Genomic DNA, 55,724 nt, shown 5'->3' on the forward strand with positions numbered 1-55,724 from the left:
CCACACCGAACCAGCAGGCCAGCACGTCGTGAGTAGTGCCATGGCGCAGACTCACCAACGTGGCCAGCAGCCGGTCGACGAAGACGAGCCTGTGCTTCGCCCCGGCACCTACAGCCCGCTGCCGCGATCGAGCCGTGAGCCGGGCCTGATGCTGCTCGTGCCACAACGGCCCGACCTCGGCGATCAGTTCACCGATCACATCCGACGACAGCCCAGTGATCCGGTACTCCGCCACGATCAACTCACGCGCCCCAGCCCCCACCATGCACAGCTCAACGAGCCACCTGGGGGCTGAGCCACGGCCAACCATGCACGAGGTCGTTAGGCAGGGGCAAGCTCCGTGACCTTGAAGCTGATGATCTGGATGAGTGGTTGGAAGCTGAGGCAGAGGTTCTCGCGACCAAGTCTTTGCAGATGGTGCACTCGATCCTCCGACGGTCGATCAGTCATGCTCAGAGAAGGGGCAGGGCGGTCCGAAACGTCGCTGAGCTGGTCGACGTACCAGAGGGGAGGCCAGGGCGCCCGAGCAAATCCCTCTCCTTGAAGCAGGGTGAGGCGGTCCTTCGCGCAAAGGAAGGCACTTGGATCCACGCCTACGTGGTCCTTTCGCTGCTCGTGGGAGTCAGGCCGGAGGAAGCACGCCCCCTGACCTGGTCGCATGTCCACCTGACACCCTCACGAGGGGAGAAGCCGCACGTGGACGTGTGGCGTTCGGTACGGCGGCATGGCGACACGAAGACTCGGAAGAGCAGGCGCTCGCTGGCCATGCCAAGGCAAACCGTCGTCGTCGTGAAGGAGCACAAGCGTCGCGAGCAGGCCGCGTGCCGCGCGGCCGGCAAGGAGTGGTCCGATGAGCGGCTGCTCTTCCCCACGGAGACCGGTGAGCTCCGGAGCGCCCTGAACGTCCGGCGGAACTTCAGGAGTCTCCTCAAGGAGGCCGGTTTCGAGAATCCGGAGGAGTGGACGTCACGTGAGCTGCGAACCAGCTTCGTGTCGGTGCTGTCGGACCACGGGATCCCGATCGAAGTCATCTCACGTCTCGTTGGACACAATGGCAGTGGAACGACTGAGAGGGTCTACCGGAAGCAGCTGCGCCCTGTCATCTCCGAGGGCGCAGAAGCGATGGATGACATCTTTGGGGACGATGACGACGCGGCTGAAGATGGCTCTCGTGAAGAAGCCTGATTGTGCGGTCATGGCTCCCCATTTGGCTCCTCAAGGCTAGAAGAGTCCCCAAAGGCCAGCCTCTGAACTGCGGAAATGGCGTTCCGAGGGGCCTTTGGCCTCTTACGGTCGCCTTAAGGGAGTGCTCAGGCGGAGATCAGGTAGGTACCGTTCCTGGCATGACCGTTGAGGGGATCCGGCCCGCCGTCGCCGCCGACGTACCGGCAGTCAAAGCCGTCACCGATGCCGCCTACCACCACTACATCGAGCGGATCGGCAGGGTGCCGCAGCCCATGGAGAGGGACCACGCGGCCAACGTGGCCGAGGGGAAGGTGTTCGTCACGGAGGAGCCCGGCACGGGGCGCGTGGTCGGGCTCGTCGTGGTCGAGGCGTACGAGGACCACCTGTACCTCGACAACATCGCCGTCCACCCCGAGGCCCAGGGGCAGGGCGTGGGGCGACGGCTGCTGCACTTCGTGGACGCACACGCGCGTGCGCGGGGCCTGACCGAGGTCAGGCTCTACACGAACGCGCTGATGTGGGAGAACCAGAAGATCTACCCGAAGTACGGGTACGAGGTCGTCGAGCGTCGCGTGGACGGGCCGTACGACCGCATCCACTACCGCAAGCGGCTCACCTGACGCGTCTCCGTTTTTTATGACCGGAAGGGCGTCTCAGCCGTCCGGCCACCAGGTTCGTGCGATGTCCTTGCGGACCTCGGGTCGTCCCGAGGGGCGCTCGTCGGCCTCCTCCCGGACCCGACGGGCATCCGACTTCCGCTTCAGGGGCTTCTGCACGGTCACACGGCGCATGGCTGCCTCCTTCGGGGTCCACCGAATTCCTCGTTCATGTGGAGGTAGACCCTTTCGGGGAGAGTTGCTCATCGCCGCAGGTCCTGTCAGTGGCGGCAGTCACGATTCGACTGTCAGTGGCGGGTGTCACTCTTGGCCCCATGACGAACATGACGAACGGTGAAGGCCCCGTCACCGGGGCGAACACGGACACGGGCACGGACTGGGACGCGGCGGCCGCCTCCTTCGACGACGAGCCGGACCACGGCCTGCGCGACCCCGAGGTAAGCCAGGCCTGGGCCTCCCGGCTGCGGTCCTGGCTGCCCGAGCGTGCGTCCGACCTCCTCGACCTCGGCTGCGGCACCGGCAGCCTGTCGCTCCTCGCGGCCGAGCAGGGACACCGGGTCACGGGGGTGGATCGGTCCCCGGCGATGGTGGACCTCGCCCGCGCCAAGCTCGCCGGGCGTGACGCGGCGTTCCTCGTCGGTGACGCGGCGGTGCCGCCGGTGGGGGAGGAGCGGTTCGACGTCGTGCTCGTACGGCATGTGCTGTGGACGCTGCCCGACCCCGCGCGCGTGCTGCGGCACTGGGCGGGGCTGCTGCGACCCGGCGGAAGGCTGGTGCTGGTCGAGGGCGTGTGGGGGACGATCAGCCCCGTCGGCATTCCGGCGGACCGGCTCACCGGCCTTCTCGCCCCGCTCGTCGGGCACGTGCGCGTGGAGCAGCTGTCGGACGACGACCGGCTGTGGGGGAAGGCCGTGCACGACGAGCGGTATGCCCTGGTGGCGAGGGTCTAGGCCAGCAGTGACTCCAGGCCGCCCTCGACGGTCGCGTACGCCTGCAGTTCGTCAAGGGCCGCCACCGCCGCCGTGGCCGCCTCGGGGTCCGTCTGCGTCAGGCCGCTCTCGGCGAACTCGTCCTCGTCCAGTCGGCGTATGTCCGTGCCGTCGGCGGAGCGCCACAGGTCCAGGTCGAGGTCCTCGACGACCAGCTCGGTGCCGGACAGCGTGGCCGGGCGGGTGATGTCGCAGTACCAGCCCTTGAGGGCGCCCGCTGCGTCGCGGACCTCCTTCACGGCGTACCAGCGGTCGCGCCAGTAGTACTCGGTGAAGACGTCGCCCGGCTCGAAGCGCACGAAGCCGAAGTCGCGGACTCCGGCACCGGACCAGGGGGCGCGAACGGCGATGCGGGTGCCGTCGTCGGTGAGCAGCTCGGCCGCGTAACGGATCTTCGTACGGCCGGACTTGACCAGGACCACGTCCAGCAGGCGGGCCTGGTCAGCCGAGTTCGCGGACATAGCGGACCTCCGTCGCGCAGATCTCGTACCCGAACCACTTGTTGATCGCGAGCATCGGGTCGTTGCCGGTGTCGTTGCCCGTGAACGCCTCCGTGAGACCGGCGGCACGGGCGCGGTGCAGGGAGTCGTTCTTGGCGAGCTTGGCCAGGCCCCGGCCGCGGAAGGCTCGGGCGGTGCCGGTCATGGCGGAGGTGTACCGGGTGCCGCCGTCCGTGCGGGCCAGGCTGAAGGCGGCGGGACGGCCGTCGACGACGGCGACCGAGGTCAGCTCGTGGTTGAGGAGGGGGTGGTTCCAGGTCTCCTCAAGCCAGGCCTCGTAGTCCGTGAACTCGTAGGCGACGTCGCTCGGTTCGTCCGATGCCGTCTCCGCGTCCAGCTCGAACAGCGGGCGCGGATCGTCCGCGAAGTCGGCCGCCGTGCGCAGTTCGACACCTGGGGGCGGGGCCTGGAGCGCGGGCAGCGTGCCGTTCGCCAGGTCCAGGCGGAGGAAGTGCGCCGAGCGGCCCTCGCGGTAGCCGTGCCGTTCGGCGAAGGCGCGGTTGCCCGGTGCGTCGAGGATCCAGGCGAACAGCCTGGTCGCACCCCGCTCGGCCAGGTACTCCTCGGCGGTGCGGACCAGCAGCGTGCCCGCGCCGCGGCGGGTGCGCTCCGGGTGGACGTACACGTTGACGTACCCCTGGCCGGGCTCCGGGCTGTCATGGACGAGCCCGACCTGTGCCGTGCCGATCACCTCGTCGTTCTCCTCCGCGACGAGCGGCCGGTAGTGGGCGTCGGGGTGGATGTGGGTGACGTCGTAGGCGATGGAGTCCGGGGTCACCACGAAGAAAGGGAGGGCGAGGTGGCGGACGCGGGCGAAGCCCTCGACGTCGGCTCGGACCTCGGCACGGAGAGGGCGCACGTTCATAGTCATCACGGCGCACGCTACGGGGGCCGGGCGCGGGGATGCCTCTCATTTTCCGAGGGGTTGCGGGACAATCGCTGCGTGACCTTGAAGATCCACATCGACGACAGTGCCGCGCCGTACGAGCAGGTGCGGGCGCAGATCTCCGAGCAGGCGCGGGCGGGGGTGCTTCCGGTCGGGTACCGGCTGCCGACCGTGCGAGGGCTCGCGGAGTCGCTGGGGCTGGCGGCCAACACGGTCGCCAAGGCCTACCGGGCGCTGGAGAGCGACGGGGTGATCGAGACGCGGGGGCGCAACGGCACGTTCGTGGCCGCCGCCGGCTCGGCCGCGGAGCGTCAGTTGGCCTCGGCCGCGCAGGACTACGCGGGGCGGGCCCGGCGGCTGGGGCTGGACGAGGAGGCGGCGCTCGCCGCTGTGCGGGATGCCCTGCGGGCGGCTTACGGGGAGTAGGGCGTTGTAAGGGCCTGACGGGGGTCTGTTCACAGGCTCCGAGCGCGGGACCGGGGTCAGGAACGCACCAGGTGCTCCGGGGTTCGGGTCGGCCCGAGCCCCGCCGTCTCCGCCGCCCGCGCGAAGGTCATCGCGTCCTCCACCGCCGCCCCCGTCGGATCGTTGTTGAAGTACGCGTAGACGTCCTCGTCGTCGGAGAAGCCGTCCGCGATGCGGTGGGCCCAGGTGTCCAGCGACCGTCGGCCGTAGTGCGGCCAGCGTTGCGCGCGGCCCTCGTGGAAGCGCACGTAGCCCCAGCCGGTGGTGCGCCACAGCGGGGTCACGGGGCGGGACTCGACGTCGGCCCAGCACAGGGCCGCGCCCCGGGACTCCAGGACCTCGCGGACCTCCGGCGTCCACCAGCTGTCGTGTCTGGGTTCGACGGCGATCCGCGTGTGCGGGGGGAAGCACGCCAGGCAGGCGTCCAGCAGTTCGGTGTCCGCCCGCAGGGTGGGCGGCAACTGGAGGAGGACCGGGCCCAGGCGGGCGCCCAGGCCCTCCGCGTGGGTCATCAGGCGGGTCACCGGCTCCTCGGGATCCCGTAGCCGCTTGATGTGGGTCAGGTAGCGGCTCGCCTTCACCGCGACCACGAAGTCCCCCGGCACCCGGTCGCGCCATGCCTCGAAGTTCTCCCGGGTCGGCAGGCGGTAGAAGGCGTTGTTGATCTCGACCGTGGCGAAGTGCGCCGTGTACTCCTCCAGCCACAGCCGCATGGGCACGTCGGCCGGGTACAGCACATCCCGCCAGTCCCTGTACTGCCACCCCGACGTACCCACGAACAGGGTCATACGTCCATCAAAGCACTACAGATACAGCCCCGCGTCCGCCCCGTCCCGCGGATCCGGCACCGACGTCGGGGACGTGCCCCGCTTCAGCGCGTACAGCTCCGCCAGCGTGGCGCCCTCCCGGCCGATGCCCTCCTCGGCCCCCAGCCAGCTCACCGCCTCGCGGCGCGTCAACGGCCCCACCTCGATACGGGCCAGACAGCGGCCGGGGCGGACGACGGCCGGGTGCAGGCGCTCCAGGTCCTCGTTGGTCGTCACGCCGACCAGGACGTTGCGGCCCTGGCCCAGCAGACCGTCGGTCAGGTTCAGCAACCGCGACAGCGCCTGGCCCGCCGTGTGCTTCGCCTCGCCGCGGATCAGCTCGTCGCAGTCCTCCAGGAGCAGCAGCCGCCAGCGGCCCTTGCCCGTCGAGTCCTCCTCGCCGATCGCGATGTCCATCAGATAGCCGACGTCGGAGAACAGCCTCTCCGGGTCCAGTACGCAGTCCACCTGGCACCAGTCCCGCCACGAGCGGGCCAGCGTCCGCAGCGCCGACGTCTTGCCGGTGCCGGGTGGGCCGTGCAGCAGGAGCAGGCGGCCCGCGATGTCCTCCGGGGTCGTCTTCATCAGGCGGTCCATCGCGTCCGCGACCGGCGCGGTGTAGTTGTCCCGCACCTCGTCCCAGGTGCCCGCCGAGATCTGCCGGGTCGTGCGGTGCGGGCCGCGCCTGGGGGAGACGTACCAGAACCCCATGGTCACGTTCTCCGGCTGCGGCTCGGGCTCGTCCGCAGCGCCGTCCGTCGCCTCGCCCAGCACCCGCTCCGCCAGTTCCTCGCTGGTCGCGGTCACCGTGACGTCGGCGCCCCGGTTCCAGCGGGAGATCAGCAGGGTCCAGCCGTCGCCCTCCGCCAGCGTCGCGCTGCGGTCGTCGTCGCGGGCGGCGCGCAGCACACGGGCGCCCGGCGGCAGGAGGGTCGCCCCGGACCGTACCCGGTCGATGTTCACCGCGTGCGAGTACGGCTGCTCGCCCGTCGCGAAGCGGCCGAGGAACAGCGCGTCGACGACGTCGGACGGCGAGTCGCTGTCGTCGACGTTGAGCCGGATCGGCAGAGCGTCGTGTGGGTTCGCAGACATGCGGCCATGATCCGGCACGCGACGCCCCCGTGCACCCGGTTTCCGTGGCACGTCCCGCCAACGGTGCATGTCCGGGGCATCCGTCGTATTCCCTCCGTCTCCCTGCCGTCCCGCCGCCGTATCCCCTCTGTCCTGTTACGAGACTGTGTAGCGCCGAAAGCTGCCCCAGCGACCGGCACCCCCGTTACCGTTGTCCTTGATGGGACGTCATGGGTGGAATTCGGGGGCACGGCGGTGGCGGCTCACCGCGCTGCTCGGTGTGGGCGTGGTGGCTCTGGCCCTGGTGGTGACCCTCCTCAACACGCTTCCGGGCAACGGCGTGAACACCGACGGCACCACACGCGACGGCGACAAGGCGCACGGCACTCCGACCGCCACGCCGGACGCGACGAATCCGGAGGTGGGCTGGGGGTTCACGCACACCCAGCACAGCGCCGACGAGGGCGCCGCGGCGGCCGTGAAGCGCGTCGAGGGGCGGCTCGCGGACGCCGGGGGACTGCCGCAGATCCAGCACATCATGGGCTGGGGCGCCGACAACCCCGAGCCGGTCGAGGGGCGTTACGACTTCGAGGCGATGGACCGCCGGATCGACTTCGTCCGCGCCTCCGGCAGCACCCCGGTCGTCACCCTGTGCTGCGCCCCCGACTGGATGAAGGGCGGGAAGGCCGGCGTCGACAACACCAACTGGAGCCAGGCCGCCCTGGAGACGGCACCCGAGCCCGAGCACTTCGACGACTTCGCCGCGCTCGCGGTCACCGTCGCCAAGCGCTACCCGGACGTACGCCACTTCATCGTCTGGAACGAGTTCAAGGGCTTCTGGAACGACGCCGAGGGCCGCTGGGACTACGAGGGCTACACACGGCTCTACAACCTCGTCTACAAGGCGTTGAAGAAGGTCAACCCGGAGATCATGGTCGGCGGGCCCTACCTCGTGATGGACAGTGTCGACCCGCGCGCGGAGGAAGCCTCGACGGCCCTCAAGGGCTCCTGGGGCGCCATGGATCAGCGCACGATCGACGCCTTCGCGTACTGGAACGAGCACCGGACCGGCGCCGACTTCGTCGTCGTGGACGGCTCCAGCTACACCCGGGACGACGAGCTGCTGCCCGACGAGTTCACGGCCACCGACAAGTTCACGGCGGTGAGCCGGTGGGTGCGCGAGCAGACCGGAGACCTGCCGCTGTGGTGGGCCGAGTACTACGTCGAGCCCGCCGACGGCAACGACGACCGCAAGGGCTGGTCCGAGGCCCGCCGGGTAGCCGTCCAGGCCGCCGGAATGATCGCGCTGGCCAAGGGCGGCGCCTCCTCCGCCTTCTACTGGAACCCGGAGGAGGAGGAGGGCACCGAATGCGCCGGCTGTCTGTGGACGCCGACCGACGGCGCGGGCGGCGGGGAGAAGCTGCCGATGTACGACCTGCTCGCCCGGTTCGGCAAGGAGTTCCGGCCGGGGACCGAGTACACGAAGGTGTCCGTGGACAAGGCCGACGTCCGGGTCCTGGCCACGGACAAGGTGGTCCTGGCCGTGAACACCCTCGACCGGCAGACCAGCGCGAAGATCGACGGCAAGGAGGTCGAGCTGCAGGCGTACGAGGTGAGGTGGCTCAAGCGCTGAGCCACCTCACCTCCCCAGACCCCTACTTGATCGTCAGGAACCGCTGCACCAGCGAGGCCAGCAACACCGCCAGCAGCGGCAGCGAGAACCAGAAGCTGCTCTGCAACCAGCGCAGTTGCCGCACGCTCGGTGCCATCGCCACCCGCACGATCTCGCGCGCCATCAGCAGCACGATCAGCGCCAACGCCGCGAGCCCGCCGACCACCGACCACGGCGTCCAGGTCACCTGCGGCCCGATGGGACCGGGGTCGGCCTTCGGGATCTCGCCCGTCGGCTGCTTGCGCAGCGCGTACATCGTCACGTCGGCGTTGACGAAGACCTTCTTCAGCTCCTGCCGCTTGTCCAGGTTCTGGATCAGCCGCGACTCCCAGGTCGCCGAGTAGCCGACGTCCAGCCGGAGATAGGTCACCTGGCTGCGGTTGATCATCAGATACGAGTTCGGGCCGGCGTCCTTGAGCGCCTTCACCAGCCCCGACACCAGCACCGGGTCGGGCGGCGCCAGCGTGGGCACGTACGCCACCTTCTCCATGTCCTTCGCGCCCCACGGCATCGACGGCGTCACGACATTGACGGGGTCGTCGCTCAGCCACAGCAGCCTGAGGCTCGGATCGTCATGGGCGTACACGTAGTCCATGGCGGCGACCTCGCCGGGCCGCACCCGCTCGAACGGCTCGTTGCCCCAACGGGCCACCAGGAAGCCGCCCATGAGCACCAGGCCCGCCATGAGCGCGGCCAGCGGGGCGAGGCTCACCCGGTCCTTGTCGCGCTCCTTGGCGGTGACGCCGGTGCGCGGGAAGAAGGCGAGTCCGGTGAGCAGGGCCGCGCCGGGCAGGGCGAACATGAAGACGCGCAGCGCCATCTCACCGCCGTACGACTGCATGCCGAAGCCCAGGAACGGCACGAAGGTGAGGACGAGCAGCGAGCGCTCCCGGTAGTGGTGGAAGCGTCGGCGCCACCAGCCCCAGCAGGCGAAGGCCATCACACCGCCGGCCAGCAGCACGCGCGCGTAGAGGACGAGCTTGTGGGTCGAACTGCCGCCCTCGATCCGGCCGGAGACGGACGACGACACATTGCTGCCGACGCCGCCGACACCGCCGAAGAGTTCGTCGAAGTGCCCTGACCAGTACGGCTCCGCCAGGAAGCCGATCCAGACCGTGACCATCACGCCGAACAGGATGGGCAGACCCCGCAGTTCTGACCTGCCGATCAGGACGAGCGCCGTCAGCACGCCCAGCATCACGAACGGCGTGAGCTGGTGGGCCGGGACGCTCGCCGCGAACAGCCCGATCACGACCATCAGCAGTACGGCCCGCTGCCGCCGATCCGTCGGTTCGACCTCGACCTCACCGGGCCGCCGCTTCGTCCAGATCACGCGCGGCGCGCGGAACCAGACCAGCAGGATTGCCGCGAAGACCAGGTACAGCAGATAGGTGAAGCCCTGCGGCGAGAAGTAGTCCTGGCCCACCCAGCCGCTGAGCACGAAGACCCAGATGCCGGTCCACTTGGCGCGCCAGCTCGCCCGCATCGAGCGCACCAGCAGGAACATCGGCACCAGGTAGAGGAGTTGCATGGCCAGCGGCCACCAGCGGATGACCTCGGTGAAGTCGCCGACCCCGCAGGCCTTCGCGACGAAGGCGGCCGCCGCGAAGAATCCGGGCCAGCTCCAGCGCGCGTCCAGGTCGGGCACGGCCGACCCGGTGCGGTCGATGTAGTCGAGGAAGCCGAGGTGCTGCCAGGCCGTCGCGAACCTCGGCTCGGTCTCGATCAGCGCGGGCAGGGCGTGCAGCGACACGACCGTCGCGAGCAGGGTGACCAGCAGCAGCGCCTTGTGCTCGCGCCCCAGCCACAGCAGCGAGGCGAACACCACCGCCAGCAGCGCGGCCCCGACCAGCGTCGGCATCGGCAGCACGGAGACCAGCCCGAGCCCGCCCATCCCGTCCAGGTCGGCTTCGCCGAGCCGCAACGCGGGCACCCAGTACAGCAGCAGCGCGGCGATCAGCAGACAGCCGAGGACCACCCCGAGCCGGGTGGGCAGCAGTCGCTCACGCCAGGTCGGCGCGGGTGCCTGCGGCTGTCGTACGGGATCTTCGGGCATGGGCGGCTCTTCCCGTACGGCTGTCTCCTGCCGTACGACGGCCTCCTCGGGCTCCTCCGGTGCGGCCTCCTCGTCCCGGCCCGCGTCGAAGTCCGCCTCGAACGGGGCGTCCACCTCGGCGGGGCCCATCGAGGCCTCCGAGCCCGGTTCACTCCCCCACTCTCGAATTCGCTCGAGCGGGGGGACCCCCATCTCGACCGGCAGCCCGACCTCCGGCTTGCGGGCCCAGGTCGGCCGGTGTTCCGGGCGTACCGGTGGCGTACCCGTGGGCGGCGTGCCCGGGCCCGGGCGGACGTCCGGCCGGCGTTCCAGGTGGTCGAAGTCGACGTGGACGCCGAGCGCGAGGGTGTCGGTGTCGAGCGCCCAGCCCGGCATGCGCTTGCGCGCCCCCTCGGGTGCCTCGCGCGCCCCCAGGTCGGCGAGGTCACCGTCGGGGGCCGCGTCCTCGGGGACCTCGGCCGAGGTCGCACGCGCCGTCCGGTACAGCTTCGGCGCGGCGATCGTGACGATCACCGCGAGGGAGACGATCTCGGCGACGCCCGCGCCGGTCAGGCCCATGCGGGGGAGCAGCAGCAGCGTCAGACCGAGCACCAGGGCGCACAACAGGCCCTGCAGCCAGGCCAGTCCGGCGGTACGGCTCTGTGCGCGCAGCACCGCGAAGTACGTCTCCATGACGACCCGCAGCAGCGCGCCGACGGCGAACCAGCGCAGCAGCGGGGTCGCCGCGTCCGCGTAACCCTGGCCGAAGACGCCCAGGATCCAGGGCGCCCCGAAGAACAGGATCGCGGCGACCGGCACCATGATCCGCGCCATGCGCCTGAGCGCCGCCCGGGTGTTGGCGGCCAGTCGCCCCGGGTCGTGCGAGCCCTCGACCGTGAGGGAGGCGCCCATGTTGATGGCGAGCAGATTGACCGTGCCGCCGATCGTGGCCGTGATGTAGAAGTACGCGTTGTCCTCGGCGGAGACCTGCGCGGCCACGATCACCGGGATCAGATAGACCACGGCGAGCGAGAACAGCGAGCCGGTGTAGTCGCCCGCCAGGAACCTTCCGATCTCCTTCAGGGACGGCGGACGGCCGTTGTCCTCGGTCGCCTTCACATGGCGCGGCACCAGGCGCCGGAACACCAGCCAGCCCAGCGGCAGCACCGACACCGCGATCGCGGCGACCCACGACACGAACACACCGGCGGTGGGGATCGCCACCGCGAACGCCACCAGCAGACCCAGCTTCACCGCGGAGAACACGGTGTTGCCGACCGGCACCCACACCGCGCTGCGCAGCCCGGTCAGCACGCCGTCCTGGAGCGTGAGCAGGTTCCAGGCGATGACGGCCACGATGAAGAAGAGCCCGCCCGCCGCCCCGTTGAGGAACCGGTACGACGGCCCCCACAGATCCAGCGTCAGCAGGAAGGCGCCGGCGGCCAGCGCCACCACCACACAACTGCCCGCGTACGTCCGGAAGATCAGCCGGCCGCTGTTGCGCCCCGCCACCGGTATGAAGCGGGCCAGCGCGCCCGTCAGCGTCACCGCGGTCAGACCGGCGAGGAACTTCATCGCGGCGATCGCGGCGGAGCCCTGGCCGACCGCGGCCTCGGAGTAGTAGCGGGCCGCGGCCAGCCAGAACCCGAGCCCCAGCACGGCGGAGATGCCCGTGTTGATCATCAGGGCGTAGGCGTTGCGGAACAGCTGACTGCCCCCGGAGGGCCCGCCCAGGCCGGGCAGGCGTAGCCGGCGCCCCGACTGCTGGGGCGCCGTCGCGTCGGTCGATGCGGGCTCGGTCGTGGTCGTCGTGTCAGACACGGGAACGGATGGCCTTCCGGCGGACCTGTCGGGCTCTGCGGACCACGGCGTACCCCTTGGTGAGGGCGCGGTCCCGGGCGAAGGCGCGGGCGACGGCACGGCCCTCGACCATCCGCCCGAACTCCTCGATGCCGGTGGTGCGGCGCACGGTCAGCCGGGTGAGGGCGTACGGCCCCTGCCGGCGTCGCGCGAGGCCGTTGTTGACGGCGAGCGCCTGGGCGTACCCGGTCTCCCGCACCGCCTCGCGCACCCGGCGGCTGGAGTAGCCGTACGGATAGGCGAACGAGGCCGGGACGGTGCCGAGCTGGTCCGAGACGATCTCCTTGCAGAGGATCAGCTCGGAGCGCAGCCTGTCGTCCGTGAGCTGGTCCAGCTGCGGATGCGTGTGGCTGTGGCCGCCGATCTCGACGTCCGCCTCGGCCAGTTCGCGGACCTGGTCCCAGTCGAGCATGGTGTCCAGGCCGCCGCCCATGTCGTGCGGGCCCTTCAGCCAGCCCGTGGAGACGAACACGGTGGCCGCGAAGCCGTGCTTGGCGAGCACGGGCAGGGCGTGCCGGTGCACGCCCTCGTAGCCGTCGTCGAAGGTGATCAGCACGGGCCGCTCCGGCAGCGGCTTGCCGGAGCGCCACCGGGCCGCGAGGTCCGCCGTCCGGACCGGAGTCAGGCCCAGGTCCCCGATCAGCGCCATCTGCTCCGTGAACGCCTCCGGCGCCACCGACAGGTCGCGGGTGGCGTCGCTCGGCGAGGTGGAGACGGCGTGGTACATGAGAATTGGCACGCGCGCGCCGGTCATCTGCGACCCCCTTCGCCGCCCGGTGCCCCCTTGCTGCCCGGTTCGCTGTCGATCCCCGCCACCGAGTACGTGGCGCCGCCCCGGCGTGCCCGGACACTCCCGACCACGTAGCCACCGGCCGCGGTGAACACCCCGGCGACGATCGCGCCCGCCCGCCCCGCACCGCCCGGCCGGGCCAGCAGCGCGTCCCGCAGCCCGCGTGCCACGCCGGCCGGGAGCACCCGGGTGGTGTACCGGCGCTCCGACTCAAGTCCCTTGTCGGCGCCGACACTTCGGGCCACCAGGGCCTTCGACAGGCCCTCGGCGTAGGTGCGCGTGCGGAAGTACCGGAAGTGCTCGCGCGGTCCGGGGACCCGGTGATGGATCACCGCCCGGTCGTCGATCAGCAGGACCGCGTCGGGCCTGGCCCGGGTGAGCCGGATGCACAGCTCCGTCTCCTCGCAGCCCAGCGGCAGCCGGTCGCCGTCGCGCCCGATGCCGCTGGCGAAGCCGCCCGCGAAGTCGAACGCCGTACGCCGGAAGGACGCGTTGCCGCCAAGGACGTTGCGCACCCGGACCCGGCCGCGCGGCAGGCCCCGGTAGGTGCAGCCCACGACCCAGTCGAACTCCTCCGGGAACCAGTCCGGGCGCCTCCCCGACGCCCAGATCGGCTCGGTGCGCCCGCCGACGGCCATGACGCGCGGGTCGGCGTACCCCGCCGCGAAGTGCTTCAGCCAGTCGCGCTCGGCCACGGCGTCGTCGTCGAGGAACGCGATCACCTCGCCGTACGAGGCGGCGATACCGGTGTTGCGGCCGGCGGACAGGCCGCGAGGGCCCGCGTTCGCGAGCACCCGTACATCGGTCGCTTCCTTGTACTCCTTGGTCAGCCGGTCCAGGAGCGCCTCGTTGTGGTCGACGACCAGCAGCGTCTCCAGGGCCGGATACGCCTGCGCCCGCACCGAGGAGACCGCCGCGAGGATGTCCTCCCAGCGGTCCTCGGTGTACACGCAGATCACGACGGAGATGTCGGGACCGCTCAAGACGCCTCTCCCCGGACCGAGGGAACCGAGGGAACCGAACGGACCGACGGCACCGAGTCGAGCATCGGAGAGTGCGCCGCGGCACTGCGGCGGCGCAGGGCACGCCGGTTGGAGCGCTCCCGGAGGATCACCTTGAGCACCCTCAGCCCGTCCCGCACGGCCCGCAGATTGCTGGTGCCGTGGATGCGGAGGTACTCGTGGCTGGGTATCTCCTGCACCTTCAGCCCCGCCTTGACGACCCGGATGTTCATCAGGGTCTCCACCTCGAAGCCGGTGCAGTCGAGGTCGATCTTGTCCAGGCAGTGCCGCCAGAACGCGTTGTATCCGTAGCAGAGATCGGTGTAGCGGGCGCCGAACTTGCGGTTGACGGCCGTGCACAGCGCCCAGTTGCCGAGCTTGCGGATCGGCGTCATGTCGTCGGTGCCGCCGCCGTTGGCGAAGCGGGACCCCTTGGCGAAGTCCGCGCCCGAGACCAGGGCGGAGACATACGACAGGATCTCGTTGCCGTCGGCCGAGCCGTCCGCGTCGACCATCACGATGATGTCGCCGGTGGCCGCTTCGAACCCGGTGATCAGGGCATCCCCCTTGCCCTTGCCGCGCTGCCGCACGACCTTCACATCGGGCCACAGCTCACGGGCCACTTCGACGGTGTCGTCCGTGGAGTTGCCGTCCACCAGGACCACTTCGTGTATCCAGTCCGGCAGTGTCTTGAAGACGTACGGAAGGTTCTCGGCCTCGTTCATGGCCGGGATCACCACGCTCACCGGCGGCGCGATGGCCAGGTGAGTGGAGACGGGCCGGTACTTGCCGACCGGTGACGGATCTTGGTCCGCGACCGCAGGGCGCAGAACAGAACTCATGAGTCAGGTCCCTCTCGTCCGGTGGACCGCCCGCCCCTGGGCGGCCCGGCATTGTGTCCGGTTCGAAAGGGGGGTTCTTCTCACTCACGGCACGGACGACCGACTCTCCGTGCACGTGTGGTGAGCTGGCATATCGGGCCGGCCATCGAAGAAGCGGCAGCCGGTCGCGCGGCACGACTCGGTCAAAAGTGCGGACACCTTCACCGAGCACCCCCCTACCGCGCCCCGCGCCCGAACCGTCGCGGCACTTGAGCCCTCCCCTAGAGCCGCTAGCCGACAGTCCGATGCGAGTGAGATGTACGACGGTATTGATGAATGAGCCTGTATGGCAAGAGCTGGAACGAGCCCTCACGTTTTTGTTGGTTTTGACCGTACTTACGTACGTCCCGAACGGATCTTCCCCATACGTTTCAGGAGCCGGTCAGCCGGTTCGAACAGCTCCGGCCGTGCCTGCACGGTGTTGCGCAGCGCCCGGACCGGGGCACGGCGTGCCCGGTGTCCGAACGCGACCGGGTGACGTCGGGTCACCCATCCCTCGGACACCGTCAGCTCACGTGTCTTCAGGGAGTCCTTGTACTCCTTCTGGCCCCGGCCGAGATCGAGATAGGCGATGCCGTCGGCGGCTGCCGCCTCGGCCATGCGCAGATGCAGGACCAGTCCCGGCGAGTACTTCGAGAAGGCCGGGTCGTAGGCCGGGAACCAGCAGGCCAGCACGCGCTCCGAGCGCAGCCCGAAGTGCGCGGCGATCGGCTTGTCGTTCGTGTACAGCACCGACAGGATCCCCGCGAACGGCTCGAAGCGGGTGTGGAACAGCCGGTCCACCAGCCGGGTGATCCACTCGTGGGCGAACCGGTCGCTGCGTCCGGTCCTGCGGTACTGCGCGGACTTCCAGGCCATCAGCGTGCGCAGGGCGGCCGGATCGCGCTCGTCGTGCACATACCGCACGCCGTCGTGGTCCCGGCCCAGCTTGCGCTCCTTGGCGAGCGTGGACTTGGTGAACTTCGGTGCCTGCGCGCGGAGTTGGGCCAGATACGCGTCGTACCCCTGGTCGACGTCCATGACCGGGGACGGGTAGCTGCCGGACGCCTCCGCCGCGAACGCCGCCTGGCCCTCCACCAGGTGGTCGAACTCCCAGACGGCGAGCCCGCACGCCTTCAGCAACTCCCGGGCGTCCCAGGTGAACCCGGGCCGGTGCACCACCCCCTGGGCGTCCGAGACGCCGAGGCCGATGGCCCGGCCGACACCGGACGCCGTCCGCTGGAACGGGAAGAACGCGGCCGGCTCGCCGCGCTCCCGCACGACCGCGATCCGCACCCCGCGCCGGCAGCGGCCGATCGCGAGGGCGAACTCGGGGGAGAGGAACGGGTTGCCCAGCTCGGGCGAACCCTGGAGATGGGCCTTGGACTGCATCGATGTCCACGCCGCCCGGTCGGCGGAGCCGAGCTCGCCGGGGCGGTACACGCTGATGTCCACGTCAGTCAGTCCGCCTTCGCGTCGTACGGCCGTGCAGCCGCCGCACCAGAACCAGCAGGAGCATGAGGGCGCTGATCGCGGTCACGGCCACGATCCCGCCAGGTATCGACCACCGGTGCACGGCCAGCATGCCCTGGGTCACCAGCATGTTGACGACGACCGCGCCCGCAACCGAGGCGATGACACGGCCGAAGGGTTCCAGCCCGCGCAGCGCGGCGGCGATCGCCCCGGCCGGTGCCGCGAGCAGGAAGAACAGCGTGAAGGGGCCGCGCAGCGGCGAGCCCGAGTCGACGAGCGCGAGGACCGCGCCGATTCCCCCCACAGCCGTCGCGGCACCCGCGAGCAGCGGCGTCAGGTCCCTCCCCGGCCCTGGTCGCGCCCGCTCGGTGTCCTGAGCCTCGGCTCTGGATGAAGCTGTCTTGATACGTAAGGTCTGCATTGGCGACTTTGCCCCCCGAAGCGCCGGATGCCGGGCTTCAATGTGACTCAGCTCTCCGGGGGCCGTCAAGACGTTCCCCCGGAGACGGCGGGCGTCTCCGGGGGAACGGTGGATCACTTCGTGCGGTGCGGTGTTACGGGACGAGCTTCAGGAGCCTGTTGGGGGAACCGCTGCCCGGGCTGGTGACCACGCTGGTGGTGGCACCGGAGGTCAGCGCCGAGGCGACCGCGGCCGGGGTGGCCGAGGTGTGGCTCGCCAGGTAGACCGCGGCCGCGCCCGCGACGTGCGGGGTCGCCATCGACGTACCGGAGATGGTGTTCGTCGCGGTGTCGCTGGTGTACCAGCCGGCCGTGATCGAGGAGCCCGGCGCGAAGATGTCCAGGACCGAGCCGTAGTTGGAGTAGCTGGCGCGGGCGTCCGAGCTGGTGGTGGCGCCGACCGTGATCGCCGTCGAGACGCGGGCGGGGGAGTACGAGGAGGCGTTGGCGCTGCTGTTGCCGGCCGCGACCGCGTAGGTCACACCGCTGGCGATCGAGTTGGCGACCGCCGTGTCCAGCGAGGTGGAGGCGCCGCCGCCGAGCGACATGTTGGCGACCGAGGGACCGGAGTGGTTGTTGGTCACCCAGTCGATGCCCGCGATCACGCCCGCGGTGGTGCCGGAGCCCGAGTTGTCGAGCACGCGCACCGCCACGATCTTCGCCTTCTTGGCGACGCCGTAGGTCGAGCCCGCGATGGTGGTGGCCACGTGGGTGCCGTGGCCGTTGCCGTCGGAGGCGGTGGTGTCGCCGTCGACGGCGTCGTAGCCGTAGGTGGCCCGACCGCTGATCTGCTGGTGCGTGATGCGCACGCCGGTGTCGATGACGTACGCCGTCACGCCGGTGCCCGCGCTGTCCGGGTAGGTGTAGGTGCCGGACAGCGGAAGCGCGGCCTGGTCGATGCGGTCCAGGCCCCAGGGGGCGCTGGTCTGCGTGGTGTCGGCCAGCTGGACGCGCTGGTTCTGCTCGACGGACGCCACGGCCGGGTCGGCCGCGAGTCTCCTGGCCTCGGCCGCGGAGAGGGTGGCGGAGTAGCCGTTCAGCGCCTTGGTGAAGGTCTTCTTCACCGTGCCGCCGTACTCCTCGACGACGTCCTTGCCCGCGGCCGAGGACGCCTTGAGGCCCGCGCTCTTCTTGAGCGTGACGATGTAGCTGTCCTTGATCGCCGTGGCGGAGCCGGCGGCCAGGACCTTGCCCTCGGCCGGGGCGGCCTGGGCGGGGAGTGCGGTGAGTCCGCCGACGAGGGCGGCGGTCGCCAGGCTGGTTATCGCGGCGAACCGGACCTTCTTGCTACGCAGTTGTGCCATTACGAGGGAGTCCTCCTCTAGGCGGCGCGCGCCCTGGTGGGGTGCGCGTCTGTGGGGGGTGCGCGCGTGATCGCGGGCACGACCTCGGAACGTCGCGTTCCCGTTTCCAAAGCCGAGGTAAAGGATCTGTGGTCCTGGCGTGACCGACAAGGGAGTTGACGATCTGTCAACGACCATGTCATGAACACGCAACAAAACCCACAGTGAACCCACAGGGTGAGCGACGCGATGCCCTGAAAATTCTTGGCATGGACACTTCCTGTCAACACGCGTAGTTGGTACGACGGTTATGGCAGAGATCCTGCTATAGGGAGGTTCCATGAGACGTTCCCGACTTTCCGCATACGTCGCCTCACTCCTCCTCGCCGTCGGCACCGCCCTCACCGGGGCCGGTGCCGCGCAGGCCGCCGAAACCGCCGCCACCGGCGGCTATGTGGCCCTCGGCGACTCCTACTCCTCCGGCCTCGGCGCGGGCAGCTACATCGCCTCCAGCGGCGACTGCGCACGCAGCACCAGGGCGTACCCGTACCTGTGGGCCGCCGCGAACTCACCCTCGTCGTTCGACTTCACGGCCTGCTCGGGCGCTCGAACGGGTGATGTGACCGCCGGTCAGCTCGGCCCGCTCAGCTCCACCACCGCACTGGTGTCCATCTCGATCGGCGGCAACGACGCGGGCTTCGCCGACATCATGACGACGTGTGTGCTGCAGGGCGACAGCGCCTGCGTCTCACGCATCAACACCGCCAAGGCGTTCGTCGACTCGACGCTGCCCGGCCGGCTCGACACCGTCTACTCGGCCATCCGCGCCAAGGCACCGTCCGCCCATGTGGTCGTACTCGGCTACCCCCGCTTCTACAAGCTGGGCGCGTCCGGGTGCGTCGGCCTGTCCGAGACCAAGCGAAGGGCGCTCAACGACGCGGCCGACTACATCGACGCCGCGACCGAGAAGCGCGCCCTGGACCACGGCTTCACCTTCGCCGACGTGCGACCCGCCTTCACCGGGCACGAGATCTGCTCCGGCAGCTCGTGGATGCACGCCGTGAACTGGCTCAACATCTCGGAGTCGTACCACCCGACGGCCGCGGGCCAGTCGGGTGGTTATCTGCCGGTACTGGATGCCGCGGCCTGAAACACCTAAGGGCTCGGCGACCCGGTAGGCGTTGGCGAGACCCCGCCCGTCGGGGTCTCCGTCACACAGGTCACCGAGAACGGCACCGAGTTGGACTTAGTCTCCACCGGGTCGCGGACCTCGACGCTGATCTCGTTCTCGAAGGTCCCGCTGTCGTCGTACGTGGTCACGAACGCCCGGTCCTGTTTGCTCCGCCCCCCGCCCTCCGGGAACGACAGGGTCTTCCAGCCCTGGTCCATCACATCGCCGTCCTGCGACACCCAGCGATAGGTGACCTCCGCCGGCAGCCGCCCCACCGTGAACGTCGCCGTGAAGGCGGGCGCCTCGCCGTTCGGCGGTGGACAGGAGCCGGAGTACTCCAGGTTCGAGCCCGTCAATGTCACCTTCACGGACTGCGGGGCCGCGGAGGGCGTGTCACTGCTGCTCGGGCTCGGCGTCGGGCTCTGGCCCCCGCCGGAGGCGTTCTCGTCCTCGGTCTCCGTCGGTGAAGTCCCGCCGCCGGTCTGGCTGGTGGTCTCGTCACCGCCCGCCTTGCCCCCGTTGTCCTCACGGTTGAGCAGGGCATACGTCAGCCCTGCCACGGCCAGTGCGAGGGCGGCGACCCCGGCGATCAGGACGGTCGCGGCGCGGCGGTTGCGGTCGGGGCGGACGGGGGCCGTGGTGGAGGCGGGGGCGCCGGTGACGGGCCGGGTCGAAGCGGGCGGTGGAACGGGGGCTGTCGGGGCCGTCGGGGCGCTCTGCGGTGGTGCCGGGAACGCAGCGACGGTCGGGGTGTACGGGGTCGCCTGCACGGCGTCCGCGCGCAGGGTGCCTCCCGCACCGATGATCCGCAGGTCCTGCTCGGCCCGGTCGGCCGGCAGCCGCTCGGCCGGGTCCTTGCGCAGCAGCCCCTCGATGACCGGGGCGAGCGGACCGGCCCGGTGCGGCGGGGGCAGTTCTTCGTCGACGATCGCGCGCAGAGTGCTGAGCGGGGTGTCCTGGCGGAAGGGGGAGTTGCCCTCCACGGCCGCGTACAGGAGCACGCCGAGCGACCACAGGTCCGACTCCGGGCCGGGTGTGCGGCCCAGCGCCCGCTCCGGGGCCAGGAACTCGGGAGAGCCGATGACCTCGCCGGTCATCGTCAGCGCGGAGCTGCCCTCGACCATGGCGATACCGAAGTCGGTGAGGACGACCCGGCCGTCGTTCGACAGCAGCACGTTGGCCGGTTTCACGTCCCGGTGCAGCACCCCGGCAGCGTGCGCGGCGCGCAGCGCGGACAGCACCTCGGCACCGATGTGCGCGGCGCGCTGCGGGCTCAGCGGGCCCTCGGCGTCCAGCAGCTCGGCCAGCGAGATGCCGCGCACCAGCTCCATCACGATCCAGGGCCGGCCGTCCTGTGTGGCCACGTCGTACACCGTGACGACATTGCGGTTGGCGACCCGCGCCGCCGCCCACGCCTCGCGCTCCAGCCGGGCGTACATCCGCTCGACCTCCGCGGCCGGCAGCCCGTGCGGCGCGCGCACCTCCTTGACGGCGACCTCGCGGTGCAGCAGCTCGTCGCGGGCCCGCCACACGGTTCCCATGCCGCCCTCGCCGAGCGGGGACAGGAGGCGGTAGCGGCCCGCGATCAGACGTTCACTGCCCGGTTCTTCGGACACGGGCGTCCCCCATTCGCATCCGTGCGAAATCTCCACGCCGAGTGATTTCTCCCCAAAAGTAGCTCAGCCGAGTGCGGATGCCGCCCCCTGGAACACCAATCCGGCCCCGATCAGTACGACGAGCACCGCGGATCCCAGTGGTGCGGTCCGGCGGACGAAGACCGTCAGGGGGTGGGCCATCCAGCGGGGCTGCTTGTCCAGCAGCCGCGTCACTCCGGTACCTAGCCTCACGACGGCGAACCCGGCCGCGGCGAGGGTGAGCGCGAGCCCGACGCCGTACGCGACGACGAGCAGCAGCCCGAACCACGCCTTCCCGAGCGCCGCCGCGCCGACGAGCACGACGACCGCGGAGGGACTGGGCACGAGCCCGCCGGCGAAGCCGAGGAGGATCGTGCCGCGGAGGGTGGGGGCGGTGGGGTGGGAGTGGGTGAAGCCGCCGTGGGTGTGGGTGAGGAGGCCGCGAGTGCGAGTGGTGTGGGGGGAGGGGTGGGTGTGCGTTTGGGGGTGGGGGTGGGGGTGGCTGTGGTCGTGCGCATGGCTGTGGTCGTGCGCATGGCTGTGGTCGTGGCCTGGTGCGGGAGTGTGGGTCTCCGTCGCGGAGTGCGTGTGTGCGGCGACCAGGACCGGTTGGCGTTCGTGTGAGTGCTCGTGCTCGTCGTGGTGATCGTGAGGGTGCTCATGCGAGTGGTCGTGATCGTGGTCGTGACTGTGGGGGTGCGGGTGTGTGTGGTTGCGGATGTGCCAGGCCCGGCGTACCAGCGTCGCTCCGGCCAGCGTCACCAGGACGCCGCTCGCGACGCCCAGCCAGGTGATCACCGACGGTGCCGCCGCCGAGCCGGCCGTGACCAGGAGGCCCAGGGCCACCACGCCCAGGGTGTGGGTGACCGTCACCGACGCGGCCAGGGGCATGACGTCCTTGAGGCGGGCCTGGCCGCCGCGTGCCGTCGCGACCGCGGCCATGATGGTCTTGCCGTGCCCCGGGGCGAGCGCGTGCATCGCGCCGAGGAAGATCGCGATCACCAGGGCGAGGGCGGCGAAACCGATGGTGAGGTCCTGGCGGGAGACCAGGCCGTCCAGGGCCCGCGTCCAGCGGTCGGCGCCACGCGGCAGGACGGACGAGGCGGGGGCGTCCTGGTCCGCCTCGGCGAGGGCCTGGCCGCCGGGGCGCACACGCAGGGACGCGGCCTTGGTGTCGGCGGGGGAGGAGAGCAACTCCTCGGGATACTCGGCCAGTTCACGGGAGACCGACTCCTTGGGCACGTCCGAGGCGGTCAGCGTCATACGGTCGCCGCGTGCCGTGATCTCCCGCCAGCCGGGGCCGGCTTCCGCGCCCGCGCCACGGAAGCCGAGGTCGACCGTGGCGCCCTCGGGGAGCGGCGCCGTCAGCCGGCACTCCACCCGGAGCGTGTCGAGCCCCGCCTGACCGGGCCGCACGCGCGCGTGACTGCTGTTCAGCGTCAGCGCGACGGTACGGCCGTCCACGGTGACCTCGCTGCCCTGCGCCGCCTTCTCGCAGCGCTGCCGGGCCCACGCCGTCATGCCCGCCTTCTCGATGTCCGGCCCGGCCTGCGTGGCCGGGATCTCGGCGAGGTCCTCGACATGGTGGACGCGCAGTTCGCCGGGGGCGGCCACGAGGCCGTCGTAGCGGTTGACGGTGAAGTTGCCGAGGGGGTGCGCGCTCGCGGGAGGGGAGGAAAGCAACGCGAGCGCGCAGGCCGCCGTGAGGACGGCGGCGCCGGAGGCGAACAGTCGACGAGGGGTCACTTGCCCGCCTCCAGGTCCTTGAGTGCCGTACGGGCTTCCCGGGCGCCCAACGGCGAGAAGCCGGGGTTCAGCTTCAGCGCGGCCTGCAGATGCTCGCGGGCGTTCTCGGCGTTGCCCGTGGCGCGCTCGATGATGCCGCGGTGGTAGCGGAACGCGGCGTTGCGGTAGCCGGTGGCTGTGGCCTTGCGGGCGTAGGGCAGGGCTTCGTCGTCCTTGCCGTTGACGTGCAGCGCCCAGGCGAGGGCGTCCGCGGTGTGCACGGTCTGCCGGCGGTCCCACTCGGCACGGGCGGCGCGCAGGGCGGACGCCTTGTCGCCGTGGTCGGCGGCCGCGAGGGCCGTGTCGAGGTCGGCGTTGACGCCGTTGGCGCGGGCGAGGGCCGTCCAGGCGTCGACGAGGGCGTACTGGTCGTCGGCCTTCACCTGGTCGCCGGCCGCCTCGTACAGCTCGCCGAGCTCGACGAGCGGGCCGGGGAGCGGGTACCGGGAGACCACGTCCGCCAGGCCCTTCGTCGCCGCGTCCCGGTCGCCGCTCGCCGCCTGCGCGCGGGCGCGGCCTTCGAGGGCGGGGACGTAGTTCTCGTCCGCGGCGAGGGCGCGGGCGTAGTGGGTGAGGGCGCTCTCGTAGTCGCCCTGGTTCCAGGCGAGTTGGCCGAGCTGGGTGGCGACGTACGCGATGTCGCCGGGAGTGACCGCGGACGAGAGCGCCTGGTCGAGTACCCGTTGGGCCGTGCGGACGTCGCCGCGCAGCTCGTGGACGTACGCGTAGCGCGTGAAGACCGGGATGCCCGGGCGGCGGTCGTCGGCGGTGTCGGCGGCCTTGGATGCGTCGGCGTAGCGGCCGAGTTCGACGAGGGCGTCGACGCGGGTGCACAGGGCGCGTTCGCTGTACGGGTTCACCTTCAGGGCCTGGTCGGCGTACTTCAGGGCGTCCTCGAAGTCGTGGCGGGCGGCGGCGAGGGCGGCGCGGCCGGCCAGGGCCTGGTCGTTGTCGCTGTTCAGCGCGAGGGAGCGCTTGAAGGCCCGGTCGGCCTGGGGGTAGCGGGAGGGGTCGCCCTTGGTGCGGGCCTGCTCGACGTAGGCGAGGCCGAGGGTGGCCCAGCCGCTGACGTCCCTCGGCTGGTCGCGGAGGTGGGCCTGCAGGGAGGCGATGCCTGCGTCGAGGTCACCGGTGGCGAGGAGGCCGGGTGAGACGGCGGCGGATGCGGGGGCTACGCCGGTGGACGTGTTGTCGTGTACGGCGCCGAGGGCGAGGGAGCCGGCCGTGAGGCCTATGGCCAGCAGGGCGGCGCAGCCGGCGAGGTGCAGGGCGCGGCTGCGGCGGGCGGCTGCGGCGGTGCGGCGTAGGGCGGCGACGCGCTGTTCCGCGTGTTCCTCGCCCCCGCCGCCCCTACCCGTCCCATCCTCCAGGGGCTCCGCCCCTTCGACCCCGGTCCTGGGGGCTGCCGCCCCCAGACCCCCGCTTCGGCCCTGAAGGGGCCTCGTCCTCAAACTCCCCCAGAGGGGGGACCCCCAGACGGGCTGAAATGCCCTGCGCTTCGCGGCAGTCACCCGTCGCACCGCGGCGACGCGCTCATCGGCCCCTTCCACACCGGCGGCCTCCTCGGGCTCTTCGTTCTCCGGTGCGCTGTCGTTCGTACGCGGGGCCATGCCCTCTCCTCGGCTTTCCAGGAACGGTCGTTGTCGCGTGCGGCGGCGCGGCCCGCGCCGTGGGGGATGAGTACTTCGCGGGCCGCGCCAGTCGGTGGGGAGGGGCTTAGTACGCCCGCTCCCGCATACGGCGCCACCAGGCCAGGCCCGCGCCGATCAGCAGGACTCCGATCGCGCCGGCGCCCGCCGACGCGGCGATCAGGGTCTTGTCGTCGGTGCCGCCGGAGGCGCCGGCAGGCTGGAGCGCGTCGCCGAGCTGGCTGCGGACGTCGGTCTCGCCGTCCGTGCCCTTGGCGAGCGGGCCGCGCGAACCTTCGGTCGGCAGGGCGACGTACGGGAAGGCCTTCTCGAAGTCCTTGTCGTTCTTGTCGACCGCGTCGCCCAAGTCGTTCTTGGCGCCCAGCAGTTCACCCTCGACGACCTGGAGCGAGGCGTCGATCACGTCGTCGGTGAGGCGACGGCCGTTCGGGAAGCCCGCATTGTCGCCGTCGAGGACACCGAGCCGCTTGGGTTCGGCGGCCGGCTCGATCGAGGTGTTCAGGCGCAGCATCTCCGCGGGGCGGACGTGCGGCGGCTGGTTGAGGTCCTTCACGCCCTTGAGGAAGACGTCGACGAGGTCGTTGCGCGGCTCGTCGGGCGCCGGGATCTTGTAGATCGCCTCGATGAGCTTCGGCAGCTCGGGGTTGGTGACGTTCTTCAGGAACTGGGCGTCGTCCCAGGGCGCGGACGCGTTGAACTTGTCCTTGTCCTTGAGCGGGTTGACGACCTCGTTCACCAGCGGGCTGCCCAGGCGCGAGACCTGCTCGAAGTAGCCCTTGGCGTTCTTGCGCTGGGTCGTCGACCAGATGCCGACGATCGGCTGCTCCGCCGACTCGGCGATCATGTGGGTCGGGACCTGCAGGGCTATGGAGTTGACGTTGTAGCCCTTGAGCGTGTCGTTGCCGACCTCGGAGAGGTTTCCGCCGTAGAGGAGGTCGAAGACGCGCAGGTCCAGGAAGAACGGGTCGTCGGCCTGGCCGGCGAACGACGTCGCGTCGCCCGCGAGCTTGTGGACGGCCTGTTCGCGCAGCTTGGCGTAGTCCGGCATGGACGCCTTGCCGACGTTCGAGGGTGCCACCGGTACGTCGTTGGCCACCTTCGTCTTCGACACCAGCTGCTGGTCCTTCAGCTTCAGCAGCTCGATGTCGTACGTCTGCGTGATGTTGAGGTCGGGGTCGTCGAGGCTCTCGACCGGACCGGTGTTGTACAGGAACGTCTTCTTGTTCTTGATGTGCGTGTCGAAGGTGAAGCGGTAGAGCAGCTCGCCCTGCGCGTCACCGTTGTTGTCGATGTGGATGTCGTACTGGGCATCCTCGGCGAACGTGAAGAAGTTCGGACCGCCGGCCGGCTCCTCGAAGGGGATCCAGTTGGCGATGATCGTCGTCGTGTCCGGCTTGTCCGGGCTGACGAACGCGTACACGTCGGTGTTGTCGTACTGCGGTGTCCCCGAGATCAGCGGGGCCTCCCGGTGGCTGGAGGCGAAGGCCGCCCCCGGTGCCAGCGCGGCGACGCCGGCGGCTGCGAGCCCCCCGGCGGCCAGCGCACCACATATGAGGGTCGCGAGGCCCTTGCGTCCCGCACCGCTCCTGGAAATAGGTGTCATGCCGTCCGTCCTCCGTGCCAACTTGCCTGACGAACCCGATTCGGAGCCGTCGCCGAGGTGGATTGGTCGAATCCCAAGCGTTCTTACGGCGGAACTGAAAACTTGTTTCATCGATGGGCGACCCGCGTTTTCGACGAGCTGATCCGTAAACCCATCCGGAGGTGGGTTCGTTGCGAATGCCTCGTGGGACAGGACGGCCGCGCTGCGGCCTGGCTGGAGGGGGAGACGCGTTGGAGGCGGACGAGCTGTTGGTGCTCGTTGCGGGCGGTGACCAGAAGGCGTTCGAGGAGCTGTACGGGCTGGTCTCCGGACCGGTGTACGGGCTGGTGCGGCGCGTGGTGCGCGATCCCGCGCAGTCGGAGGAGGTGGCGCAGGAGGTGCTGCTCGAACTGTGGCGGTCCGCCGCGAAGTTCGACCCCGGCCGGGGCAGCGCCCTGTCCTGGATCCTCACCGTCGCCCACCGCCGCGCCGTCGACCGGGTGCGCAGCGCCCGCGCGGCCGGCGAGCGCGAGCAGCGCGAGGCCCTGCGCGCGAACCACCCGGCCTTCGACCACGTCGCCGAGGAGGTCGAGGCCGGCCTCGAACGCGAGTGGGTGCGCCGCTGCCTGGAACGCCTCACCGCGCTGCAGCGCCAGTCCGTCACCCTCGCCTACTACGAGGGCTACACGTACCGTGAAGTGGCCGAGCGGCTCTCCCTGCCGCTGGGCACGGTCAAGACCCGTATGCGCGACGGACTCACCCAGCTGCGCAAGTGCCTGGGAGGTGTCGCGTGAGCTTCGTCGACCGACTGCTCCGGCGCGAGGACCTGCACTCCCTCGCCGCCCCCTACGCCCTCGACGCCCTGGAACCCGGTGAGCGGCTCCGCTTCGAGAAGCACCTGAAGACCTGTGACAGCTGTGCCGTCGAGGTGCGGGTCCTGTCCGAGGACGCCGCCCGTCTCGCCTGGTCCACGGCCGCCCCGGCGCCGGCCGCGATGCGCGACCGGGTGCTGGCCGCCGTACGGACGACTCCGCAGGAGTCCGCCGGGCGGGAGGCCGGGCGGGAGGCCGGGCGGGAACCGGCACACGCGCGGGCCACCCAGCTGCCGCCGCATGTGTGGGGCACCCGGCCGCCGCCGCGCATCCGTGCGCCCAGGACGCGCCCCTTGCTCGTGCCGTTCGCCACGGCCACGGCCGCCGCGGCCCTCGTCGTCGCCTCCCTCTTCGCCGTCCAGGCCAACCGGACGCAGGATCAGCTGGACGCCCAGCGGGCGCAGGCGAGTGAGATCGCTAACGTTCTCGGGGCACCCGACGCCCGGGCGACCGCCGGCGAGGACGCGAAGGGACGGACGATCGGAGTCGTCGCCTCCGCATCGGAAGGGCGTGCGGTCGTCACTCTGAGCGGATATGGCGAGCCGCCGAGCGGCCGAGTACACCAACTCTGGGAGATGCGCCCCGATGTGCAACCGCGCTCCCTCGGGCTTTTCGAGGGCGACACGCCCTTGGTCGCGTCCGGCCTCGACACCTCGGCGACGTCACTGGCTGTGACCGTCGAGCCGGACGGAGGGTCGCCGCAGCCCACCAGCCAGCCAGTTGTCCAACTCGCCCTGAAATCGGTTGGATTCGGAGAGTAATCACGGACGAGTCGTCAACACCCTTACGGGGAAGGTGAATCCTGTGACCGCGATACACGAGTGCCCCACCGGGGCGATAGGGTTAACCTGCCCGGGCCGGGTGGACTCGTACGGGTGGGGAGTGACATGGATCAGATAACGATGCGCAGCAGGGCCAGGGTCCCTGCGATCACCTGCGGGAGCAGCGCGACCAGTTCGCGCCTCGACCGCCATCTCTCGGTGCTGGCGGGTCCCGCCGTGCCGCAGACGGAGGCGGCCGAAGCGACCTCGCTGATGCGTGAACTGACCACTCGTGACACCACCAGGGCGCGCAGCGACCAGGGTGTGCGGGTGCGCCGCGTCTCGCTCTTCGCTCCACTGCGCCGGCTCCGGCGTTCGCTGTTCGGCGGACGCTGACCGGCACCGGCGTTCCTCGACCGACCATCCGGGCCCGCGTCCGGTAGACCGCACGTCCCGGCGCCGTACCGCGCTGTCGCCGCCGTCATCCCCACGGCGCGCGGCGGCGGCGCGCAGCGCTCCCCGGGCGCGGGCACGTCCCCCGACTTCACCCCACCCCGCTCATCGGCCCCGTCAACGTGCGTAACGGCTTTGCCGTGTACGGACGTTGACGGGGCCGTTGTCGCTGCCCTCAGCGCTCGCCGAGCGCGTACCGGCGTACCGCGAGCGGTACGAACACCGCGAGCAGGACCGCACACCAGGCCAGTGACCCGGCGACCGGGTGGGCGACCGGCCAGGCGGCGCCGTCCGGCACGGGTGCGTTGCCGAAGAGGTCCCGCATGGCCGTGGTGACCGCGCTGATCGGATTCCACTCGGCGAGGGTGCGCAGCCAGCCCGGCAGGCCCTCGGTCGGGATGTACGCGTTGGACAGCAGCGGCAGAAGGAAGGTCGCCCCGCCGAGTTGGCCGGCGGCCTCCTCGTTCCGGGTGAGCAGCCCGAGGAAGATCCCGACCCACGTCGCCGCGAACCGGAACAGCAGCAACAGCCCCAAGGCGCCCGCCGCTTCGAGCGCGGACCCCTCGATCCGCCAGCCCACCGCGAGTCCGACCAGCAGGAACGGCACCGTCCCGGCGGCCGTCACGACCAGGTCGGCGGCCGCCTGTCCCAGCGGTACGGCGGCCCGGCTCATCGGCAGCGTCCGGAAGCGGTCCATCACACCCCGGTGCGTGTCCTGGGCGGCCTGGAACATGCCGGCCATGATCCCGCCGGCTGCGGTCGCCACCAGCAGCCCGGGCACCAGGAAGGACCGGTACTCCGCGCCGGGCATCGCCAGCGCGCTGCCGAAGACGTACCCGAAGAACAGCAGCATGGAGATCGGCATCGTCTGGGTCAGGATCAGCAGCCCCGGGTTGTTCCGGAGCCGCCGCAGCTGCCGGCCCAGCATCGCGCCGCCGTCGTAGGCCAGGGTGCTCATGCCGCACGCTCCTCTTCCCGTTCCTGGGTCAGTCGCAGGAACACATCGTCGAGAGTCGGTGGTTTGAGGCTCACGTCGAGCAACGGCACGCCCGCCGCGTCCAGTTCGCGCACCAGGTGAGGGAGTGTGAGGGTGCCGTCCCGGGTGACCGCGCCGACGGCGCGTCGCTCGTGGTCGAACGACGGCTCCGCACCGGTGAGTTGATCGAGCACGGCCGCCGCCTTCACCATGACGTCGGCGTCGGTGACGACGACCTCGACGTGCGCGCCGATCTGGGCCTTGAACTGGGTCGGCGAACCCGTGTGCGCGACCCGCCCCCGGTCCATCAGGGCGATGCTGTCGGCGAGTTGGTCGGCCTCCTCCAGATACTGCGTGGTCAGCAGCACGGTCGTGCCGTCGGCGGTCAGCTCCCGGACGGCCTCCCAGATCCGGTTGCGGCTGGCGGGGTCCAGGCCGGTCGTGGGCTCGTCGAGGAACAGCACGTCGGGGCGGCGGACGAGACTCGCCGCCAGGTCGAGGCGGCGCCGCATCCCGCCCGAGTACGTGGACGCCGGACGGTCGGCCGCCTCGGTCAGCCCCAGGCGCTCCAGCAGCTCGCCGGCCCGGTCGGCCGGCCCGCGCACCCGGTGCAGCCGGGCGAACAGCCGGAGGTTCTCGCGGCCGGTGAGGTCGCCGTCGACCGAGGCGTACTGGCCGGTGACGCCGATGTGGCGGCGGACGGCCGCCGGGTCCCGGAGCAGGTCGTGCCCCGCGACCCGGGCCGAGCCGGCGTCCGGGCGCAGGAGCGTGGTGAGGAGCCGGATCGCCGTGGTCTTGCCGGCGCCGTTGGGTCCGAGGAGGCCGCAGACGGTGCCCTGCGCGACGGCCAGATCGAGCCCGCGCAGGGCGTGGACCTCGCCGAACCGCTTCTCCAGACCTTCACTAAGTACAGCGTACGTAGAAGTCATGGGTCGACCATAGCGCACTACGTACGCTGTACGTAACTAGGATGGTGGTCGAGGTGATGATCGATGGCGGGCAAGGCGGCCGAACCCGGGGTGATCTGGGCGCGACCCGAGCGGACCGGGCGTGGCCCCAGGCCCGCGTTCACGCGTGCGGACATCGCGGCCGCGGCGGTGCGGATCGCCGACGCGAGCGGGCTGGATGCCGTGTCCATGCGGCATGTCGCGGCCGAACTGGGCTGCGGGACGATGTCGCTGTACAACTACGTCCCCCGCAAGGAGGACCTGTACGAGCTGATGATCGACGCGGTGGGTGCCGAGCACGACATCCGGGAGCCCTCGGGCGACTGGCGCGCCGACATGATCCGCAACGCGCAGGAGACCCGCACCCTCATGCACCGGCACACCTGGGTGCCGCGGCTGATGTCAGGGGTGTACGGCTTCAGCCCCAACACCCTGCGCTATCTGGAGCACTGTCTGGCCTGTCTCGAGCCGCTCGACGTTCCGTACAGCGTGAAGATGGAGCTCGTCGCGCTGCTCAACGGTGTCGTGACGACGTACACCGCGAACGAGATCGCCACCGCCGAGCGCACCCGTGCCATGCCCTGGTCCGAGGAGGAGGAGAACGCGGTCCGCATCGCCTACCTCGGCAGCCAGGTGGCCACCGGCAAGTATCCGCGCCTCGCCGCGGCCTTCATGGAGGGCAGCGGGCCGATCGATCTGGAGGCGGTGTTCCGGCGGGCGCTCGAACGGGTGCTGGACGCCTTCGATCCCGACGCGCGTTAGAGCAGCACGAGTTGCCCCTCGGGCCCCTCCTCGTGGCCGTCCAGCACCGATGCCGGCCTGCGGGTCGGCTCCGGGACCGGCAGGACGCCGGCCTTGTGGAGGTCGGTCGCGGTGATGGTCGACGTCAACTCCTGCTCGAGTGGCTGGAGTTCCGCCAGCAGGGCCAGGACCGTGATCAGTTCCAGCAGCTCCGATGTCCACGTCTGCGGCCAGGTCGCCGGGCGGATCGCCGCCAGGGTGCCCGGCTCGGGCTCCGTGACGCGGGCGGCGAACCACTGCTCCAGGACCTTCACGCCGGCCACCTCGTAGTCCCAGGCCTGTGGCGGGACCGGTGAGATGCGGCCCTCGTCCAGCAGCAGGGTTTCCTCCTCGCGGTCGTACTCGACCGTCAGCGGACGGGAGGGCAGTGGTGCGCGCACGTACGGGCGGCGGCCGCCGGGGAGCTTCGGGCGGTCGCCGTCGCGGCGCATCAGCCACAGGGCGCGCCGGCCCGACTCCACGCCACGGGCCCAGAGTTCGGGGTCGCCGGTCAGCGGGACGGTGAGGTCCGGGCGCACGGCCGCCAGCGTCCAGGCGAGGACGTCCAGCGGCTCGACCGGCCGGTCGAGCCGGTCCCGGAGATGCTCCAGGAGGCCCGGCGCCAGGTTGGGTTCCCCGCCGCCCGGGCGGCGGTGCAGCGGGCGGACGCGGCCCGGGCGGACCAGCGGGAGCAGCGAGGTCGCCAGCAGGGCGGCTTCCGGCGTCTCCACGACGAAGATCTGATGCTCGTCCGCCACCCGCCACAGTTCGGGCCGGGCCGCGTCGATCAGACGGTGGTCGGGGATCAGCCACTGCTCGTCGAAGGGAGCGCACAGGACACGTACCGGCTCGGGGCAGGGGCCCGCAGCGCGGAACAGCTTCTCCGTGCCCGTGGAGTGGCCGGGCAACTGGCCGACCGCCGAGTGCAGGGTGCGGGAGCGCGTCGGCTCCAGCAGGGCCTCCCGGTCCGGGCCCTCGGCCTTCATGAAGGCGTCCCAGCGGGCCTTCAGGGATGTCGCGTCGGGGCCCGTCGGCCACCCCCGGCCGAGCCGCGGCGGTGCGACGGACCACGGCATGAGGTCCGCCAGCAGCGGAGCGTCGTCGTGCGTCACGCTGGGCATCGTACGACCTGTCTACGACACACGGGTCAGGTGGCTTCCAGGGTCACCGTGAAGGAGAAGCGGTCGCCCCGGTAGTGGATGACCGCCGCGTCCAGCACGCGCCCCTGTCCGTCGTACGTCACGCCCGTGTAGTGCAGGATCGGGCTCAGCAGGGGGACTTGGAGCAGTCTCGCCGTCTCCGGGTCGGCCAGCCGCGCTTCCACGGTGTCCGTGATGCGGCTGATGTCCGCCCCGACGGCGTCCCGCAGCACCTTGGTCATCGGCCAGCGGACCAGGTCGTCCAGGTCGATGCGCGCGGCCAGTTCGGGGCGGACGTAGTTGCGCGCGTGGTTGGTGGGCTCGCCGGTCTTCTCGTCGCTGCGCAGGCGGTGGTACGTCGCCACCTCGTCGACGTCCGGGAAGTACTCGGCGAGTTCGGCCGGCACCCGCGCCTTGCCGTGGTCCAGCAGCTCGGTCGCCATGCCGGACTGCTGGGCCACGATCGCGTCCACCGAGCCGAGCAGCCGCACGGGGGCGCCCCGGCGGGCGTCCGGCTCGATGAACGTGCCGCGCCTGCGGTGGCGCGTGATCAGCCCCTCGTCCTCCAGCTCCTTCAGCGCCTGCCGCATGGTCAGCACGCTCACGCCGTAGTGCTCCGCCAACTGCTCCTCGGTGGGCAGCCGCAGCGGGTCCTGCGGGCGGCGGCCCAGTATCGAGGCGCGCAGCGACTGCGACACCTGGTACCAGAGCGGCAGCTTGCGGTTGAGGACGATCGAGTCCGGGGCGAAGGAGGTCACGGGGCCATCCGTACCGGTAGGGGATCTCTACTGCAAGGGGCGGAAGTGCCGCTCCAGGCCCTGCCACACGTCGTCGTAGCGCTGTTGCAGGTGGTCGGCCCCCGCCGCCTGCGGGGTGAGCGTCACCGGCCAGCGGGTCTCGAACATGAAGGCCAGGCCGTCGTCGATCCGCTGCGGCTTCAGCTCGGCGGCGCTCGCCCTGTCGAACGTCTCCCGGTCCGGGCCGTGCGCCGACATCATGTTGTGCAGCGAACCGCCACCGGGCACAAAGCCCTCCGCCTTCGCGTCGTACGCGCCCTCGATCAGGCCCATGTACTCGCTCATCACGTTCCGGTGGAAGTACGGCGGCCGGAAGGTGTCCTCGCCCACCAGCCAGCGCGGGGCGAACACGACGAAGTCGACGCCGGCGAGGCCCGGTGTGTCCGACGGGGACGTCAGCACCGTGAAGATCGAGGGGTCGGGGTGGTCGTAGGAGATGGTGCCGATCACATTGAAACGGCGCAGGTCGTAGACGTACGGCACATGGTTGCCGTGCCAGGCGACCACATCGAGCGGTGAGTGGTCGTAGGTGGCCGTCCAGAGGTTGCCGCAGAACTTGTTCACCACCTCGACCGGGCCCTCGGCCTCCTCGTACGCCGCCACCGGCGCCATGAAGTCCCGGGCGTTCGCGAGGCCGTTGGCGCCGATCGGGCCGAGGTCGGGGAGGTGGAAGGGCGCCCCATAGTTCTCGCACACATAACCGCGAGCGGAAGCATCCAGCAGCTCCACACGGAAGCGCACCCCACGCGGGACCAGCGCCACATGTCCCGGCTCCACATGCAGCAGCCCGAACTCCGTGCGCAGCAGCAGTCCGCCCTGCTCCGGCACGATCAGCAGCTCGCCGTCGGCGTCGCTGAAGACGCGGTCCATCGAGGAGTCGGCGTGGTACAGGTGCACGGCCATACCGGTGCGCTGGGTCGCGTCGCCGTTGCCGCCCAGGGTCCACAGGCCGGCGAGGAAGTCGGTGCCGGGTGCCGGCTCGGGGAGGGGGTTCCAGCGCAGGCGGTTCGGGTCCGGTACCGAGTCCGTGAAGGGGGCCGTACGGATCGCGCCGTTGTCCGTGCGCGTGAACGCCGGGTGGGCGGCCGACGGACGGATGCGGTACAGCCATGAGCGGCGGTTGTGCGCCCGGGGCTCGGTGAACGCCGTACCGCTCAGCTGCTCCGCGTACAGGCCCAGCGGGGCGCGCTGGGGTGAGTTGCGGCCCTCGGGGAGGGCGCCGGGCACCGCCTCCGAGCTGTGCTCGTTGCCGAAACCGGAGAGGTAGGTCAGCCCTTCCGCGGTCTTCCGCGCGTCCCCGCTCATGATCGCTCCTTTGACTCTGATTCCTATGCATCACCGTAGGATTGCGATTTCCTCGACGCAAGAGGTCGGGCCGTCCTCCTCTGGAGGTACGACCTGATCCGGACGTCAACCAGACTTCAGGGGGATCCGGCTGTCGGAAGGGTGTTCTAGTCTCCGGACATGTCATGGACGCGGACCTTTCTCGCCGCGCTCGCGGTCTGTGCCCTGCTGCTGACCGGAACCGCGGGCTGCGGCTCCGGTGCTGCCCGGGAACAGGGGGCGAACGGGGTGTCGCCCTCCCCGGTGGGCAAGGTCCTCGACGACACCGACGACGAGGGGCGGCACTACCGGGAGGTCGGCGAGGGAAATGCCCCCGAGGTCGGCATAGAGGTGCAGCCGGACCCGGGCGTCGACGGCAGCTGGGACGTACGGCTGACCCTGCACGGCTTCCGCCTCTCGCCCGCGGGCGCGCGGTCGCGGGCGGTGGCCGGCCGCGGGCTTGCGTACCTCTTCGTGGACGGCCGGCTCGTCACCCGGCTGCGCACCCCCGAGTACCGCCTCTCCGCCGGCCTCCTCCCGCGCGGCACACACCAGGTCACCGTGCGGCTGTACGCCGACGACGGCACGGTGTGGGCGGTGGACGGCGAGCCCGTCGAGCGCACGGCCGCCCTCACGGCATCGGAGGCGGAGACGGCCGCGACCACGACATCGGCATCGACGTCGAAACCGTCCCCTGCGGCCCTGAGTGCGCCGGGTGCCCGCTCCCGTACCGGGGGGCGAGGTTCACCGGAACGATCCGGAGAGGCATCATGAACCCCGTGCCCCACCCCGCATCGCTTCGCCGGGCGCCCGTGCAGCGGCGCAGTGCCGAACGGCTCACCCGGATCCTCGACGCCTGCGCCGACCTCCTCGACGAGGTCGGCTACGACGACCTGAGCACCCGGGCCGTCGCCCAGCGTGCCGGCGTCCCCATCGGCTCGGTCTACCGCTTCTTCGGCAACAAGCGGCAGATGGCCGACGCCCTCGCCCAACGCAACCTCGAGCGCTACACCGCCCGTGTCACCGAGCGCCTCAAGGGGGCCGGGGACGGAGGCTGGCGCGCGGCCATGGACGTCGTCCTCGACGAGTACCTCGCCATGAAGCGCACCGCGCCCGGCTTCTCCCTCGTCGACTTCGGCAACCAGATCCCGGTCGGCACCCGCAGCGAACCCAACCACCGTGTCGCCGACCGCCTCACCGAACTGCTCTCCGGCTACCTCGAACGCGAGCCGGACGGCGATCTGCGCCGCACCTTCCTCATCGCCGTCGAGACCGCCGACACCCTGGTTCACCTCGCCTTCCGGATGGCACCGAACGGCGACGAGCGGATCATCGAGGAGGCGCGCGAGATGCTGCGGGCGTATCTGGCGCGGGTGCTGGACTGACCGTCCCGTGCCACTGGTCTTCCCGGACCGGCGGTTCGCGAATTTCCGAGCTCACCCCCGGAGAGGACTCCCCACCCTGCATACCGGTCGGTATGCTCGGCATCGAGTCCGCGCGTCATCGCTGCCGCCACCCCGGGAGGACCCGTGTCCCGCACCGCACTGCGTATCTGTCCCCTGTGCGAGGCCACCTGCGGCCTGACCCTCACCATCGAGGGAACCGAGGTCACCGGCGCCCGCGGCGACCGTGACGACGTGTTCAGCAAGGGGTTCATCTGCCCCAAGGGCGCCTCCTTCGGTGCCGTCGACGGCGACCCCGACCGGCTGCGCACACCGCTGGTGCGCAAGGACGGCGAGCTGCGCGAGGCCACCTGGGAGGAGGCCTTCGACGCGGTGGCCGCCGGTATCCGCCCGGTGGTCGAGCGGTACGGGCCGAACTCGGTGGGCATCGTGCTCGGCAACCCGAACGTGCACACCATGGCCGGCGCCCTCTACCCGACGGTCCTGCTCGCCGGACTGCGCACCCGCAGCCTCTTCACCGCGTCCACCGTCGACCAGATGCCCAAGCACGTCTCCAGCGGACTGCTCTACGGCGACGCCAACGCGATCCCCGTCCCCGACCTCGACCACACGGACCACCTGCTGCTGATCGGCGCCAACCCGCTGGAGTCCAACGGCAGCCTGTGCACCGCGCCCGACTTCCCGGGCAAGCTCAAGGCGCTGAAGGCCCGCGGCGGCACCCTCACCGTCATCGACCCGCGCCGCACCCGCACCGCCAAGCTCGCCGACCGGCACCTCGCGATCCGCCCCGGCACCGACGCGCTGCTGCTGGCCGCGATGGCGTACGTCCTGTTCGAGGAAGACCTCGTGGACACGGGCGAGCTGACCCCGCACCTCCAGGGGCTCGATGAACTCCGGGACGCCGTACGGGACTTCACCCCCGAAGCCGTGGCCGCCGCCTGCGACATCGACGCCGGCACCATCCGCACCCTCGCCCGCGAACTCGCCGCCGCGCCGACCGCCGCCGTCTACGCCCGCATCGGCAGCTGCACCGTCCCGCACGGCACCCTCGCCAGCTGGCTGGTCGACGTACTCAACATCCTCACCGGCAACCTCGACCGCCCCGGCGGCGCCCTCTTCCCCCAGGCGGCCACCGACCGGACGCCCCGACCCGCGGGACCCGGCCACGGCTTCGCGCTGGGGCGCTGGCACTCCAGGGTCAGCCGGCACCCGGAAGCCAAGGGCGAGCTGCCGATCTCCGCGCTCGCCGAGGAGATCGACACCGCGACCGAGGAGGGCGAGCCGATCCGGGCCGTCATCGCCGTCGCCGCCAACCCCGTCCTGTCCGTGCCCGACGGCGACCGGCTCGACAAGGCCCTCGACTCGCTCGACTTCATGGTCAGCGTCGATCCGTATCTCAACGAGACCTCGCGCCACGCCCACGTCGTGCTGCCGCCGCCCCCGCCCTCGCAGAGCCCGCACCACGACTTCGCCTTCAACACCCTCGCTGTCCGCAACCAGGTCCGCTACAACCGGCCCGCCGTCCCGCTGGAGCCCGGCCGTATGGCCGAGACGGAGATCCTGGCGCGGCTGATCCTCGCCGCGACCGGGATGCATGGCGCCGATCCTTCGGCCGTCGACGACCTGGTCATCGGGCAGACCCTCGGCAAGGCGGTGAAGGAGCCGCACTCCCCGGTGCACGGCCGTGACCCACAGGAGCTCGCCGCACAGCTCGCCGGTGTCACCGGCCCCGAGCGCCGGCTCGACATGATGCTGCGCCTCGGCCCCTACGGCGACGGTTTCGGCGTACGGCCCGACGGGCTGGGCCTGGACAAGCTGCTCGCGCATCCGCACGGCATCGATCTCGGCCCGCTCCGCTCCCGGCTGCCGCAGCCGCTGAAGACGGCAAGCGGCAAGGTCGAACTGCTGGCGCGGCCGATCGTCGACGATCTGCCGCGCCTGAGGCAGGCCCTGCACGAGCGCCCCGAGGGGCTCGTCCTGGTCGGCCGCCGCCATCTGCGCTCCAACAACAGCTGGATGCACAACGTCCCCGCCCTCACCGGCGGCACCAACCGCTGCACCCTGCACATCCACCCCGAGGACGCCGCCCGGCTCGGCGTGCGGGACGGGGCGCCCGTGCTGGTCAAGGGCGCCGGGGGAGAGGTCACCGCCCCCGCGGAGGTCACCGACGGCGTGCGGCCCGGTGTCGTCAGCCTGCCGCACGGCTGGGGACACGACCGGCCCGGCACCCGGCTGAACCACGCGCTGAAAGAACCCGGCGTCAACGTCAACCAGCTCCTCGACGGCAGCCTGCTCGACCCGCTGTCGGGCAACGCGGTCCTCAACGGCGTACCCGTAAAACTGGCCACCGGATCAGCGCTGTGAGCAGTGCAAAGCTGTGACCAGCAGTTTTGCGCTTATTGCTCGCATGTCAACGTCTTGTTAACGCCGTAGAGCGGGACCTAACGTCATCCCACCGCCGGCCCTGGTGGGTCGTTCAAGGGCGAACGTTAGGTATCCACTCATGCTGACCATCCTTGGCTTCGCCATGATCGCGACCTTCCTGGTCCTGATCATGATGAAGAAGATGTCGCCGATCGCGGCGCTGGTGCTGATCCCGGCACTGTTCTGCGTCTTCGTCGGGAAGGGCGCCAAGCTCGGTGACTACGTCATCGAAGGCGTCACCAGCCTCGCCCCCACCGCGGCGATGCTGATGTTCGCGATCGTCTACTTCGGTGTGATGATCGATGTCGGTCTCTTCGACCCGATCGTGCGCGGGATCCTGAAGTTCGCCAAGGCCGACCCGATGCGGATCGTCGTCGGCACGGCGATCCTCGCCGCGATCGTCTCGCTCGACGGCGACGGCTCGACCACCTTCATGATCACGGTCTCGGCGATGTACCCGCTGTACAAGCGCCTCAAGATGAGCCTGGTCGTGATGACCGGTGTGGCCGCCATGGCCAACGGCGTGATGAACACCCTGCCGTGGGGCGGCCCGACCGCCCGCGCCGCCACCGCGCTCAAGCTCGACGCCAGCGACATCTTCGTCCCGATGATCCCGGCCCTGCTCGTCGGCCTGCTGGGCGTCTTCGTCCTCTCGTACTTCCTGGGTCTGCGTGAGCGCAAGCGCCTGGGTGTGCTGACGCTGGACGAGGTCCTGGTGGAGGAGAAGGTCGAGGAGACCGAGGCGGTTCTCGTGGGCGCCGGCTCCGGTTCCGGCACGTCCGGCACGGACAAGGCCACCGGCGGCGCCGGCTCCGGCACCGACGCGGAGGACGACGACGAGGAGCGCTTCCAGGTCCTCGACCCCAACCGCGCCACCCTGCGCCCCAAGCTCTACTGGTTCAACGCCCTGCTCACGGTCGCCCTGCTCACCTGCATGATCATGGAGTGGCTGCCGATCCCGGTGCTGTTCCTGCTCGGCGCCGCGCTCGCGCTCACCGTGAACTTCCCGCACATCCCGGACCAGAAGGCCCGCCTCGCCGCCCACGCCGACAACGTCCTGAATGTCTCCGGCATGGTCTTCGCCGCCGCCGTCTTCACCGGCGTCCTCCAGGGCACCGGCATGGTGGACCACATGGCCAAGTGGATGGTGGACGTCATCCCCGAGGGCATGGGCCCGCACATGGCCCTGGTCACCGGCATCCTGAGCCTCCCGCTCACCTACTTCATGTCCAACGACGGCTTCTACTTCGGTGTCCTCCCGGTCCTCGCCGAAGCCGGCGCCGCGCACGGCGTCACCCCGCTGGAGATGGCCCGCGCCTCCCTGGTCGGCCAGCCGCTGCACATGTCGAGCCCGCTCGTCCCGGCCGTGTACGTCCTGGTCGGCATGGCCAAGGTGGAGTTCGGCGACCACACCAAGTTCGTGGTGAAGTGGGCGGCGCTCACCTGCCTCATCATCCTCGCGGCCGGGATGCTGTTCGGCATCATCTGATCGTCAAGTACCGCTCCAGGAGGACCCGTTGATAGCGCCCGGTGGGAACCGCGGCTGGCTGCTCCGCCTCGTCATCGCCTTCAGCTTCGCGCAGGGGGCGGTGTCGATGGCCCGGCCCGCCGTCTCCTACCGGGCGCTCGCGTTGGGTGCCGACGAGCGGGCGATCGGTGTGATCGCGGGGGTGTACGCCCTGCTCCCGCTGTTCGCCGCCGTCCCGCTGGGGCGCCGTACCGACCACGGCCGGTGCGCGCCCCTCCTGCCCGTGGGCGTGGTCCTGATATCCGGCGGCTGCGCCATGAGCGGCATCGCGGACTCCCTCTGGGCGATGGCCGTCTGGAGCGGGGTGATGGGCCTCGGTCACCTCTGCTTCGTCATCGGCGCCCAGTCGCTGGTCGCCCGCCAGTCCGCCCCGCACGAACAGGACCGCAACTTCGGCCACTTCACCATCGGCGCCTCCCTCGGCCAGCTGGTCGGCCCGATCGCCGCGGGCGCGCTGATCGGCGGCCGGGACATGGCGGGGACCAGCGCCCTCGCCCTGGTCGTGGCGGGCGCGGGCGGCGCGGTCGCGCTCACCTCGCTGTGGCGCATAGAGAGCCGTACGACGGCCAAGTCCCGCGAGGAACAAGGCGAACGCGTCAAGGTACGGCGCATCCTGCGCGCCCGGGGCGTGCCGGCCGGCATCTTCATCAGCCTCGCCGTGCTGTCCGCGACCGACATCCTCACCGCCTACCTCCCGGTGGTCGGCGAGCACCGGGGCATCGCGCCGTCCGTGATCGGCCTCCTGCTGAGCCTGCGCGCGGCGGCCACCATCGCGTGCCGCCTGGTCCTGACGCCGTTGCTGCGGCTGCTCGGCCGCACCCTGCTGCTGACCGTGACGTGTCTGCTGGCGGCCCTGCTGTGCGCCGGGATCGCGCTGCCGGTGCCGGTGTGGGCGCTGGCCCTGATGCTGGCGGTGCTGGGTTTCTGCCTCGGCGTCGGCCAGCCGCTGTCCATGACGACGGTCGTCCAGGCGGCCCCCGAGGGTGCCCGCTCCACCGCCCTCGCCCTGCGGCTGACCGGCAACCGACTCGGCCAGGTCGCAGCTCCTGCGTCGGCCGGCCTGGTCGCGGGCGTCGCCGGGGTGGCGGCACCGTTCGTGATGCTGGGGGCGTTGCTGCTGCTGTCGGCGGGCGTCGCGGTGCGGACGCCGAAGCGGCCCGAGGGGCCCGGAGCGGCCACGCCGGAGCGGCCCAAGGGCTCGGGATTGCGCCGGACGAGCGATATTTGACGACGCGCCGGAGGTCGTGCGGCGCGTCGTGGTGCACGTGAAGGAGAGTCAGGCGAAAGAACGAATTGTATGAAAATCGTCTGAATCCGAGGAGCGTGTATGCCCACCCTGACACCCTCACGTACCCTCCGCGCCCGTACGGGCGCCACAGTCGTCCTCACCGCCCTCGCCGTGGCGGGTGTGTCGTGGGTGGCGGCACCGACCGCGTCGGCCCAGGGGGAGAACGGCGACATCAGGATCCACCGCGAGGGCGTGCCCTACGGGGTCCCGAAGGACGACCCGGTGGTCTGCCGGTTCTACCTCGACGCCGTCAACTTCGACATCCTCGCGTCGATCGCGTACACCATCACGCCGCGGCCTCCGCTGCCCGCCGGTGCCACCGTCACCGGCGCCATCCAATTGGCAGGCGGTGCCGGTCACACCGAGGTGCTGGGGCTGGCGGACGGGCAGTACACGCTCACCTGGGTCGTGACGGGCATCCCTCCGAAGGAGAAGGTCTTCCGGGTCAGGTGCAATGACGACGACCGGCGGGAAGGCGGCAGGGGGGATGGGGACGGCGGCCCGCGCGGTCAGATCGAGGACAACGGGCGGGGCGGCGAAGGCGGCGACCGTGGCGACCGAGGTGACCGCGGCGAAGAAGGATGGGGCCGCGGCGACGACGACGGCCCGAGAGGCGGTGTGCACGCGGGCGGTGGCGGGCTCGGCGACACCGTGGCCGCGTACGCGCCGGTGGCCGGCGCCGGCCTGGTGGGCCTGGTAGCCGTCGGCGGAACCGTGTACGTCCGCAGGACCCGCCGGCAGCCCCATGGTGCCGCGTAGACGCAGACGCAGGCCCTGGTACCGGACCCGCGCCTACCGCCTCGCCAGGACGGCCGTGCTGACGGCCGTCCTGGTGACGGTGGTGGTCCAGTGCGAGGGACACGGTGACGCGACCGCGCCGACCGGGCCCGACGGCCGGCACGCCGTGGCAGCGGCCGAGCCCACACCTCCGCCCCGCCCGCTGCCGAGGTCCCGGCCGACGTCCGTCCGTATCCCGTCCCTGGGCATCGACGCCCCGGTCATGGGCCTCGGACTCACCGCGGCCCGGGAATTGGAGACGCCGCCGGTCGACGACCCGAACCTCATCGGCTGGTACCGGGGCGGTCCCACACCCGGTGAGCCGGGCGTCGCGATCGCAGTGGGGCACCGCGACACCACGACGGGCTCCGCCGTCTTCGCCGGGCTCGCCTCGGTGAAGCGCGGCAAGAAGATCGAGGCGCGGCGCGAGGACGGCCGTACCGCCGTCTACACGGTGGACCGGGTGAAGGTGTATGACAAGGCGAGCTTCCCCGACAAGGAGGTCTACGGACCGAGCCGGCGCCCGGAACTGCGCGTGCTCACCTGTGGCGGCCTCTTCGACCGGCAGACGGGCTACACCAGCAACGTGGTGGTCTTCGCCCACCTGACCGCGACGAAGTGACCGATGACCGAGACGAACCGACCGACCCCTTCCCCGGCCGGGCACATTCCGTTAACTTCCGTGACTCACAGGCCCCGTACGACCCGCGCGGGGCCCTCGAAACACGGAGCAGCGGCGCTCCGAACAGCCCCCGGGGGCAGCAGTCATGACACGCGCCATCTCCCTGCACGACGTCAGCAAGTCCTACACGCGAGGCGTGCCCGTCGTGGACCGGCTCTCGCTGGACATCGAGCCCGGCGAGTTCCTGGTCCTCCTCGGGCCCTCGGGCTGCGGCAAGTCCACCGTGCTCAGGATGATCGCCGGCCTGGAGGAGATCGACGAGGGCGAACTGCTGCTGGACGGGGAGTGGGCCAACGACCTGCTGCCCGCCGACCGGCAGATGGCGATGGTCTTCCAGAACTTCGCCCTCTACCCGAGCATGACCGGCCGCGACAACATCGGCTTTCCGCTGCGCATCGAGTCGCCCGGCGCGGACCCGCGCCCCCGGGTGGACGCAACCGCCCGCATGCTGGGCATCGAGGACCTCCTCGACCGCTTCCCCGCGCAGCTCTCCGGCGGTGAACGCCAGCGCGTCGCCATGGGCCGGGCCATCGCCCGCCACCCCACCGCGTTCCTGATGGACGAGCCGCTGTCCAACCTCGACGCCAAGCTCCGCAACCACCTGCGCGCCGAAATCTCCGGCCTTACCCGCAAGTTGGGCGTCACCACGGTGTACGTCACCCATGACCAGGCCGAGGCGATGTCGCTCGGCGACCGGGTCGCCGTCCTGCGCGGCGGTGTCCTCCAGCAGGTCGGTACCCCGCGCTCGGTGTACGCCCTGCCCCGCAACGTCTTCGTCGCCGCCTTCATCGGCATTCCCCGCATCAACCTCCTGCGCGGCGTCGTACGCGCCCCGCTGGACGGCGCGATGACCATCAGCCTCGGCAAGCAGTACCTGCGGCTGCCCGAACCCCTCTGCCTGGACCACCAGTTGCTCCGTGTGCAGCAGGGCCGCGAGGTCATCGTGGGCCTGCGCTCGGAGGCGGTCCGGATCTCCCCCACTCTCGACTTCGCTCGACCGGGGGGACCCCCACCGCGCAGCGCGGCCCGCCCCGGCGAGGTGCACATCACCGGACTGGTCGAGCATGTGGAGTTCCAGGGCCACGAGGTCCTCGTCCACTTCAACACCGGCTCCCGTTCCGCCGTAGTCCCCGACCTCGAAGCGCCGCGCCCGGCGGTCCGCCCGTCTAGGCGCCGCCGGGGGAGCCGCCGGGACGGCACGGTCCTGGACCGCCTCAGGGAACGTGCGGGCGCCCTGCGCGCCGGCCCGGTAGTGGCGCTGGACGACCCGGCTGACGCCGGGCTCGATCAGGCGCCGCCCGAGGGCCGCCTTCCCGGCGACCTCATCGTCCGCACCACCCCCGACTTCGAACTCCGGCGCGGCATGCACGTCCCGCTCCTCGTCGACCTCGCCCACCTGTTCGTCTTCGACCAGCACGGCGACCGCATCTGCCCGGCCCCGGCCCGGCTGCCCGATCTGGAGGAGTGAAGTCCGCCGGATATGGCTAGTTATGCGGCCATGACTGTGCACTTCACCCGATCCCGGGCTGTCCTCGCCGCCGTCGGCCTCCTGCTGGCCGTCGGTGCGCCGACCGCGTACGCCACCCTCGACGACGGCACCTCCGCGGTGCCGGCGCGGGGAGAGCCGTACATCGAGACCCAGTTGTTCTTCGGTACCGCGCGCCCGGACGGCGGCCCGGCCGTCACCGACAGGCAGTTCATGGCGTTCGTCGACAAGGAGGTCACGCCGGACTTCCCGGACGGGCTCACGATCCAGTCGGGGCGCGGACAGTGGCGGGACGCGAGCGGGACGATCGAGAAGGAGCGGTCGTACGAGTTGATCCTGCTCTACCCGCGGGGGCAGGCGGAGACCGGTGACCGCAAGATCGAGGAGATCCGCCGCGCCTATGAGAAGGCCTTCGGGCAGGAGGCCGTGGGGAGGGTGGACGACGAGGCGCGCGTCGACTTCTGATGTCATGGGGGCCGGCCGGGCTCATGGGTGTCTGGCGCGGTAAAACTATCGCCGCTAGTTTGTGGGCCGGACAACGGATACGGCAGCCGGTCGACGAGCGGCCCGCCCGGGAGGAAGCGCGATGAAGGCACACGACGGCATGTACATCGACGGCGCCTGGCGCCCCGCGGCGGGCGGGGATGTGATCGAGGTGGTGAACCCGGTCGACGAGCAGGTCATCGGCCGGGTCCCGGCCGGTATCGCCGCCGACGTCGACAGCGCCGTACGGGCCGCCCGTGCCGCCCTCCCGGCCTGGGCCGCGACCCCGCCCGCCGAACGGGCCGCGCGGCTGGCCGCCCTCCGGGACATCCTGGCCGCCCGCAAGGACGAGATCGCCGAGACCGTCACCGCCGAACTCGGCTCGCCGCTGAACTTCTCGCAGGCGGTCCACGCGGGCGTGCCGATCGCGGTCGCGGGCTCGTACGCCGAGCTGGCGGAGACGTACGCCTTCGAGGAGAAGGTCGGCAACTCGACCGTCCACCACGAGCCCATCGGCGTGGTCGGCGCGATCACCCCCTGGAACTACCCCCTCCACCAGATCGTCGCCAAGGCAGCCCCGGCGCTGGCGGCGGGCTGCACGGTCGTACTGAAGCCCGCCGAGGACACACCGCTGGTCGCCCAGCTCTTCGCCGAGGCGGTGCATGAGGCCGGCGTCCCCGCGGGTGTCTTCAACCTGGTCACCGGCCTCGGCCCGGTCGCGGGCCAGGCGCTCGCCGAGCACCCGGGCGTCGACATGGTCTCCTTCACCGGCTCCACCGCCGTCGGCCGGCAGATCGCCGCCGTGGCCGGCGCGGCGATCAAGAAGGTCGCGCTGGAGCTGGGCGGCAAGTCCGCCAACGTCATCCTGCCGAGCGCCGATCTGGCCAAGGCCGTCAACGTCGGCGTCGCCAACGTCATGTCCAACTCCGGGCAGACGTGCAGCGCCTGGACGCGGATGCTGGTGCACCGGGACCAGTACGACGAGGCGGTGGAGCTGGCCGGGGCCGCCGCCGCGAAGTACGGCGCGCGCATCGGACCGGTGGTGAACGCCAAGCAGCAGGTGCGGGTGCGCGGCTACATCGAGAAGGGCGTCGCGGAGGGCGCGCGCCTCGTTGCGGGCGGGCCCGAAGCGCCGCGCGAGCAGGGCTACTTCGTCAGCCCGACCGTCTTCGCCGATGTGACGCCCGAGATGACCATCGCGCAGGAGGAGATCTTCGGCCCGGTCCTGTCGATCCTGAAGTACGAGGACGAGGCCGACGCCCTGCGGATCGCCAACGGCACGGTCTACGGCCTCGCGGGCGCCGTCTGGGCGGGCGAGGAGGCGGAGGCGGTGGCCTTCGCGCGCCGTATGGACACCGGGCAGGTCGACATCAACGGCGGCCGGTTCAACCCGCTCGCCCCCTTCGGCGGGTACAAGCAGTCGGGCGTCGGACGCGAACTCGGCGCGCACGGCCTGACCGAGTACCTCCAGACCAAGTCCCTGCAATTCTGAGGAGCGTATCCGTGGTTCGCGCCGCCGTCCTGCCCGAAGTGGGCGCCCCCCTGGAGATCACGGACATCGAGCTTCCCGACCCCGGCCCCGGCCAGGTCCACGTCCGTCTCGCCGCCGCCGGGGTGTGCCACTCCGACCTGTCCCTGTCCAACGGCACCATGCGGGTGCCGGTCCCCGCGGTCCTCGGCCATGAGGGCGCCGGCACGGTGGTGGCCGTGGGGGAGGGCGTCACCCATGTCGCGCCCGGCGCCGGCGTGGTCCTCAACTGGGCCCCGTCCTGCGGCAGTTGCCATGCCTGCGGGCTCGGCGAGGTCTGGCTGTGCGCCAACGCGCTGAACGGCGCCGCGGACGTCTACGCCCGAACCGCGGCCGGCACCGACCTCCACCCCGGCCTCAACGTCGCCGCGTTCGCCGAGGAGACGGTCGTCTCGGCGGGCTGCGTCCTGCCGCTCCCGGACGGCATCCCGCTCACCGACGCCGCCCTGCTCGGCTGCGCCGTCCTGACCGGCTACGGCGCCGTGCACCACTCGGCGCGGGTCCGGTCGGGCGAGACGGTCGCGGTGTTCGGCGTCGGCGGGGTGGGGCTGGCCGCCCTCCAGTCGGCCCGGATCGCGGGCGCCGCGAAGATCGTCGCGGTCGACGTCTCCCCGGAGAAGGAGGAGCTGGCCCGGGCGGCGGGTGCCACGGACTACGTCGTCGCCTCCGAGAACACCGCCCGCGAGATCCGCGCCCTCACGGGCAAGCAGGGCGTCGACGTGGCCGTCGAGTGCGTCGGCCGCGCGACCACCATCCGCACGGCCTGGGACTCCACCCGCCGCGGCGGCCGGACCACCGTCGTCGGCATCGGCGGCAAGGACCAGCAGGTCACCTTCAACGCCCTGGAGATCTTCCACTGGGGCCGCACCCTCTCCGGCTGCGTCTACGGCAACTCCGACCCGGCCCGCGACCTGCCCGTCCTGGCCGAGCACGTGCGGGCGGGCCGCCTGGACCTGGGCGCGCTGGTGACGGAGCAGATCGGTCTGGAGGGCATCCCGGCGGCGTTCGAGAACATGCTGGCGGGCAAGGGCGGCAGGGCGCTGGTGGTGTTCTAGGGACTCGCCGGACAGGCCCCGGGTCTGTCTGCCGCGCGCCCCGGTCTCCGTGCGAGGCCGGGGCTCCAGGCATGCCCGGAACCCGCTCTCCGTGCCATGTACAGGCAAAACTCCTGCTGTGCAACCCGTTGACGTCCATACCGTCCGGTCAGTACGTTCCCGGAACCCGAGCCACCCCCCGTTCCGTCCCCGCACCCACCGGAGTGTGCACGCATGGACACGGCACCTTCCGCCCAGCCGCTCACCCCTACCGCTACCGCCGTCGGCAACCGCCGCCGTGTCGCCACCGCCGCCGCTCTCGCGTCAGCCGTGGAGTGGTACGACTACTTCGTCTTCGGTATCGCCGCGGCACTGGTCCTCGGCGACCTCTACTTCCCGGCCGGCAGCTCCACCGCCGGTGTGCTCGCTTCCTTCGCCACCTTCGCCGTCGGCTTCCTGGCGCGCCCCCTCGGCGGCATCGTCGCGGGCCAGCTCGGCGACAAGCGCGGCCGCAAGCCGATGCTGGTCCTCGCGCTCACCCTCATGGGCCTCGCCACCACCGGCATCGGCCTGCTCCCGACCTACGACACGATCGGCGTCGCCGCGCCGATCCTGCTGGTCCTCTTCCGCGTGCTGCAGGGCATCGCCGTCGGCGCCCAGTGGGGCGGCGCGATGCTGATGGCCACCGAGTACGCCCCCGAGGGCAAGCGCGGCATCTACGGCAGCTTCGTCCAACTCGGCGTCCCCATCGGCGTGGTGACCGCCAACACGGTGTTCCTGCTGGCCGGCGCGTTCACCACCGACGCCGAGTTCGCGGCCTGGGCCTGGCGTGTGCCGTTCCTCGTCGGCCTGTTCGTCCTCGTGCTCGCCTGGTACATCCACACACGCGTCGAGGAGACCCCCGAATTCCGGGACGCGGAGAAGAAACTGGCCGAGAAGGAGAAGGGCGAGCAGTCATCTCCGCTGCGGACGATCCTGCGCGACCACCTCGGTACGGTGCTCCTCGCCGGCGGCTCCTTCGCCGTGAACACGGCGACCTTCTACATCATCATCACCGGCGTGCTCGACTACACGACCCGCGAACTCGGCATGAAGAAGAGCGCCGTCCTCACGGTCTCGCTCTGCATCAGCCTCACTCAGCTGGTCCTGATCCCGGCCGCCGCCGCGCTCTCCGACAAGGTCGGCCGTATCCGTATCTACGCGATCGGCGCGGCCGGCATCGCGCTGTGGGCCGTACCACTGTTCCTGCTGATCGACACCGGTTCACTGCTGTGGCTGGCCGTCGGCACGTTCGTCGCCAGCTGTTTCCTCAGCATCATGTACGGCCCCCAGGCGGCCCTGTTCGCCGAGCTGTTCACGCCCGAGATGCGCTACACGGGCGCCTCCCTCGGCTACCAGATCGCGGCCGTGCTCGGCGGTGGCCTCGCCCCGTTCATCATGGTGCTGCTGCTGGAGGCCACAGGCACCTCGATGGCGGTCTCGGGCTACATCATCGGCCTCTCGGTGATCGCCCTGCTGTCCATCAAGGTCCTTGCGGACAGGGCGCGTTCACGCTGATTCCCGGGCCTGCTCGGGTTGTGGCGTGGCGGCCACGACCCGGGCGGCCCGCGTCCGCGACCGCGACACGGCGACCCCCGCCAGGCACACCACCCCACCCGCCAGCGTGAGCGGCCCCGGCACCTCGCCCAGCGCCACCCAGGACATCAGCACGACCAGCGCGGGCACCGCGTACGTGGTCGCGCCCATACGGCTGGCGGTCGTCCGGGCCAGGGCGTACGCCCAGGTCGTGAAGGCCAGCGCCAATGAAAAGACGCCCAGATAGACCATGTTGAGCGTGGCGGACAGCGAGGCGTCGGCCACCTCGCCGATCAGCTGCCCGGAGAAGGGCAGACAGAGGACCGCGCCGACCAGGCACCCGAACGTCGTCACCTGGAGCGCGCTCGCGTGGCCGAGCGCCGGCTTCTGCGCCACGGCACCGCCCGCGTACCCGACCGCGGCGAGCAGGCACAGCACCACGCCGAGCACCGAGGACCCGCCCCCGCCCGACATCGACAGCCCCACGGTGACCGCACCGGCGAACGACACCGCCATCCCGGCCAGCAGCCGCGGCGGCATCGGATCACCCAGCACCCGCGCGGCCAGCAGCGCCATGAGGATGGGCCCGATGTTCACCACGAGAGCCGCCGTACCGGCGTCCACCTGCTGCTCGCCCCAGTTCAGCACGACGCTGTAGAAGCCGAACCACAACAGCCCCGATATCCCGATCCCGGGCCAGGCCGCCCGAGGGGGCACCCCCTCCCTCCGAAGGAGGCAGATGACCCCCAGGACCAGGGATCCGACGAGCAGCCGCCCGAGGGCGAGTGCGCCGGGCGAGTACTCGGCCCCCGCGCTGCGAATGGAGACGAAGGCCGAGGCCCACAGCACGACGGTGACGGTGGCGGCAGCGGCGGCGAGGAGCTCGGGACGGCGGGCAGGGGAGTCGTTCATCATGCTCCAGAGGCTAGGAGGGGAGGGTGGGCGAGGGCTCGCGGATTTCGGACGGGAAGGTAGGAGTGCGGGGGCCTGTGAGCGGCGTCTGCTGCAGCCAACCCAAGGGCGCGGGGAACTGCGCGACCAGCCCCCACTGACCCGCACTCGGCACACGACACGACACACCACCCCCTGGGCCGCCCAGCTCACCGCAGTGCCCTCGTCTCGATGGCCAGCAGCTCGAACAGCGCTCGTTCGCCGGTGTCTGTCACCTTTACGGCCCGCTCCGACCCGATCCGCACACACCACCCCACCTCCAGCACATGCCGGCACAGAGCCGCGCCCGCGACACCGGCCAGATGAGGCCGCCGCTCGGTCCAGTCGAGGCAGCCCCGGGCCAGCGGCCGACGCCCGGTGCGATCGAGCCGGATACCCACGGCGCCGAACCAGCCGACCCCCGCATCAGTGAGCGCGAACCCCGTGTCCTGCCGCAACAGCCCGCGCGCGGTCAACGCGTCGGTGACCGCGATGCCGAGCCGCCCGGCGAGATGGTCGTAGCAGGTGCGCCCGCGTGCCATGGCGGACCCCGCGCTGGACTCCCGCAGATTCCGGGGCCGTACGGTGACGCTCGGCGACACCTGCGCGGCCAGGTCCTCCACCAGCTGGGCGACCCGCGCGTCGGCCAGCCGCACATACCGGTGCCGCCCCTGCCGCTCCTCGGTGAGCAGCCCGCCCGCGACGAGCTTGCCCAGGTGCTCGCTCAACGTCGACGCGGCGACCCCGGCGTGCCGCGCCAGCTCACCGGCGGTCCACGCGCGCCCGTCGAGCAGCGCCAGCAGACAGGCGGCCCGGGTCTCGTCGGCGATGAGCGCGGCGAGCCGGGCGAGCTGCGGTGCCTGGGGATCCTTGGAGGCCATGCGTCCCAGCATGCGGCACGGACACTTCGGCGCCCGCCGAAGGATTCCGGCCGGTGCCGGGCCGCTGTCTAGCCGGCCCGCCCGACCTGCTCGTACTGCCGCGCCAACCCGTCCAGCAGTGCCGTCAGCCCCGTCTCGAAGGCCCGCTCGTCGATCTTCTCCTGCTGCTCGGCGAGGAGGTGGGCCTGCCCGAGGTGGGGGTAGTCGGCGGGGTCGTATGCGCTCGCGTCGTCCACGAAGCCGCCGGCGAACGAGCCGAGCGCCGAGCCCATGATGAAGTACCGCATCAGCGCGCCGATGGACGTGGCCTGTGCCGGCGGCCAGCCCGCGGCGACCATCGCGCCGTAGACGGCGTCGGCGAGGCGCAGACCGGCGGGGCGGCGGCCGGGACCCCGGGCGAGCACGGGGACGATGTTCGGGTGGTCACGCAGGGCGGACCGGTAGGAGACCGCCCAGTCGTGCAGAGCGGTCCGCCAGTCCCGGTCGTCCTCGAACATCGACAGATCGACCTGCGCGCTCACCGAGTCGGCGACCGCCTCCAGGATCTCGTCCTTGGTGCGGAAGTGGTTGTAGAGGGACGGCCCGCTCACGCCCAGTTCGGCGGCGAGGCGGCGCGTGGAGACCGCCGACAGGCCCTCCGCGTCCACGAGTTCGCGGGCCGTCTCGATGATCCGGTCGTAGCTGAGGAGGGGCTTGCGCGGTCGGGCCATGGCGCACATAGTAGGGCTGCCGGATGGAAACTAGCAGTGCTAATTTAAATGTACGGCTTTCAATGGACGGCCCTCGGTGGCCATTGCCTGTGGGGTGACTCGGCATGAACCTTGAGCTCAGCGAGGAGCAGACCGCCGTCCGACGGCTCGCCCGGGACTTCGTGGACCGCGAGATCGCCCCGCACGTCGTCGCGTGGGACCGGGCCGAGGAAGTGGACCGGGCGATCGTCAAGAAGCTCGGCGAGGTCGGCTTCCTGGGCCTGACGATCGACGAGGAGTACGGCGGCTCGGGCGGCGACCACCTGGCGTACTGCCTGGTCACCGAGGAGCTGGGCCGGGGCGACTCCTCGGTGCGCGGGATCGTGTCGGTCTCGCTCGGTCTGGTCGCCAAGACGATCGCCGCGTGGGGGAGTGAGGAGCAAAGGCGCCGCTGGCTGCCGGGGCTCGCCGCGGGCGAACTGGTCGGCTGCTTCGGACTCACCGAGCCGGGGACCGGCTCCGACGCGGGCAACCTGGCCACGCGGGCGGTGCGGGACGGCGACGAGTACGTCATCAACGGCACCAAGATGTTCATCACGAACGGCACCTGGGCCGACGTCGTCCTGCTCTTCGCCCGCTCCACCGAGGCACCCGGCCACAAGGGCGTCTCCGCCTTCCTTGTCCCCACCAGCGCCCCCGGCCTGACCCGCCGCACCATCCACGGCAAGCTCGGCCTGCGCGGCCAGGCCACCGCCGAGCTGGTCCTTCAGGACGTACGGGTGCCCGCGTCGGCCATGCTGGGGGAGGAGGGCAAGGGCTTCTCGGTCGCGATGTCGGCCCTGGCCAAGGGGCGGATGTCGGTCGCCGCGGGGTGCGTCGGCATAGCCCAGGCCGCGCTGGACGCGGCCGTCCGATACGCCGGTGAGCGCGAGCAGTTCGGCAAGCCGATCGCCCAACACCAGCTCGTCCAGGAGCTGATCAGCGACATCGCCGTCGACGTGGACGCGGCCCGCCTGCTGACCTGGCGGGTCGCCGACCTGATCGACCGCGGGCTGCCCTTCGCCGTGGAGTCCTCCAAGGCCAAGCTCTTCGCCTCGGAGGCCGCCGTCCGCGCCGCCAACAACGCCCTCCAGGTCTTCGGCGGTTACGGCTACATCGACGAGTACCCGGCGGGCAAGCTGCTGCGCGACGCCCGCGTGATGACCCTCTACGAGGGCACGAGCCAGATCCAGAAGCTGGTCATCGGGCGGGCGTTGACCGGGGTTTCGGCGTTCTGAGTATGTGTCTGAGTATGTCGGCGGATGTGCCCCGCGCCACCATCACCGACCCTGTTCCCCATGAGTGACACACCGGTCAAACAGCAGAGCACAGCGGCGTTCTACGGGCAGGCCGTGGCCTCCTTCGCGGTCGCCATGGCCGCCACCGGCATCGGCATCTACCAGCTGAACGCCAACGCCTGGGTGCGCGGGTTCCTCGCGATCGCCGTTCTCTACCTGGTGACCTCGGCGTTCACCCTCGCCAAGGTCATCCGGGACCGCCAGGAGGCCGGGCAGATCGTCAGCCGGGTCGACCAGGCGCGCCTGGAGAAGCTGCTCGCCGAGCACGACCCCTTCGAGAAGCAGCTCTGAGACCTCGCATGGACATCCCACCTTCCGACCCGCCTCACTAAGCGCTCGCTCAGCATCGGCGGTATGGTGGAGGTTCTGTCAGCGAGAGGGGCGAGTGAGCGATGAGTACGGCGGAGGAGACGGCCGGCGACGAGACGTCGGCGTGGGGTGAGGTCACGCCCGACGCGGCCCGGAGGCTGCTGATCGCCGCCGTGGAGGCCTTCGCCGAGCGTGGCTATCACGCCACGACGACCCGTGACATCGCCGGCCGCGCCGGCATGAGCCCGGCCGCGCTCTACATCCACTACAAGACCAAGGAAGAGCTCCTCCACCGCATCAGCAGGATCGGCCACGAGAAGGCCCTCGACATCCTGCGGACCGCGGCCCGCCGCGAGGGCACCCCCGCCGAGCGGCTCGCCGACGCCGTGAGCTCCTTCGTCCGCTGGCACGCCGGGGGGCGTACGACCGCGCGGGTCGTGCAGTACGAGCTGGACTCGCTCGGTCCGGACGCCCGTGCCGAGATCCTCGCGCTGCGCCGGCAGTGCGACGCCGAGGTGCGCGCGATCATCGAGGACGGCGCGTCGGCCGGCGACTTCGACGTGCTGGACGTGAGGGGTACGACCCTCGCCGTCCTGTCGCTCTGCATCGACGTGGCCCGCTGGTTCAGCGTCGACGGACCCTGGACACCGGACGAGGTCGGCGCGCTGTACGCCGACCTCGTGCTGCGGATGGTGGGGGCGAAGTAGCCCGCTGCCGGCTCAGAGGTAGTAGCGGGACACCGACTCGGCGACACACACCGGCTTGTCGCCGCCCTCGCGCTCCACGGTGAAGGCGACGCTCACCTGCACGCCGCCCGTCACGTCCTCGACGCCGCTGATCGTGGCGGTGGCGCGCAGGCGTGAGCCGACCGGCACCGGGGCGGGGAAACGTACCTTGTTCGTCCCGTAGTTGACGCCCATCTTCACGCCTTCGACCGAGATGAGCTGAGGTCCGAAGAGCGGAAGCAGCGACAGGGTGAGGTAGCCGTGGGCGATGGTGGTCCCGAAGGGGCCCGCGGCGGCCTTCTCGGGGTCGACGTGGATCCACTGGTGATCGCCGGTGGCCTCCGCGAACAGGTCGACCCGCTTCTGGTCGACCTCCAGCCAGTCCGTGTACCCCAGCTGCTCGCCCACCGCCGCCTTCAGGTCGTCGGCGGACGTGAAGATCCTCGGCTCTGCCATGTCTGGGCCTCTCGCGTCGCTGTCATGTCTAAGCAACTGCTTAGCATGCTAAAGCGTGCGGCCCCTGTCAACGGAACGGGGCTGTGACGGGGTAGGTAGGTTTGGGGGGTGCCCCAGATCCCCGAGAAGATCCACGAGCTCACGGTCGGCCAGCTCGCCGCCCGTAGCGGCGCCGCCGTCTCCGCCCTGCACTTCTACGAGTCCAAGGGCTTGATCACCAGCCGCCGCACGTCCGGCAACCAGCGCCGTTACACCCGTGACACCCTTCGCCGGGTCGCCTTCGTCCGGGCGGCGCAACGCGTCGGCATCCCCCTGGCCACGATCCGCGAGGCCCTCGCCGAACTCCCCGAGGAACGCACCCCCACGCATGAGGACTGGGCGCACCTGTCCGAGGCATGGCGCTCGGAACTCGACGAACGCATCAAGCAACTGAACCGCCTCCGCGACCACTTGACCGACTGCATCGGCTGCGGCTGCCTCTCCCTCGACACCTGCGTCCTCTCCAACCCGGACGACGCCTTCGGCGAACGCCAGGCGGGGTCGCGTCTGATGGTGGAACCGGGAGGAGGCCGACAGAAGGGGAGGCCGGGCCGGGCCGGGGGCTAGAGACGGGCGCGGGCACAGTGTGCGTGAGAACGGCACCCGGCCGGCGCCGGGCGAGCGAGACCCTGCCTTCGCGCTCGCCCCGACGCCGGACACCTGCCGACCGGCGGCCCCAAGTCACTCGTACTCGGTTCCACCCTTCCGCGTCAGATAAGCCGGACTCACCGCCTTCGCGATGGCCCGACCCCCGGTCACCGCGCTGTACCGCTCCACAACCGGACGTATCACCACGCCCTCCCGCAGATGCAGCTCCCGCCCCGAGACCGTCTCCCGCCCCGTGGCGACCTCCAGCACCCGCTCGATGTCGAACGCCCCCTCGAACAGCCTCGGCACCAGGGGCAGTTCCCCTTCCAGCACCTCGGCCGGGTCCAGCCACCGCACCTGCCCGTCGATCTCCGCGGACACGTCGAACGCGGCGTACCCCAACGTCGCCCGTCGCCCGTCGGCTCCGTAGTTCAGGTCCTGCACTCCCGCCCCGAACACCTCCCCGAAGATCCCGACCCGCCGCGCCCCGAGCCGCTCGGCGATCCGGGCCGCCGCCTCGGCGACACCGTGCCCCCGCACCGCGCGCCAGTACAGGTTCCGCGGCTCCTCCTTCAGCGCCAGCGACTTCGCCCCGAAGCCCTTGGAGGAGACGTACACCCGCTCCCCGTCGGCGACATACGTCAGCAGGCACGCCGACCCGTGCAGCTTCTCGGTCAGCACCACCGGCTCACCCGGTGTGAAGATGCCCGGATACCGCTGGATGTTCTCGATGTCGACCCACGGCAGCAGGTCCGGAGCCGACTCGACCTCACCCGACATCGTGGGCGGGATCGGCGGCACCCACTTCGTGATCCCGAGCGCCTCGGCGAAGTCGGTGCCCTCCGCGGCCGACCGCACCAGATCCACGTCGGCCAGCGCCTTCGGCCGGCACACGATCCCCTGCGACAGCTCACCCCGCAGCCGCACCGCCTTGACCCGGTCCGCCTTGCTCCCCGCGAGCCGCCCGGTCAGCCCCAGCTCCTCGATCAGCCCGGCCGGCAGCACGGACTGCTCGGGGATGTACACGGCGGCCTCACCGGTGCGGTACGCGCCCTTGGCGACGACGGCCCGATACAGGCCCACCTGGGCCAGTTCCAGGGCGTCGGCGTTGGGATGCTCGTGGACGGTCAGCACTTCGGCGGTGACGCGCAGCGTCGACATCAGGGGCTCCTTCAGGGACTCGGATGACGTTTCATCGCCCCCAACTGTCCGCACGGGAAAGGGCTGGAGCGATCGGATTAGCGGCTGGTATCGTCGCGATCTTCGGCCGGTGGCCCGCCGCCGCGCACGGAGTCCTGACGGGACGACCTCCATGTCCTCGCCCTCCCTCGACGCCGCCCTCGCGGACATCGACACCGTCTTCAACGGCTTCGCCAGCCCCACCGAGACCGGTTGCGAGCGGTGTTTTCTCCCGGAGGAGACGGCGTATCTGCGAACGCCGTACACGCGCGTGCCCGCCGATCTGGTCGGCAGGTTCGTCTTCAAGGTCCCTGGCCACTTCGAGGACCACGCCGCCGTGATGCGGCGCCTTCTGCCGCAGGCCGCGCATGCGATGGCCGAGGGCACACTGGACGGCATCGGCTGGGGGAGCCACGGGTTGAGCCGGGTCGACTGGCGCGCCTGGCCCGCCGAGCAGGCCGCCGCCGTCGAGGCGTTCGTGTACGCCTGGTGGCAGGACGTTCTCACGGCGGCCGAGTCGCCGTACCCCGTGGCCGATGTGTTCGAGGCCTGCGCGATGATC

Annotated in this window: 54 protein-coding genes (1 of these 54 running past the window's edge); 27 read left to right on the plus strand and 27 right to left on the minus strand. The window is 71.1% G+C overall.

All coding sequences use genetic code 11. The features are described 5' to 3' along the window. A partial coding sequence (locus tag BLU79_RS40120; RefSeq protein ID WP_371132031.1) for a transposase family protein occupies window positions 1-235 on the minus strand: 235 nt, incomplete at its 3' end. 137 nt (window positions 236-372) lie between these two features. Between BLU79_RS40120 and xerC the strand changes: the two genes are divergently transcribed. Further along, entirely contained in the window at window positions 373-1,185 is an 813-nt protein-coding gene (gene xerC / locus BLU79_RS40125) for a site-specific integrase (RefSeq protein ID WP_256333639.1), read from the plus strand. 158 nt (window positions 1,186-1,343) lie between these two features. Next, window positions 1,344-1,805, plus strand: coding sequence for a GNAT family N-acetyltransferase (locus BLU79_RS40130; protein ID WP_093910978.1), 462 nt, complete (start codon window positions 1,344-1,346; stop codon window positions 1,803-1,805). 33 nt (window positions 1,806-1,838) lie between these two features. On the opposite strand, the gene BLU79_RS40135 is transcribed toward BLU79_RS40130, so the two are convergent. Further along, on the minus strand, window positions 1,839-1,976 hold the full coding sequence (locus BLU79_RS40135) for a hypothetical protein (RefSeq protein ID WP_093910979.1): 138 nt from the start codon (window positions 1,974-1,976) through the stop codon (window positions 1,839-1,841). A gap of 149 nt (window positions 1,977-2,125) precedes the next feature. On the opposite strand from BLU79_RS40135, the gene BLU79_RS40140 reads away from it, so the two are divergent. Beyond that, window positions 2,126-2,752: a class I SAM-dependent methyltransferase gene (locus BLU79_RS40140; RefSeq protein ID WP_093911087.1), complete on the plus strand. Its 627-nt coding sequence runs from the start codon at window positions 2,126-2,128 to the stop codon at window positions 2,750-2,752. On the opposite strand, the gene BLU79_RS40145 is transcribed toward BLU79_RS40140, so the two are convergent. Together BLU79_RS40145 and BLU79_RS40150 are read right to left on the minus strand one after the other, a co-directional pair. Continuing rightward, the gene (locus BLU79_RS40145) at window positions 2,749-3,252 is read right to left on the minus strand and encodes a ribonuclease FAU-1 family protein (RefSeq protein WP_093910980.1); all 504 of its coding nucleotides are present in this window, start codon (window positions 3,250-3,252) and stop codon (window positions 2,749-2,751) included. The genes BLU79_RS40140 and BLU79_RS40145 overlap by 4 nt on opposite strands. Further along, on the minus strand, window positions 3,233-4,162 hold the full coding sequence (locus BLU79_RS40150) for a GNAT family N-acetyltransferase (RefSeq protein ID WP_093910981.1): 930 nt from the start codon (window positions 4,160-4,162) through the stop codon (window positions 3,233-3,235). The genes BLU79_RS40145 and BLU79_RS40150 overlap by 20 nt, the downstream gene beginning before the upstream one ends. 72 nt (window positions 4,163-4,234) lie before the next feature. Here BLU79_RS40150 and BLU79_RS40155 point away from each other — a divergent pair, with 72 nt between their 5' ends. After that, window positions 4,235-4,603 (plus strand): GntR family transcriptional regulator, encoded by a 369-nt coding sequence (locus tag BLU79_RS40155; protein WP_093910982.1) that lies wholly within the window; start codon window positions 4,235-4,237, stop codon window positions 4,601-4,603. Window positions 4,604-4,659: 56 nt separating this feature from the next. On the opposite strand, the gene BLU79_RS40160 is transcribed toward BLU79_RS40155, so the two are convergent. Continuing rightward, window positions 4,660-5,430, minus strand: coding sequence for a DUF72 domain-containing protein (locus tag BLU79_RS40160; RefSeq protein ID WP_093910983.1), 771 nt, complete (start codon window positions 5,428-5,430; stop codon window positions 4,660-4,662). Between the two features lie 15 nt (window positions 5,431-5,445). Next, window positions 5,446-6,540 carry a DUF5925 domain-containing protein gene (locus BLU79_RS40165; RefSeq protein ID WP_093910984.1) on the minus strand — a complete coding sequence of 365 codons (1,095 nt, stop codon included), beginning with the start codon at window positions 6,538-6,540 and terminating at the stop codon, window positions 5,446-5,448. A 199-nt stretch (window positions 6,541-6,739) separates the two neighbouring features. Here BLU79_RS40165 and BLU79_RS40170 point away from each other — a divergent pair, with 199 nt between their 5' ends. Further along, on the plus strand, window positions 6,740-8,152 hold the full coding sequence (locus BLU79_RS40170; protein WP_093910985.1) for a GH39 family glycosyl hydrolase: 1,413 nt from the start codon (window positions 6,740-6,742) through the stop codon (window positions 8,150-8,152). Window positions 8,153-8,174: 22 nt separating this feature from the next. On the opposite strand, the gene BLU79_RS40175 is transcribed toward BLU79_RS40170, so the two are convergent. The 7 genes from BLU79_RS40175 to BLU79_RS40205 form a co-directional block, all read right to left on the minus strand. Further along, complete coding sequence (locus tag BLU79_RS40175; RefSeq protein WP_093910986.1) at window positions 8,175-12,047, minus strand: lipopolysaccharide biosynthesis protein; 3,873 nt, start codon at window positions 12,045-12,047, stop codon at window positions 8,175-8,177. Beyond that, complete coding sequence (locus BLU79_RS40180) at window positions 12,040-12,840, minus strand: polysaccharide deacetylase family protein (RefSeq protein ID WP_177001358.1); 801 nt, start codon at window positions 12,838-12,840, stop codon at window positions 12,040-12,042. Before BLU79_RS40180 ends, BLU79_RS40175 begins: the two co-directional genes overlap by 8 nt. Next, window positions 12,837-13,859: a glycosyltransferase family 2 protein gene (locus BLU79_RS40185; RefSeq protein WP_093910987.1), complete on the minus strand. Its 1,023-nt coding sequence runs from the start codon at window positions 13,857-13,859 to the stop codon at window positions 12,837-12,839. The genes BLU79_RS40180 and BLU79_RS40185 overlap by 4 nt, the downstream gene beginning before the upstream one ends. Further along, window positions 13,856-14,719: a glycosyltransferase family 2 protein gene (locus BLU79_RS40190; protein WP_093910988.1), complete on the minus strand. Its 864-nt coding sequence runs from the start codon at window positions 14,717-14,719 to the stop codon at window positions 13,856-13,858. The genes BLU79_RS40185 and BLU79_RS40190 overlap by 4 nt, the downstream gene beginning before the upstream one ends. A 375-nt stretch (window positions 14,720-15,094) precedes the next feature. After that, window positions 15,095-16,192 (minus strand): GNAT family N-acetyltransferase, encoded by a 1,098-nt coding sequence (locus BLU79_RS40195; protein ID WP_093910989.1) that lies wholly within the window; start codon window positions 16,190-16,192, stop codon window positions 15,095-15,097. A 1-nt stretch (window position 16,193) separates the two neighbouring features. After that, window positions 16,194-16,631, minus strand: coding sequence for a hypothetical protein (locus BLU79_RS40200; protein WP_256333640.1), 438 nt, complete (start codon window positions 16,629-16,631; stop codon window positions 16,194-16,196). Window positions 16,632-16,764: 133 nt separating this feature from the next. Then, window positions 16,765-17,973 carry a S8 family peptidase gene (locus BLU79_RS40205; protein WP_093910991.1) on the minus strand — a complete coding sequence of 403 codons (1,209 nt, stop codon included), beginning with the start codon at window positions 17,971-17,973 and terminating at the stop codon, window positions 16,765-16,767. A 319-nt stretch (window positions 17,974-18,292) separates the two neighbouring features. On the opposite strand from BLU79_RS40205, the gene BLU79_RS40210 reads away from it, so the two are divergent. Further along, a complete protein-coding gene (locus BLU79_RS40210) occupies window positions 18,293-19,102 on the plus strand; it encodes an SGNH/GDSL hydrolase family protein (RefSeq protein ID WP_093910992.1) in 810 nt (269 codons plus the stop codon). Window positions 19,103-19,107: 5 nt separating this feature from the next. On the opposite strand, the gene BLU79_RS40215 is transcribed toward BLU79_RS40210, so the two are convergent. From BLU79_RS40215 to BLU79_RS40230, 4 genes are all read right to left on the minus strand, one after another. Beyond that, entirely contained in the window at window positions 19,108-20,739 is a 1,632-nt protein-coding gene (locus tag BLU79_RS40215; protein WP_093910993.1) for a serine/threonine-protein kinase, read from the minus strand. Window positions 20,740-20,802: 63 nt separating this feature from the next. Then, complete coding sequence (locus tag BLU79_RS40220) at window positions 20,803-22,503, minus strand: HoxN/HupN/NixA family nickel/cobalt transporter (RefSeq protein ID WP_093910994.1); 1,701 nt, start codon at window positions 22,501-22,503, stop codon at window positions 20,803-20,805. Next, a complete protein-coding gene (locus BLU79_RS40225; protein ID WP_093910995.1) occupies window positions 22,500-24,152 on the minus strand; it encodes a tetratricopeptide repeat protein in 1,653 nt (550 codons plus the stop codon). Before BLU79_RS40225 ends, BLU79_RS40220 begins: the two co-directional genes overlap by 4 nt. Before the next feature lie 106 nt (window positions 24,153-24,258). After that, window positions 24,259-25,794 (minus strand): DUF4331 domain-containing protein, encoded by a 1,536-nt coding sequence (locus BLU79_RS40230; protein ID WP_093910996.1) that lies wholly within the window; start codon window positions 25,792-25,794, stop codon window positions 24,259-24,261. Between the two features lie 230 nt (window positions 25,795-26,024). On the opposite strand from BLU79_RS40230, the gene BLU79_RS40235 reads away from it, so the two are divergent. The 3 genes from BLU79_RS40235 to BLU79_RS40245 all read left to right on the plus strand — a co-directional run bounded on the left by BLU79_RS40235 (window position 26,025) and on the right by BLU79_RS40245 (window position 27,802). Further along, window positions 26,025-26,567, plus strand: coding sequence for a sigma-70 family RNA polymerase sigma factor (locus BLU79_RS40235; protein WP_093910997.1), 543 nt, complete (start codon window positions 26,025-26,027; stop codon window positions 26,565-26,567). After that, a complete protein-coding gene (locus BLU79_RS40240; RefSeq protein ID WP_093910998.1) occupies window positions 26,564-27,406 on the plus strand; it encodes an anti-sigma factor in 843 nt (280 codons plus the stop codon). The genes BLU79_RS40235 and BLU79_RS40240 overlap by 4 nt, the downstream gene beginning before the upstream one ends. A 126-nt stretch (window positions 27,407-27,532) precedes the next feature. After that, a complete protein-coding gene (locus tag BLU79_RS40245; RefSeq protein WP_093910999.1) occupies window positions 27,533-27,802 on the plus strand; it encodes a hypothetical protein in 270 nt (89 codons plus the stop codon). Between the two features lie 232 nt (window positions 27,803-28,034). On the opposite strand, the gene BLU79_RS40250 is transcribed toward BLU79_RS40245, so the two are convergent. Beyond that, window positions 28,035-28,817, minus strand: coding sequence for an ABC transporter permease (locus tag BLU79_RS40250; RefSeq protein ID WP_093911000.1), 783 nt, complete (start codon window positions 28,815-28,817; stop codon window positions 28,035-28,037). Then, window positions 28,814-29,764, minus strand: coding sequence for an ATP-binding cassette domain-containing protein (locus tag BLU79_RS40255; protein WP_093911001.1), 951 nt, complete (start codon window positions 29,762-29,764; stop codon window positions 28,814-28,816). Before BLU79_RS40255 ends, BLU79_RS40250 begins: the two co-directional genes overlap by 4 nt. A 63-nt stretch (window positions 29,765-29,827) precedes the next feature. Between BLU79_RS40255 and BLU79_RS40260 the strand changes: the two genes are divergently transcribed. Further along, a complete protein-coding gene (locus BLU79_RS40260; protein WP_093911002.1) occupies window positions 29,828-30,544 on the plus strand; it encodes a TetR/AcrR family transcriptional regulator in 717 nt (238 codons plus the stop codon). Here the strand turns inward: BLU79_RS40260 and BLU79_RS40265 are convergent. The 3 genes from BLU79_RS40265 to hmgA are packed head-to-tail and all read right to left on the minus strand — an operon-like array spanning window position 30,541 to window position 33,803. Continuing rightward, window positions 30,541-31,683, minus strand: a complete 1,143-nt coding sequence (locus BLU79_RS40265; protein ID WP_093911003.1) for a type ISP restriction/modification enzyme — start codon at window positions 31,681-31,683, stop codon at window positions 30,541-30,543. The two genes, BLU79_RS40260 and BLU79_RS40265, sit on opposite strands and share 4 nt — an antisense overlap. Before the next feature lie 26 nt (window positions 31,684-31,709). Further along, window positions 31,710-32,459: a GntR family transcriptional regulator gene (locus tag BLU79_RS40270; protein WP_093911004.1), complete on the minus strand. Its 750-nt coding sequence runs from the start codon at window positions 32,457-32,459 to the stop codon at window positions 31,710-31,712. Window positions 32,460-32,486: 27 nt separating this feature from the next. Further along, window positions 32,487-33,803, minus strand: a complete 1,317-nt coding sequence (gene hmgA, locus BLU79_RS40275) for a homogentisate 1,2-dioxygenase (protein ID WP_093911005.1) — start codon at window positions 33,801-33,803, stop codon at window positions 32,487-32,489. A gap of 159 nt (window positions 33,804-33,962) precedes the next feature. Between hmgA and BLU79_RS40280 the strand changes: the two genes are divergently transcribed. From BLU79_RS40280 to BLU79_RS40335, 12 genes are all read left to right on the plus strand, one after another. Continuing rightward, complete coding sequence (locus tag BLU79_RS40280; RefSeq protein ID WP_093911006.1) at window positions 33,963-34,595, plus strand: hypothetical protein; 633 nt, start codon at window positions 33,963-33,965, stop codon at window positions 34,593-34,595. After that, entirely contained in the window at window positions 34,592-35,206 is a 615-nt protein-coding gene (locus tag BLU79_RS40285) for a TetR/AcrR family transcriptional regulator (RefSeq protein WP_093911007.1), read from the plus strand. The genes BLU79_RS40280 and BLU79_RS40285 overlap by 4 nt, the downstream gene beginning before the upstream one ends. 144 nt (window positions 35,207-35,350) lie before the next feature. Beyond that, entirely contained in the window at window positions 35,351-37,588 is a 2,238-nt protein-coding gene (locus BLU79_RS40290) for a molybdopterin oxidoreductase family protein (RefSeq protein WP_093911008.1), read from the plus strand. Window positions 37,589-37,727: 139 nt separating this feature from the next. Beyond that, window positions 37,728-39,137, plus strand: a complete 1,410-nt coding sequence (locus BLU79_RS40295) for a CitMHS family transporter (RefSeq protein WP_093911009.1) — start codon at window positions 37,728-37,730, stop codon at window positions 39,135-39,137. A 31-nt stretch (window positions 39,138-39,168) separates the two neighbouring features. After that, window positions 39,169-40,404 carry an MFS transporter gene (locus BLU79_RS40300; protein ID WP_093911089.1) on the plus strand — a complete coding sequence of 412 codons (1,236 nt, stop codon included), beginning with the start codon at window positions 39,169-39,171 and terminating at the stop codon, window positions 40,402-40,404. Window positions 40,405-40,503: 99 nt separating this feature from the next. Further along, complete coding sequence (locus BLU79_RS40305) at window positions 40,504-41,223, plus strand: hypothetical protein (protein WP_093911010.1); 720 nt, start codon at window positions 40,504-40,506, stop codon at window positions 41,221-41,223. Further along, entirely contained in the window at window positions 41,210-41,863 is a 654-nt protein-coding gene (locus tag BLU79_RS40310) for a class F sortase (RefSeq protein WP_093911011.1), read from the plus strand. The genes BLU79_RS40305 and BLU79_RS40310 overlap by 14 nt, the downstream gene beginning before the upstream one ends. Window positions 41,864-42,008: 145 nt before the next feature. After that, window positions 42,009-43,391 (plus strand): ABC transporter ATP-binding protein, encoded by a 1,383-nt coding sequence (locus tag BLU79_RS40315; RefSeq protein ID WP_093911012.1) that lies wholly within the window; start codon window positions 42,009-42,011, stop codon window positions 43,389-43,391. A 30-nt stretch (window positions 43,392-43,421) separates the two neighbouring features. Next, a complete protein-coding gene (locus tag BLU79_RS40320; RefSeq protein WP_093911013.1) occupies window positions 43,422-43,874 on the plus strand; it encodes a DUF3574 domain-containing protein in 453 nt (150 codons plus the stop codon). 121 nt (window positions 43,875-43,995) lie between these two features. Next, window positions 43,996-45,384 (plus strand): aldehyde dehydrogenase family protein, encoded by a 1,389-nt coding sequence (locus BLU79_RS40325; RefSeq protein ID WP_093911014.1) that lies wholly within the window; start codon window positions 43,996-43,998, stop codon window positions 45,382-45,384. A gap of 11 nt (window positions 45,385-45,395) precedes the next feature. Next, window positions 45,396-46,475 carry a Zn-dependent alcohol dehydrogenase gene (locus tag BLU79_RS40330; protein ID WP_093911015.1) on the plus strand — a complete coding sequence of 360 codons (1,080 nt, stop codon included), beginning with the start codon at window positions 45,396-45,398 and terminating at the stop codon, window positions 46,473-46,475. Between the two features lie 213 nt (window positions 46,476-46,688). Next, window positions 46,689-48,011, plus strand: a complete 1,323-nt coding sequence (locus tag BLU79_RS40335; protein WP_093911016.1) for an MFS transporter — start codon at window positions 46,689-46,691, stop codon at window positions 48,009-48,011. Here BLU79_RS40335 and BLU79_RS40340 read toward each other — a convergent pair. The 3 genes from BLU79_RS40340 to BLU79_RS40350 form a co-directional block, all read right to left on the minus strand. After that, window positions 48,003-48,941 (minus strand): DMT family transporter, encoded by a 939-nt coding sequence (locus BLU79_RS40340; RefSeq protein WP_177001365.1) that lies wholly within the window; start codon window positions 48,939-48,941, stop codon window positions 48,003-48,005. The genes BLU79_RS40335 and BLU79_RS40340 overlap by 9 nt on opposite strands. Before the next feature lie 188 nt (window positions 48,942-49,129). Next, a complete protein-coding gene (locus tag BLU79_RS40345) occupies window positions 49,130-49,840 on the minus strand; it encodes an ArsR/SmtB family transcription factor (RefSeq protein ID WP_371132032.1) in 711 nt (236 codons plus the stop codon). A 68-nt stretch (window positions 49,841-49,908) separates the two neighbouring features. Beyond that, window positions 49,909-50,550 (minus strand): TetR/AcrR family transcriptional regulator, encoded by a 642-nt coding sequence (locus tag BLU79_RS40350; protein ID WP_093911019.1) that lies wholly within the window; start codon window positions 50,548-50,550, stop codon window positions 49,909-49,911. A gap of 104 nt (window positions 50,551-50,654) precedes the next feature. Between BLU79_RS40350 and BLU79_RS40355 the strand changes: the two genes are divergently transcribed. The 3 genes from BLU79_RS40355 to BLU79_RS40365 all read left to right on the plus strand — a co-directional run bounded on the left by BLU79_RS40355 (window position 50,655) and on the right by BLU79_RS40365 (window position 52,882). Continuing rightward, window positions 50,655-51,806: an acyl-CoA dehydrogenase family protein gene (locus tag BLU79_RS40355; RefSeq protein ID WP_093911020.1), complete on the plus strand. Its 1,152-nt coding sequence runs from the start codon at window positions 50,655-50,657 to the stop codon at window positions 51,804-51,806. A gap of 60 nt (window positions 51,807-51,866) precedes the next feature. Further along, window positions 51,867-52,157 (plus strand): YiaA/YiaB family inner membrane protein, encoded by a 291-nt coding sequence (locus BLU79_RS40360; RefSeq protein ID WP_093911021.1) that lies wholly within the window; start codon window positions 51,867-51,869, stop codon window positions 52,155-52,157. Between the two features lie 101 nt (window positions 52,158-52,258). Next, window positions 52,259-52,882, plus strand: coding sequence for a TetR/AcrR family transcriptional regulator (locus BLU79_RS40365; RefSeq protein ID WP_093911022.1), 624 nt, complete (start codon window positions 52,259-52,261; stop codon window positions 52,880-52,882). Window positions 52,883-52,894: 12 nt separating this feature from the next. Here the strand turns inward: BLU79_RS40365 and BLU79_RS40370 are convergent, their stop codons facing one another. Then, on the minus strand, window positions 52,895-53,356 hold the full coding sequence (locus BLU79_RS40370; protein ID WP_093911023.1) for a MaoC family dehydratase: 462 nt from the start codon (window positions 53,354-53,356) through the stop codon (window positions 52,895-52,897). A 108-nt stretch (window positions 53,357-53,464) separates the two neighbouring features. On the opposite strand from BLU79_RS40370, the gene soxR reads away from it, so the two are divergent. Continuing rightward, window positions 53,465-53,962 carry a redox-sensitive transcriptional activator SoxR gene (gene soxR, locus BLU79_RS40375; protein WP_093911024.1) on the plus strand — a complete coding sequence of 166 codons (498 nt, stop codon included), beginning with the start codon at window positions 53,465-53,467 and terminating at the stop codon, window positions 53,960-53,962. Window positions 53,963-54,076: 114 nt separating this feature from the next. Here the strand turns inward: soxR and BLU79_RS40380 are convergent, their stop codons facing one another. Next, on the minus strand, window positions 54,077-55,144 hold the full coding sequence (locus tag BLU79_RS40380) for an RNA ligase (ATP) (RefSeq protein ID WP_093911025.1): 1,068 nt from the start codon (window positions 55,142-55,144) through the stop codon (window positions 54,077-54,079). 151 nt (window positions 55,145-55,295) lie between these two features. Between BLU79_RS40380 and BLU79_RS40385 the strand changes: the two genes are divergently transcribed. Continuing rightward, on the plus strand, window positions 55,296-55,724 hold the 5' portion of the coding sequence (locus tag BLU79_RS40385; protein ID WP_093911026.1) for a hypothetical protein. 306 nt of this gene lie beyond the right edge of the window; the window shows 429 of its 735 coding nt (coding positions 1-429); it begins with the start codon at window positions 55,296-55,298; its stop codon lies off the right edge, out of view.

Source organism: Streptomyces sp. cf386 (assembly GCF_900103585.1).
Classification (GTDB): Bacteria; Actinomycetota; Actinomycetes; order Streptomycetales; family Streptomycetaceae; genus Streptomyces.

What these genes read in the sequence shown, in the direction of transcription:
- BLU79_RS40130 (WP_093910978.1), top strand. Translation starts at nt 1,344, where the DNA reads ATGACCGTTGAGGGGATCCGGCCCGCCGTCGCCGCCGACGTACCGGCA.
- BLU79_RS40135 (WP_093910979.1), bottom strand. Translation starts at nt 1,976, where the DNA reads ATGCGCCGTGTGACCGTGCAGAAGCCCCTGAAGCGGAAGTCGGATGCC.
- BLU79_RS40140 (WP_093911087.1), top strand. Translation starts at nt 2,126, where the DNA reads ATGACGAACGGTGAAGGCCCCGTCACCGGGGCGAACACGGACACGGGC.
- BLU79_RS40145 (WP_093910980.1), bottom strand. Translation starts at nt 3,252, where the DNA reads ATGTCCGCGAACTCGGCTGACCAGGCCCGCCTGCTGGACGTGGTCCTG.
- BLU79_RS40150 (WP_093910981.1), bottom strand. Translation starts at nt 4,162, where the DNA reads ATGACTATGAACGTGCGCCCTCTCCGTGCCGAGGTCCGAGCCGACGTC.
- BLU79_RS40160 (WP_093910983.1), bottom strand. Translation starts at nt 5,430, where the DNA reads ATGACCCTGTTCGTGGGTACGTCGGGGTGGCAGTACAGGGACTGGCGG.
- BLU79_RS40165 (WP_093910984.1), bottom strand. Translation starts at nt 6,540, where the DNA reads ATGTCTGCGAACCCACACGACGCTCTGCCGATCCGGCTCAACGTCGAC.
- BLU79_RS40170 (WP_093910985.1), top strand. Translation starts at nt 6,740, where the DNA reads ATGGGACGTCATGGGTGGAATTCGGGGGCACGGCGGTGGCGGCTCACC.
- BLU79_RS40180 (WP_177001358.1), bottom strand. Translation starts at nt 12,840, where the DNA reads ATGACCGGCGCGCGCGTGCCAATTCTCATGTACCACGCCGTCTCCACC.
- BLU79_RS40190 (WP_093910988.1), bottom strand. Translation starts at nt 14,719, where the DNA reads ATGAGTTCTGTTCTGCGCCCTGCGGTCGCGGACCAAGATCCGTCACCG.
- BLU79_RS40200 (WP_256333640.1), bottom strand. Translation starts at nt 16,631, where the DNA reads ATGCAGACCTTACGTATCAAGACAGCTTCATCCAGAGCCGAGGCTCAG.
- BLU79_RS40205 (WP_093910991.1), bottom strand. Translation starts at nt 17,973, where the DNA reads ATGGCACAACTGCGTAGCAAGAAGGTCCGGTTCGCCGCGATAACCAGC.
- BLU79_RS40210 (WP_093910992.1), top strand. Translation starts at nt 18,293, where the DNA reads ATGAGACGTTCCCGACTTTCCGCATACGTCGCCTCACTCCTCCTCGCC.
- BLU79_RS40225 (WP_093910995.1), bottom strand. Translation starts at nt 24,152, where the DNA reads ATGGCCCCGCGTACGAACGACAGCGCACCGGAGAACGAAGAGCCCGAG.
- BLU79_RS40230 (WP_093910996.1), bottom strand. Translation starts at nt 25,794, where the DNA reads ATGACACCTATTTCCAGGAGCGGTGCGGGACGCAAGGGCCTCGCGACC.
- BLU79_RS40245 (WP_093910999.1), top strand. Translation starts at nt 27,533, where the DNA reads ATGGATCAGATAACGATGCGCAGCAGGGCCAGGGTCCCTGCGATCACC.
- BLU79_RS40250 (WP_093911000.1), bottom strand. Translation starts at nt 28,817, where the DNA reads ATGAGCACCCTGGCCTACGACGGCGGCGCGATGCTGGGCCGGCAGCTG.
- BLU79_RS40255 (WP_093911001.1), bottom strand. Translation starts at nt 29,764, where the DNA reads ATGACTTCTACGTACGCTGTACTTAGTGAAGGTCTGGAGAAGCGGTTC.
- BLU79_RS40260 (WP_093911002.1), top strand. Translation starts at nt 29,828, where the DNA reads ATGGCGGGCAAGGCGGCCGAACCCGGGGTGATCTGGGCGCGACCCGAG.
- BLU79_RS40265 (WP_093911003.1), bottom strand. Translation starts at nt 31,683, where the DNA reads ATGCCCAGCGTGACGCACGACGACGCTCCGCTGCTGGCGGACCTCATG.
- hmgA (WP_093911005.1), bottom strand. Translation starts at nt 33,803, where the DNA reads ATGAGCGGGGACGCGCGGAAGACCGCGGAAGGGCTGACCTACCTCTCC.
- BLU79_RS40280 (WP_093911006.1), top strand. Translation starts at nt 33,963, where the DNA reads ATGTCATGGACGCGGACCTTTCTCGCCGCGCTCGCGGTCTGTGCCCTG.
- BLU79_RS40285 (WP_093911007.1), top strand. Translation starts at nt 34,592, where the DNA reads ATGAACCCCGTGCCCCACCCCGCATCGCTTCGCCGGGCGCCCGTGCAG.
- BLU79_RS40295 (WP_093911009.1), top strand. Translation starts at nt 37,728, where the DNA reads ATGCTGACCATCCTTGGCTTCGCCATGATCGCGACCTTCCTGGTCCTG.
- BLU79_RS40305 (WP_093911010.1), top strand. Translation starts at nt 40,504, where the DNA reads ATGCCCACCCTGACACCCTCACGTACCCTCCGCGCCCGTACGGGCGCC.
- BLU79_RS40310 (WP_093911011.1), top strand. Translation starts at nt 41,210, where the DNA reads ATGGTGCCGCGTAGACGCAGACGCAGGCCCTGGTACCGGACCCGCGCC.
- BLU79_RS40315 (WP_093911012.1), top strand. Translation starts at nt 42,009, where the DNA reads ATGACACGCGCCATCTCCCTGCACGACGTCAGCAAGTCCTACACGCGA.
- BLU79_RS40320 (WP_093911013.1), top strand. Translation starts at nt 43,422, where the DNA reads ATGACTGTGCACTTCACCCGATCCCGGGCTGTCCTCGCCGCCGTCGGC.
- BLU79_RS40325 (WP_093911014.1), top strand. Translation starts at nt 43,996, where the DNA reads ATGAAGGCACACGACGGCATGTACATCGACGGCGCCTGGCGCCCCGCG.
- BLU79_RS40335 (WP_093911016.1), top strand. Translation starts at nt 46,689, where the DNA reads ATGGACACGGCACCTTCCGCCCAGCCGCTCACCCCTACCGCTACCGCC.
- BLU79_RS40340 (WP_177001365.1), bottom strand. Translation starts at nt 48,941, where the DNA reads ATGAACGACTCCCCTGCCCGCCGTCCCGAGCTCCTCGCCGCCGCTGCC.
- BLU79_RS40345 (WP_371132032.1), bottom strand. Translation starts at nt 49,840, where the DNA reads ATGGCCTCCAAGGATCCCCAGGCACCGCAGCTCGCCCGGCTCGCCGCG.
- BLU79_RS40350 (WP_093911019.1), bottom strand. Translation starts at nt 50,550, where the DNA reads ATGGCCCGACCGCGCAAGCCCCTCCTCAGCTACGACCGGATCATCGAG.
- BLU79_RS40355 (WP_093911020.1), top strand. Translation starts at nt 50,655, where the DNA reads ATGAACCTTGAGCTCAGCGAGGAGCAGACCGCCGTCCGACGGCTCGCC.
- BLU79_RS40360 (WP_093911021.1), top strand. Translation starts at nt 51,867, where the DNA reads ATGAGTGACACACCGGTCAAACAGCAGAGCACAGCGGCGTTCTACGGG.
- BLU79_RS40365 (WP_093911022.1), top strand. Translation starts at nt 52,259, where the DNA reads ATGAGTACGGCGGAGGAGACGGCCGGCGACGAGACGTCGGCGTGGGGT.
- BLU79_RS40370 (WP_093911023.1), bottom strand. Translation starts at nt 53,356, where the DNA reads ATGGCAGAGCCGAGGATCTTCACGTCCGCCGACGACCTGAAGGCGGCG.
- BLU79_RS40380 (WP_093911025.1), bottom strand. Translation starts at nt 55,144, where the DNA reads ATGTCGACGCTGCGCGTCACCGCCGAAGTGCTGACCGTCCACGAGCAT.